The organism is Faecalicoccus sp. LCP19S3_E2, from assembly GCF_052121255.1.
Lineage (GTDB): Bacteria > Bacillota_I > Bacilli_A > Erysipelotrichales > Erysipelotrichaceae > Faecalicoccus.
The window spans coordinates 1-57,671 of sequence record NZ_JBQKEP010000010.1 but is presented as its reverse complement, the minus strand read 5'-3'; the positions used below and the strand labels follow the sequence as shown (position 1 = coordinate 57,671).

The following is a 57,671-nucleotide window of genomic DNA, read 5'->3' as shown; positions in this document are numbered from 1 at the left end:
GCTCCGCTACCGTCAAAGTAATACCATGTATCATCAACCAGCTGCCAACCAGTTACCATATATCCTGCTGCATTAAAGTAATACGTTTGTCCATTGATTACTTCAAAATCATTGGTCGTATAACTGCCGTCTTCATGTCGATACCACCATCCTGTACCGTTTAAAATCCATTGGGGTTTGAATCTGTCGGTATCCCAGACACCGTTTTCATCTACATAGTAATCTCCGATCCATGTGTCTTTTGCCATGGCACCGGATGCATCAAAGTAATAATATTTTCCTTCGATCAATTGCCATCCTGTCAACATATAGCCGGCATTATTAAAGTAATATCGTTGTCCTGCGATATCCTGGAATCCTGTTAACATCTTTCCTTCTGTATCTAAGTAATACCAGATGTTTCCTACATAGATCCAACCGGTCTTCATGGCTCCGCTACCGTCAAAATAATACCATATATCATCAACCAGCTGCCAACCAGTTACCATATATCCTGCTGCATTAAAGTAATACGTTTGTCCATTGATTACTTCAAAATCATTGGTCGTATAACTGCCGTCTTCATGTCGATACCACCATCCTGTACCGTTTAAAATCCATTGGGGTTTGAATCTGTCGGTGTCCCAGATTCCTAGTTCATCTACATAATAGTCACCGATCCATGTGTCTCTTGCCATGGCACCGGATGCATCAAAGTAATAATATTTTCCTTCGATCAATTGCCATCCTGTCAACATATAGCCAGCATTATTAAAGTAATATCGTTGTCCTGCGATATCCTGGAATCCTGTTAACATCTTTCCTTCTGTGTCTAAGTAATACCAGATATTTCCTAAATAAACCCATCCAATCATCTTATTTCCATTTGAATCAAAATAATACCAGTCACTATTTAGTAATACCCATTGATTTCTATAATCTACATTATTAATTAGATTTAGGTCAAAATCCGAAATTTCTTCATAATTCTCTAGCTTTGAATTATTATCCAGACTTTTACACGAATCATCTTCTTGAAATTGACTCCCCGTCAAGATCTCTACTTTATACTGAGCAATTAATAATTCTTCTTCATCAATATAAGCCGAAATCTCGATACATCCTGCATCATGAATCATTAAATTACCATTACTATCTACCTCGGCAATAGAAGAGTCGCTCACCTTCCACATTACTATATCCTTGACTTCAGTATTCTCTTTATAAAGTTTATATTGGACATTATCATTCATTTTCACTACTTTAGGCCCGTCTATAGAATAGTCTTGATAATTTTTTTCTATCGTTACTGAATCTTCTAACGCATAAACTGATACTGTAGGCGAATAACAGAAAAAAACTATTAAAGTTAACAATATCAGCAATGATAATATTCTTTTAATAAACATATCTAACACTTCCTCTCCATTCCTTTTTCTCTTAATCAACCGCCATTCAAAAAAGTAAAAGATTATCTCAATATTATGTTTGAATTCCATTTAACTGATCTTCTATTTACTTAAATTATATCAGAGGGTAAAGGAAAAAGCATGCCAATTTGACATGCCTTTAACTGTATTTAAGTATTAATCCAAATACCATTATGATCTATATAATAACCATCTATCCATTGATTTCTAATCATACTTCCTGAAGAAGTAAAATAGTACCAATTTCCATTAATCAGCTGCCAACCAGTTACCATATATCCAGATGTATTAAAATAATACGTTTGACCATTGATCACTTCAAAGTCATTGGTTGTATAACTACCGTCTTCATGTCGATACCACCATCCTGTACCGTTTAAAATCCATTGGGGTTTGAATCTGTCGGTATCCCAGACACCGTTTTCATCTACATAGTAATCTCCAATCCATGTGTCTTTTGCCATGGCACCGGATGCATCAAAGTAATAATACTTTCCATCAATTAATTGCCATCCTGTCAACATGTAACCAGAACCATTGAAATAATATCTTTGTCCTGCGATATCCTGGAATCCTGTTAACATCTTTCCTTCTGTATCCAAGTAATACCAAATATTACCTGTATACACCCATCCGGTTTTCATGGCTCCGCTACCGTCAAAGTAATACCATGTATCATCAACCAACTGCCAACCAGTTACCATATATCCCGCTGCATTAAAGTAGTATGTTTGTCCATTGATTACTTCAAAATCATTGGTCGTATAGCTGCCATCTTCATGTCGATACCACCATCCTGTACTGTTTAAAATCCATTGGGGTTTGAATCTGTTGGTATCCCAGATACCTAACTCATCTACATAATAGTCCCCGATCCATGTATCTCTTGCCATGACTCCGGATGCATCAAAGTAATAATATTTTCCTTCGATTAATTGCCATCCTGTTTTCATTGCACCAGAAGCATCAAAAAAGTATACATTATTCTGAATAGATCTAAATCCTAAAGCCATTTTCCCATTGGATTCAAGAAAGTACCATAAACTATTCACATATATCCAACCTGTTTTCATAACACCGTTAGAATCAAAATAATACCATTCGTTATCAATCCAATTCCATCCAGTCACCATATTGCCAAGAGCATTCAAATAGTACTTTTGATCAGAAATTGTTAGCCAACCCTTTTTCAAACTATTGTTTTCATAATACTGCCAATTCCCGTTTTCATAATACCAACCATTTCTTAGTAATAAATCAGAAAAATCGATATTAATATCAACATTGCCAGAAATTCCTTCAACTCTACCAGTGCTTGTTGCTTGCCATAGTCGGTAACTCTTCGTATAGTCACATTTATAATTCCATTGAGCAACCCATCTATCATACTTATCGAACACTAAATTTGTTAGATAATTATTAAACCAATCCAAATTCGAATAAACTCCGGCTTCATACCCATTAGATTCAATAATAGAGCAAAATGTATCTGCAACATCTGCAATCTGTTGGCTACTTAAAGAATTTCGAACTCCGTTTTCCTCTAGATCATAGTAAATTGGATATGTTAAATTATGTCCATTTACTAATCGCAGTACATGCTCCGCTTCACTTTTCGCATCTTCTGCATTATAAGCATAAGAATAAAGATAAACGCCATATGGTATTCCCAATCTTTCACATTCGCTAACATTTCTTTCCCAATATGTATCATCATATTTTGTTGTATTACCACCATAGCCACATCGAATAATCACAAAATCTACATCGCTTTGTTTAACTTTTTCCCAGTCTATTTTCCCCTGCCATTGACTAACATCTATACCTTTAGAAATGGCACCTTTTATTGGTTGGTTTAAGCTATTATAAATAACGCCATCAATCTTTTTCCATGCATTATCATTTCCAGATCTAGCACCATACCGGAGAGTATCTCCAAAATAAAATTGTTCACCATCTTTATATCGCCAGCTGTTGGCTGAATCATATTCTCCATCTTGCGCATATATAAAACTTGTATTCATTAGTAAAAAGCAAAATGATAAAAGTGAAAGCAGAATTCTTTTTTTCAACATTTGTAATATTACTTCTCCCTTTCTTTTTTCTTCTCTTCTAAGAATAACTTAGCATCTTTAAAAAAGCTAAAAGAAATTAACACTATTATAGCACCAATCGGAAATGCAGCAATTATGCTAACTGACTGAAGATTATTCATTGAACTTTCCGAAAACACAAGTGCTATAGGCAATGCTATCAACAATAGACACCACATGAGTTCTATAACTCTACTTGGTTTTTGATCAGATTTTAGTTTTCTATAGCTATAACATGAAGCTATCAAAGCTATGGAGTCAAATGATGTGGCATAAAATGCAATCATTGTTAGCAATAATAAAATTAAAACAAATACTGGAATCGGTAACGTGTTAATAATACTTATAATAATTGTGTAAAGGTCTCCTGTTTGTTGATACATAGCCAAGAAATCATTTACATTAGATACTTGAAGTCCTAGTGAATAGTTACCAAGAATAATGAAACTGATAACTGTAGAACCAACTCCAAAGACATATCCACCTAAAATAGTTTGTCTAATTGTTCGCCCTCTTGAAATACTACCAATAAAGAAAGGAGCAGCTACGCACCATACCATCCAATAAGCCCAATAAAAGATCGTCCAATTTTGAGCAAAGGATGTTGTTCTTTGTGGGTCAGTAAAAGTCGCCAATTCAAAAAAGTTTTGAATCATTCTACCAAAAGCTGAAAAACCCGTTTCAATGATATACCTAGTTTCTCCACCAAACAAAAGAACATATCCAAGCAGCAAGAAAAACATATATATACAAGCTTTAGCAAGCAAACTGATTCCTTTAATACCGTGTAATAAAGAATATGTGTAAACCACACAAGTAACAACTAAAATTAAAACAGTTATAATATTTTGATTGATTGAAATATGAAAAACGGTTTCAATAATACTTGCCATCAGAGGAGTTGCCAAACTAAATGTTGTTGCCGTCCCTGCTAATAAAGCAAATACCGCAACTAAATCAATAATTCGACCTAAAAGTCCATCTGTATGCTTTCCTAAAATAGGTCTACATGCCTCCGAAAATCTTTGTCTATCTCTATTTCTGACATGTAACATAAATCCAAACGCAGCAGCTAAAACCAAATAAAATCCCCACGGAATCAAGCTCCAATGAAAGAGCGGAAATACACTTGCCCAGTCTTGCATAGAACCTAGTTCTCCAATATGAGGATCAGAAGCATATAAAATCCATTCTGAAAAAGAATAAAATAATATATCTGCCGCTAATCCTGCTGTGAACATCATAGATCCCCAAGTAAAAAAAGAATACTTTGGTTTCTCATCTTGCTTACCCAAAACAATATTCCCATATTTTGAACAGACAATAAACAAAGATAAAAGAAAAATACCTAATCCGATTATCAGATAATAAATGCCAAAAGAATCACCAAGAACAAAACGAATTTGACTGAGAACTGCATTTGACTGTTGCGGTAAAAAGAAAAATAAAATACTTAGTCCAACTATAAAAAACAGGGGGACTAATGTAATTATCCAGTCTATTTTTGAATTCCTTATTTTTTTGATCATAAAATAGCTCCTATCTATACTCTCGGTACGTTGGATCGATTGTCACCAATTCATTAAAATCATCAATCTCTACCACCGATCCTTTTTCCATGGGACAGATACTTAAAGTATATTCTTCAGGATAACAAAACAGAGGTACATCATCCCAATAGATTTGAATATTTTTCTTTTTCTCAAATTCTATTTCCAAATGTTTTTTTAGCTTCTTCCCATCTTCTCTATTCCAACGTGAAATACTATAAAGTTGCCAACCATATTCATGTCCATCCCTATAACAGTTTCTAACTATTTTTGATTCATTATCTAATTCTAATACCCACTCCTTTGTTGGTTTATCCGTCCATATACAGTTATATCCGGAAAGATTAAAATAGGGGGACAAAATAGAAGAATCATATATTAGTTGATCTCCGTCTAGAATTATAGAATTCTCTAAATAATTTCTAGCACAGTATAATGAAGAAACATTATTACAAGTGTCATAAAATGGATTTTCAATTAAATTTATATTAATATCAGAATATTCTTCAAGAAGTTGATTAAAATACTCTTTTTTATATCCGACCACAATATATATATCTAATATGTCATTCTTTATTAAACCCTCAATAACGGAATCAATCATTCTTATACCATTTACCGAAACCATTGGCTTTGGAATTTTCTTTGTAACAGGCTCCATACGACGACCATAGCCTGCAGCCATTATTATGGCTCTCTTTACTTTATTCATTGCAATTTTCCCCTAACTCCTTCTGCACAATTTTATAATACTCTTTCGCATATCTATACTGCCGTATGGAGTATTCTCCGAACTCTATGCCTAAGTCTCGCTTATATTCACACCAATTGCTCCATAATAATCCACATATGGATATATACGCATATATCTTTATTCTCGTTTCTTTATCACATTCATTCTCAAAATAAATATCTATCAGCTGATCAATTTGAGTCTTATCATATAATGCGTAGATGCAAAACATCGCAATATCTACATGAGGATCCTGCATTCCTGCATATTCCCAGTCAATTAAACGAACTTCATCGTTTCCATATATCAAAAAATTATCTGGAACCGCATCTATATGCGTTAAACACCTTGTTTTTTCACATGTATCTATAAACTGTTTTAAAGAAAATACATTTTGTTTGATCTGTAAATAATCTTTATATATTGAGTTTTTAGATTTCCATAAACTTTGATAAAATTCAATTTTCTCAAATAAATTAAAGTCATGATTTACTTGTATATTCAAAGAATGAAAAGTTCTAAGTTTTCTCATACAAATTTCTAAATCATTTAAATTGTTAGAATCACATGTTCGGGCATTTTCTATAAAACTTGTTATTTTATACCCTGTTTTAGGATCTATGCTAACAATCTCATCGCAAATAGAAAAATGTTTAATCTTTTCATAAACTTCAAATTCCTGAAATCGATTAATTAAATCACTCGTACCTTCTCCAGGAATACGCATAATGTATTTTTTATGATCTACGGTGAAATAAAATGATCGATTCGTCATTCCTTTTTTCAAAACCTCTATATTTTTTATTTCGTTTTTCCCAACATGAAACGAATCTTCAATCATTTGAATTGCGTCATTATCTAAATTATCAGAATTTTGATCAAAATCAATTAATTGTTCATACGTATTGATTTCAATATAATTCTTAGAATCAACAATATTTGCGACTATCATCATCTTTCTTTGTTCAAAAAGAACCTCTTCCCAATAACTATGATAGTATTTGGAATCATTACTTAAAATGTTTAACTTTCTTAGAAATTTGTCTTGAATGTCTGAACAAATATATGCAATACCAATCATTTTATTGCCAACTTCGTTTTCTAGCTTTCGAATTTCAAAATTTCTACTAACATGAACAGCATAATCATCTGTTTCATTATTACCAATCATATACCAAGAATAAAGTTCATGTTTTTTAAAGGGATTTATTTTACAATAAATGTCACAAGGAACAATATATGTATTATTAATTAAATTTGAAACTAACGATAATGATGTTAAATTATTTCTAAACGCGTAATTTTGATTTACAATTAATTGAACATTATACTCATCGATTAAATATTCAAATTGTTCTTTCATATATCCGACAACAATATAAATGTCAGTGATACCAGTCTCATGAAGTTGTCTTATTAATCTCTCTACTAGTACTTCTCCTCGAACTCTAATCAATGCTTTAGGCATATCCTGATTAACAGGAACCATTCGCAATCCTAAACCTGCTGCAAGAATAACTGCACTTTTTGGAGATCGTTGATATATTAATTCACAAGCATTATCTGATAAATTATTATCCTCTTTCAATAAACCTTTAGTTCTAAGTTCTTTTATCGATTTATTCACACTTCCTAAAGAATAGTGTGTTTTTTCAGATATATTTCTTTGATTTATCAAACCATTTTCGAATATATGTAACATCATATCGAAAGTTTTTTTGTTCACATTATGCACATCCATTCTTTTTATGAACAGATTGTATCATTATATTTATTTAAAGTAAATAAAAAGAGAAGTGTTCATTTCACACCTCTCTCCATACTTTGATAAAGCTAAATCCAAACTCCATTCTTATCCACATAGTAATCTCCAATCCATGTGTCTTTTGCCATGGCACCGGATGCATCAAAGTAATAATATTTTCCTTCGATCAATTGCCATCCTGTCAACATATAGCCGGCATTATTAAAGTAATATCGTTGTCCTGCGATATCCTGGAATCCTGTTAACATCTTTCCTTCTGTATCTAGGTAATACCAGATGTTTCCTACATAGATCCAACCGGTCTTCATGGCTCCGCTACCGTCAAAGTAATACCATGTATCATCAACCAGCTGCCAACCAGTTACCATATATCCTGCTGCATTAAAGTAATACGTTTGTCCATTGATTACTTCAAAATCATTGGTCGTATAGCTGCCGTCTTCATGTCGATACCACCATCCTGTACTGTTTAAAATCCATTGGGGTTTGAATCTATCGGTATCCCAGACACCGTTTTCATCCACATAGTAATCTCCAATCCATGTATCTTTTAAAATTTGACCATCATTGTCAAAGAAATAGTATTTCCCATCATTACTTATCCAACCAGTAATCATTTCTCCAGAAGGTTGAAAATAATAGTCTTTCCCATTAATCACCTGATGTCCAACTACCATAATACCAGTATCATTTAAATAATATTTTTTCCCATTTAAAGTAATCCAGCCCGTTTGCTTTGATCCACTATTGCTGAAAAAGTACCAATTACCTTCAATTAATCTCCAGCCAGTTGCCATTACTCCATTATTGTCAAAATAATATTCTATACTATCTATATTTTTCCAGCCTTTTACAAACAAACCATTCTCATCAGCATATAGCCATTGACCATTACAAGAAATCCACCCAGAATTTATCGAATAATCAATCTCTACCCCTTTAACTCTTCCAAAAAAGAAAGGTGCTGCCTGTCCATCCATACGTTTAATATCTTTTATATTGTCGTACCCAATTGGATCACCCGCATTTAGCATGATGTCATTTCCGCAGTATAACCCAACATGAGAAATATAATCTAATGAATTATAAGTTCCTCTAAAAAAGACAAGATCTCCCGGACGAGCATCCACATATGAAACTGGAGTACAATGTTCACTATAAAGTCTAGCAGCATTAGTATAAATCAGGTCAAAATTTGTTCCTGCCATATTGTTATACGTCCACATTACCAAACCTGCACAATCAAAACCACCCTGATAAGGGTAACGACCACCCCATACATATGGTAACCCAACATATTGATTAGCATACAAAAGTAATTGTGAATACGTAACATTCAATGATCTTTTGGATCTACGATTTAGCCCGTTAGCCATGTTAATTTGACTTGGCGTTAAAATATCATTAATGGTAATATCCAAATGAGTATCCTCATTTGTGGGAGAAACTGGAGCATCTGCTCCTGGAATCGGTTTTTGCTCATCAAATGAATCTGATTTGTATTCATTAACATATTCTATCGGGCTTTCTTCCTCTTGTGCATAAATTGTAGTAGGTAAAACCATAGTAGCCAATATAAATATTGCCACCAAGGAAACAAAAATCGCTTTAAAATTCTTCATCATAATATCATTATCCCATATTAAAACGCAAAGAAAGGTCCACCGTTAATGCAATCCTCATAAGCTGTAGATTGTTGACTCCAAATCATTGAAATATGATATTTACCATTTTTGCTCGTGTCATAAGGATCATAAACATTAACATAGCCATTGCCATCAATACCATATAAAAGAATTGCGTGAGTAAATCCAGGAACTGTAAAATGTCCGGGATTTTCGCTAGTTGCCACAATTTTTCCCATTCTAAGACTATTAATTAAATCTTCATAACTTAGATTATTTGTGTAATTTAAGCCATATTGATTTTTAACTATTTCCCAGCAATCTGCAGAAGTTCCATCTAATCCACCAGCATTATAAACCCCATTCTGATAAAATAGTTTCCCCATATCTACCGGGTTTACATTCAGGTTTGTATAATAATTTACAATCGAAGTTGCAACCATAACTGCACATGCTGTATTTTGCATATTACCAGAACCAATGACAGTCCAAGCCCACTGCGGATCTCTTTGATTATAGTAAGGAACTCCATTAACTGTCGTATTTGTTATATATCCCGAACCATCTACAGTATAATTTACTTTGCCGATGGTAAAAGAATACATTCTTAACTTGCCGTCTGCCTCAAAATAAGATACACGACTAATACCACCAGCATCCTTAGCCGAGATCGTTCCAAAGCCATTTTTGACAATTGATCCTCTTTCAGTTGCATAATACCAAGAACCATTATCCAATATCCATCCTGTTTTCATCTTACCATCAGAAGACAAATAATAAGTGCCATCGCTTAAATTCAACCACTGATTTGTTAACATGATACCAGGATGTTCAGTACCATCCGGTGAGAAATAGTACCAATATCCTTGATACAGTCCCCAACCTTTTACAATATCACCATCTTCATTGATCAAGTAAGTGCCTTCATCTTTTGTAACAAATCCTGTAAATATTCGACCGTCAGATAAAAACTTATATGTTTTTCCATCGATCGCTCTTTCTTCATCATGAACCATGATTCCTGGATTTGTTGAATCATTTGGATCTAAATAGTATTTCCCACTACTTAACTTTAACCAACCTGTGTGCATAGCACCAGAAGTTTCTGCATAGTACCAGCCCTCTGATCTATTAACCCATCCAGTTAACATCTGACCAGATTGTCCAAAAAAGTACGTAGTATTATCAATAGATTGTTTTCTATCTGACAACATCAATCCATTATTATTTGGATCTAAATAATACCAAACATTGCTTATATACTGCCAACCTGTAGAAAAAGCACCACTTGAAGAAGCATAATACCAATCATCACCATCTTGGATCCATCCCGTCATCATATAACCGGCATCATTGAAATAATATCTTTGTCCTGCGATATCCTGGAATCCTGTTAACATCTTTCCTTCTGTATTCAAGTAATACCAAATATTACCTGTATACACCCAACCGGTTTTCATGGCTCCGCTACCGTCAAAGTAATACCATGTATCATCAACCAACTGCCAACCAGTTACCATATATCCCGCTGCATTAAAATAATACGTTTGTCCGTTGATTACTTCAAAATCATTAGTTGTGTAGCTGCCATCTTCATGTTGGTACCACCATCCTGTACTGTTTAAAATCCATTGGGGTTTGAATCTGTCGGTATCCCAGACACCGTTTTCATCCACATAGTAATCTCCAATCCATGTGTCTTTTGCCATGGCACCGGATGCATCAAAGTAATAATATTTTCCTTCGATCAATTGCCATCCTGTTACAATATAACCAGATGCATTAAAATAATACGTTTGACCATTGATCACTTCAAAGTCATTGGTTGTATAACTTCCATCTTCGTGTCGATACCACCAACCCGTACTGTCTTGAATCCATTGACTATTATTTTTTTAGTTGAAATTAATGCGCCATCATTTCCTAGATAGCTATCACCAACCCATTGGTTCTTCAACATAATTCCAGAGCTTTCATTGAAATAATACTTCTTATTTCCAATAACTTGCCATCCAGTTTGCATATAACCATTGACATCAAAATAGTAAGTTTGATTTTCAACTACTTCAAAATTATTTTTTTTATAACTACCATCATTGTGAATGTACTTCCATCCTTGTGCATCTTTGCACCATCCTAATCGTGCTATACCGTTATTATCAAGTTCTATACCTTCAATAAAGGTATTCTTTTGCATTACACCATTTATATCAAAATAATATTTTTTTCCATTTAAATCTAACCACCCTATATGAGCGGATCCATCTTCATTAAAGTAATATGTAGAATTCTCGATAGTTTTAAAATTCAATTTTACTAATTGTCCATTTTCATAATAATATTTATAACCATTTAAAAATTCCCATCCATTTTTTATAGTTTCGTTAGCAGCAATATCAGTTGTAGCTGGATTCTCTTCCATTAAGTTTGACTCAGTTTGATCATTATTCTCTTCTACAACTTTTTCTTTAATCTCTGAGGATTCATTTTCTTCAGCAAGTACACTATTAGCACCGACAATAAAAAATGTAGTTCCTAAAGATATAGACCAAAAAATCTTGGATAAATAATTAATCTTCTTCATAATCTTCCTCCCAATACAACATATTACTACTTTTTTGTGTCAAAGAAATGACCTAATCCATACTATCTTCAAATTTAATAACTAAAGGTGCATGATTAATTCGCTTTGATTCTGGTGGAACTTTCATATATTCACCATACACTTTAGTAAGGAATTCATCATTATTTTTTGGAATATACGCTTCAATCGATTCAAAGGGAACTTTTTGTAATGGAAATAATTCCTCTTTCTTAATACTATCCTTTATTGAACCTGTATATTCATAGGACGTAACATATTCACATTGCTTATTATTATATGATGTACAAGCTTTAAGAAATTTCCTATATAACTTATCCGGCGTAAAATGGAAAAGCTTTAAAAACAAATGAATTAAAATACATCCAAAATGTAATATATGATAAACTATTCCTGTATATGGTATATGTGGGTTACCTGTTCCAGACAAAAACAATAGTTTACCATAGAAAGTTGTTTTTCTTAAAATCTTTTTCTGATCCTCATACGTATCAGGAACTGCATCAAAAGGAAATATATCCATAAAAATTCCTAAATGACACTTTAAATCCTTTGAGACTTCCGAAATAAATGTTGTTCCTTTTTTTTGTACATGGCAAACAGTACATGCATAACGATTATCAATTAATGGAGTTAATAATTCGTATTCACTATTTAACTCTCGAGGAAATAATTCACAAAATTTATCAAAATCTTCACGTAACATTCCTACATCAATATCATCATCCCATGGTATAAAGCCACCATGACGTACAGCACCTATTGCAGTACCATATATGAGAAAACATGGAATACTATACTTATCACATACCCCTAATACATCTTTTAGCATTTGTACTTGTACATCATGTAATCGTTGTAATGTTTCTGGATCATAACCCCTGTATAAATTATTTGCCATATTTTCACCTTTGTATGCCTGCTAATAAAATATTATACACTTGACATAAATGTTTTACTTCTTGATTAATATTGAAGTTGGACTGTTGAACAATATCATTCATTTCTAGTCGATTAGTTGTACCAGCTACCTGAATACATAAATTTGCCCATTTTTCTAAAGAATCATTCAATGATAACTCAAATACAGAATCATTAATTTTGACCTCCTCTGGTAAATCTTCGTTTATTATACACGGTAAACCAGAAGCTTGCGCTTCCACTAAGGCAATACCCAACCCTTCATATCTAGAAGGAAATAAAAAAACATCCAACATCTGCATGTAGTCATAGACGTTGTCAACAACTCCCATGAAATGAACATGCCTTTCAATTCCTAAATTTTTGATTTGTTTACGTATATCTTCTTCAAGCTCCCCACGTCCAAATAGAAAGAGTTCTGAATCTGGCTTCTTCTTTAAAACTTCATTGAATACTTTCGATAAAAACTCATGATTTTTCGCAAAAGTCAATCTTCCTACATGTCCTATCACTAAAGAATTTTCTACATTATATTTTTTTCTTAATTGGTTTCTAGTTTCTTCATTATATTTATACAAATCAATGTCAATCCCATTATTTAATACAGAAAAGTTAGTTGAGGAAACAATTTTTTTCCCATATCGATCAGTTCCTGCCCGTAATGAACAACCAAAAAAATAATCTGCGATACGTCGAGTTTTTAAAGATACAACATTGGTAAATAATGTATCTAAACTAAAACCAAAATTGGCCGCATGACTATGAGCAATTGTTTTAATGCCATATCTTTTCGCTTCACTTAAATAGATATTAATAGAAGAACAAATATGCCCATGAACTATCTCATAATCATGGTGTTCTAAGAAAAATTTCTTTATTTCGCTTTTATACGAGAAATAATTGATAATTTTATATCGGCTAACAGAATATATATTTCCACCTAATGCTCTAATTTCATCATCATAATCACATTGTCTTGATTCATGAACCAAAAAATCAAATTGATATTCTTTTAAATCCATTTTCCGATAAAAATTCATAATCATTGTTTCAGCACCGCCACGATCCATAGCACCTATAACATGTAAAATTTTAATCATGATTCATTCCTCCTAAATCATGTGTATCTGCGTTTTTAATATTAATAAATAAAATAATTACTAATAAAATAGATATAATAACAATCCCCAATAAATAATCAAGAGTTGAACCTACAAATCCAAAATTTTTCATTAATGGAGAAATCATTATTTGAGAGCAAATCAAAGAAACGATATAAACGAATAAAATATATCTCTGTTTGCGCAATACAGTGACAATAAACACCAATACCGCATTGAGTCCAGTAAGACATCCCGCTAGCATCAATATCATAAATGCACCCTTATAACCATCTAGTTTAACCCCATATATAAGTTGTAATACTGGAACACCTAGGAAATAAGCTCCAATAATAATCAATAATGAAATTAAAAAAACTAGAGATACTACCTTTAAAATCATCTTCTTAAACTGTTTTATATCTCCATTACTCCAAAATCTTGCGATTTTTGTATATAAAGGAACAAAAATAAACATACAAAATAAATTCACTAAAGATGATGGCATAAATAATATATTATAGATTGCCTGAATATCATCTGTATAATTCATTTGAATGGCATTTTTGGGAATATTAATAATAAATGTTGTGACAAAAGAACTTAAAAATAATGGAAAACAAGCAATGACTAATGAAAACAATTTTTTTATATCTCTTTTAAAATTAATTTGAATCGTTGAAAATAATTTTATATATGGATAATCAAATAATAATAACTCGGTACAAGAATATAAAAGCGCTAAAATTATACTCAATGCAAGATTTTTAAAAAATAAAATAGATATAAAGAATACTATACAATAGCCAACTGTACGTAAAACATAGGAAATTCCTGCAAGATAAAGTCTGTCAATCTGTTGAAATCTTGCAGAAAAGAAATCTGCAAAAATATCCCCAAGGTTAAATACACAACATAATACTGTTATTAGAAATGTATAAGGATCACTTTTTAGAAATATAGAGTAAATAACTCCACCTAATATAGAAATAACAGACAAAATAATTTTTAATAAGAAATAATTAGAAAAGCTATATTCCTCTTTTATATCTGAAACTTGAAACGACCTTGTAGAAAACCACCCAATAGTCAGCATCAATTGAGCAACACTATAAGATATAGAGAATACACCTGCATCAATTATCCCCAATATTCGAGTTACCATCAGCATCAATAAAACACTAGTTGCCGAACTACACAGTGTACCTAATGTATAACAAAGCGAATTAAACTGCATACTTTTTTTTTCTAATAGCTTGTTTCCAAACAGTGTTTTCATTTTACATCCCCAATTCTAAACATTTTATACCTTCAGGTCTTGTGCAATCTTCAATATTTTTTTTGTGCTAATTATCCAAGTAAAATTGTTTTCTAGTCTTTCGTAAACTATATCTGTAGCTTTTTTTTGATGAAAGTTGTGTATAGAGTTGCAAAGACCTTTATAAACTTCATTTTCACTATTTTGCTCAATTACTGTACCATAATCTTCTGTTAATAACAGCTCTTTGGCTCCACCTCTATTAGTTGTAAAAATGTAAACTTTGCAGGTTGCTGCTTCTAGTAACGATGTGGAAAAGCCCTCCGAATCAGAAGGCAAGGCAAAAATATCAGAAGCATTTAGCAATTCAATCACTTGTTCAAATGATAATCTTCCTAAAGAAATGATAAAATTGTCATTTAAATCTTTAATAAACTGTAATAATGGACCATCACCTGCTAAACAAAGATATACTGGATTTTCGGATTCTTCATTCCATCTCTGAATCGACTTTACTAATTGAACAATGCCCTTTTCTTTGACTAACCTTCCAGTATATGCAACAAGTATGGAATCTTCAGGTATCAACAGCTTTGATCTAAACATTTCGTTATCACAGTGTTTTTTTATTTCATTTATTCTATCTAAATCTATTGCATTATAGATTTCACCTTGTGACTTGATTCCAAAATGCTCTAACCACTTTGAACTGGCCTTAGAAACTCCATAGTAGTTCTTACAATATTTTTTAAGTTGCCATGTTAAATAATGTTCAAATTTTTCTCCCATATAATCCAATAGTTTGTTATGGACAGTTAAATGACTCGTACCATGATCAATAACAATTCTTGGAATACTACGTTTATATGTATACTTAGCCCCTAATAAAGAGTGAAAGTAAAATCTAGTGTTAATGATGCAGAAATCATAGTTTTGTTGATCTAATCTCTTAAAAATATCTCTAAATATTTTATTCTTCTTATAAATTGGAAATCTACCCTTCAGTAAATTATAGCAATCTAGGCGAAATACATTAATACCTTCATATATTTCAATACTTGGACTTTTTGTTGTGTTTGATGTCACTACTGTAACTTGATGTCCATATTCAATTAGTTTCTTAGAAATATTATAAGTATAATTCTCTACTCCTCCCATATGCGGAAGAAACTGTGCAGAAAAAAATAAAAAGTTCATAGTTATTCTCACCACGCCATTCTTGATATTTATAATAAAAAAAGAATGTGAATTCTTTTCTCATAAGCCACTTATAAGGATATCACATTCTTAATATTGAATCTATAAATTGTCAATGTTGGGAAGCAACTTGAGCTAAAACTCTATCTCTTTCAAATACCTTGCCAATGCATCTTGCCATGTAGGTAATGGCTTAAAACCATTTTCTAAAAGTTTTGATTTGTCTAATCTTGAATTAAATGGTCTAGCTGCTTTTGATAATCCATATTCTTCTGTTGTTACTGGAACTACTTTTGTTGTGTATCCTGCCTGCTTAAAGATTTCACATGCAAAATCATACCAGCTGATATATCCACCTTCGTTTGTTGCATGGTAATATCCATACTTATCTGTTTCAATCATATCCACTAACAATCTTGCTAGATCATATGTGTATGTTGGAGTTCCTATTTGATCATTTACAACTCTTAAAGTATCGTATTTCTTTCCTATATTTAACATTGTCTTAATGAAGTTATTTCCATTCTTACCAAACACCCAGGCAATACGAACAATAAAATACTTATCTAAAGTATTCGATACAGCTAATTCGCCACCTAATTTAGTTTGTCCATATACATTTAATGGTTTATAGTCTTTGCAATCTGGTTGCCAAGGCTCTGTTCCTTGTCCATCAAATACATAATCAGTCGAAATATATATCATCTTTGCGTCAACTTTTTTACATGCATTCGCAATATTTTGTGTTCCATCCACATTAATAGCTTTTACTTTAGCTTGTTTATCCTCGTCTTCTGCTAAGTCTACAGCAGTCCATGCTGCACAATGTACTACAACATCAGGATTTACGCTCTGAATGGTTTTCATTACATCTTCAGAATTTGTAATATCTAAAGGCACATATTCCGCTTTTGTTACGTAAGTATCGTCTTGGATTCCACTATAAGTTTCAGCTAAATCTGTACCAATGCCTGTATAGCCTCTTGATGCCAATTCATTCATGACATCATGGCCTAATTGTCCAGCCACACCTGTTACAAAAATTTTCATCCTATTGCCTCCCATCTTATGAAGAAAAGCTAAGTTTATTGCTTAGCTCTTCCTTTTTCTACATACATCTTTTCAAAGTAATTCTGATATTCACCGCTAATGATGTTCTCCCACCATTCTTTATTGTCTAGGTACCATTGAATTGTCATAGGAATACCTGTATCAAATGTATATTTAGGTTCCCATCCTAATTCTGTTTCTAACTTGGTTGGATCAATCGCATAACGACGATCGTGACCTTTTCTATCTTCTACAAAAGTAATTAAGCTTTCTGGTTTATTCAAAGCTTTTAATACCGTTTTAACAACTTGAAGGTTTGTTCTTTCATTATGTCCTCCGACATTATATACTTCCCCTTCACGGCCTTTGCGAACAATTAAATCAATAGCTGTACAATGATCATATACATGCAGCCAATCACGAACATTTTCACCTGTTCCATATACCGGAATTGTTTCATCATTTAACGCACGAGAAATAATCAATGGAATTAATTTCTCTGGGAAATGATAAGGCCCATAGTTATTTGAGCAACGAGAAATCGTTACCGGAAGTCCATATGTTCTGTGATATGCAAGTACAAATAAATCTGCACTAGCTTTAGCACTGGAATAAGGACTTGAAGTATGCAATGGTGTTTCTTCTGTAAAGAATAAATCTGGCCTGTCTAAAGGTAAATCTCCATAAACTTCATCAGTTGATACTTGATGATAACGTTTGATTCCATATTTTACACAAGCATCTAATAACGTAGTTGTTCCCATCACATTTGTCTTTACAAAGATTTCAGGATCTTCAATACTTCTATCTACATGACTTTCTGCCGCAAAGTTAACAACTACATCAAACTTTTCTTTTTCAAATAAATCAAAGATAAATTCTCTATCTGCAATATCTCCCTTTACAAACTTATAATTTGGTTTATCTTCAACCGATTTACAAGTTTCCAGGTTCCCCGCATAAGTTAATTTATCTAAGTTAACGATCATATCTTCCGGATATTTATTCACCATATAGTGAACAAGGTTTCCACCAATAAATCCGGCTCCTCCCGTAACTAAAAACTTCATGTTATTTATCCTCCCCATATACAAACTGATTATTCGATTCTTCTAACGTTGGACCTGTTTGATCTTTTTCACTTAATACAGGTTCAATTCCATTTAGCAACTGACCCCAATCTACATTGACTGTTGGATCATCATAACGCATACCACCTTCAGATTCTTTGTTATAGACATTATCAACTTTATAACGGAATTCCACATCCGGTGTTAAAGTTAAAAAGCCATGAGCAAAGCCTTGCGGAATAAAGAACTGACGATGATTTTCTTCACTAAGCTCTACGCTAACCCATTGACCATATGTAGGACTTCCTTTACGAATGTCTACCGCTACATCGATGACTTTTCCCTTTGTACAAGATACCAGCTTTGATTGTGCATATGGTGGATTTTGCCAGTGTAAACCACGAAGCGTTCCTTGTTGTGCACTAAAAGACATATTATCCTGTACAAAGTCTACAGTAACACCTAACTTTTCATATTTTGGTTTTGAATAAGTTTCTGTAAAATACCCTCTATGATCTCCAAAAACATCTGTATCAATGATGAATACTCCAGGAATCTTTGTTTCTGTGACTTTCATCCTACAAACTCCTCCTCACCTTTAATGTATTTACGATCCATGATCTTCTTTAAATAAGCACCATACTGGTTTTTCTTATAAATTTCATACGTTTCTTCTAATTGTTTTAACGTAATCCATCCATTGTCATAAGCAATTTCTTCTAAACAAGCAATCTTTCTATGTTGATGTTCTTCAATTGTCTTTACGAAGTTTGTTGCATCCACCAAGGATTCATGTGTTCCTGTATCTAACCATGTAAATCCATCACCGAGAAGTGTTACATTCAATTCATTGTTATCAAGATAAATACGATTTAAATCCGTAATCTCCAATTCACCACGAGCACTTGGCTTTAGATTCTTGGCATAGTCTACCACTTTATTATCATAGAAATACAAACCGGTTACCGCATAGTTTGATTTTGGATGCGCCGGTTTTTCTTCTAAAGATACCGCCTTTCCATTTTCATCAAATTCAACGACACCAAAACGTTCTGGATCTTCAACATAATAGCCAAATACAGTCGCGCCACTTTCTTTTCTAGCAGCTGCACGCAATCTTTTTGTCAAACCATGACCATGGAAAATATTGTCCCCTAAAATCATGGCACACGAATTATTCCCAATAAACTCTTCTCCCAAAATAAAAGCTTGTGCCAATCCATCAGGACTAGGTTGTACTTTATAAGAAAGCTCAATACCAAATTGATGACCATCTCCTAATAATTCTTGGAATCTTGGTGTATCATCAGGTGTCGAAATAATTAAAATTTCCCGAATGCCAGCCTGCATTAAAATAGACATTGGGTAATAAATCATCGGTTTGTCATAAATGGGTAATAACTGTTTACTGGTTACTTTTGTCAATGGATACAAACGTGTACCACTACCACCAGCCAAAATAATGCCTTTCATAAGAAGTCCTCCTACAATATTGTACCATAATAATAAACCCTTACGTAACGTAAGGGTCAAGTTTTATTTTGTACAAATAAATAATCCAGCTTGTTTAGTAATAGTAATATTACCATTTTTTGAAATTATTGATTCCACATACTCTTTAAATTTAGATATTTTTGGACCTAATATTTCATTCTGATTTCCATGACAGCTCATAATATAATCCACTAGTGGTTGTGCTTGATTCACTATTAAGGAATCGTTATATGGACTAAACTGAACAGATTTAAATATTTTTTTTAAAATCATTTCACCATTCTCTATTCCAAAAATATCAAATAAACTATTTTGTGAGAGCTCAACTCTAGAATCAAAAGACTGAACAAGCTCTGTAATTTCTTTCATATGTTCTTTTCCATAAGTACTACAATAAAAAATACCATTATTCTTTAAAACTCTATATATCTCAGACAATCCTTTATCTAAATTTTGAATATAAAATAATACATGATTTGCGATGACTGCGTCAAAATACCCATCTTTAAAAGGAATAGCTTGACAGTCTGCTACAATACAGTTGTAATCTTTACCTAATTTTTTTCTAACTTCATGTACCATACCTTCAGAAATATCGGATAAAAAGATTTCTCTATTCCTTAAATCAATATCTCTATTTTCCCAAAGTTTACCATTACCACAACCTAATTCTAAAAGGCGGTTCACTTTTGAAAAATTTATCTGATAAAATAACCAATTAAACCATCCTGTTTTATTAGTTGAAAATTGATCATGTAAAGATATTCTAACATTCAAGTTATTAGAATTTTTATACTGTTCTACAATATTAGACTCAATATTAGACATCTGTAATAAGGATATAATCTGATTCCAATCTATATTTCTTTCATCGACATTTTGTACAAGAGCTTCCATAGAATCCCGAATCACTTGTAAATGTTTGATTTGACTATCCAATAAGTCAATCTGCATAGAAAAAGATTCTTTAATGTTTTGTTCCTTAGAAACCATAGGATAGATTTCTTCTAATGAAAATCCCATATGTTTTAGAGATAGTATCTTTTGAAGCTTTAATAAATCAGACTGTGTGTATTTTCTATATCCATTTTCCATAACAAAAGAGGGTTTTAACAACCCTATTTTGTCATAATATCGAATAGTACGTTCTGTCACATTTGCCAACTTTGCAAATTGTCCTGTTGAATAGTTAGTCATTTTAATTTAATTTCAATAATACATATCTACCAGATATATTATTGATGGATAGAACTTCTTCAGCATGATCATCTAACAATTCTTTATTAACTCCATCCATCATCAATACATACTGCGCGTCATATTTCATTAAAAGATTATATGCTTGATTAAAATCTATATTTTGATCATCTAAAGCAAACGCAGTTAATAGTTTGGATTCAACATCTGTCATTCCTTCAAACCCACCTCTTTCGTGAATTTGAATACGATTTGAGCTCATCATAAATCCTAACTCATAAGTCGTAATATCATCATATACAAAAGCTGAAGGTGCAAAAAATCTATAATTTCCATAAGGTAGTGTATTAAAATAATCTCCGACTTTTGAAAATATTGTTGCCGTCATTCTATTATTTGGATCAAAAACTCTGGAAAAATTCCAACCATCTGTGGAAATTCCTGAACCATTATACGCATAGAAGACAAACACTTGCATATGTGTTAGAAAATAAATCACAACACTAAATACACAAACTAAATTTATAAGAGACATTACTAAATAGCTTCTTACCCATTTTATACTAAGTTGGATAAGCGACAAGCCAACTAAGAATAGTACTAAATATTGGCAAGCAGCTAAAGTACGATATATTACAAAATATTGATTTATCGATGTTAAAGATAATAACTCATAAAATTGTGAAGATCTAAATAGTAGGAAAAAGAAAAGTCCTAAAAAATAAATACTCCTATGTATCGGCTCTTTTGAAGCATACATTCCAATAACAAATACAATTGGAAATACCATGAATAGCAAGTCATTTCTAATCCAATTCTTATCAAAATCAGCAAAATAGTATACCGAATCCTGAAAAGCCTTTGTATTTATAAAAGAAAAGTGATCCAAATATTTAGTAAATAGCATAAAAACTATAAATGCACAAATAAATCCTAAATAAATCTCTACCTGTACTTTATTTTTAGATTTAATTGAGAAATACAATTGATAGCAGAAAAACAACAGAAAGATGGCTAAAGCAAACAATAAAAATACCTGTAAAAAAATTGTAGAAAACGATAAGAATGCAAAAGATATTACTGCAATCCATACAATCTTTCCCAATTCTATCTTTTTTAACATTGGATAGGAAAATATAAATAGCGTCGGTATTGATAACATACGTACTACAGAACCACCATAGAATGCTGCAGTTTGAAATTGCCATAAATCATATGAACGAATTGTATGTATATAATCTGATAAAAAATTAGATTGCAAAAAGCCATGAGGTATCAAAAATATAAAAAACGGCAGTAAAACAAATTGTGAATACTTTCTATCTACTACTATACTTGCTAATTCTTTGTATACAACTGCAAAAAAGAAATAATTATGAAGGACCATAGTAGCTCTGCAAAAGAAAGTGACATCTATATGAAAAATTGTAGAGTAAAAGCCGTAATATAATTCATAAGTATTAACAAGCCTAAACAAACTAACTTCATTTAATGGCAAAAGACTTCCTGAAAAATAATCTTCATTTAATAATTGTGGAGCATCTATTAAATTTACTATTTTTCCAATATAATAAAAGTCATCATAATTCATTTGATATATTGGTAATTGATTAGCCATAGAAAAAATAGTAAACAAACCAATAAAAAGCATGCATACCCAATTTTGCTTTAACAGTTTTAAGCTTCTTTTTAAAAATCCACTAAGTACAAATTGATCTACAAAGTTTTTTATTGCTTGCCGGTTAATTAAAATAAACAATATATCCACAACAACCAAAAGAAATAACTGTACCCAGAAAAAAAATCTCCAACTTGTATGAAAAAGTTGGCATGGTACACCAATTACAAAAAAGATAAAAGCATTAAATATATACCCAGCAATTAATGATTTAGACAAGTTAGTCTTATATTTGAAAAAATTTAGAATCGTATCCCCCAATAAATAATAGTGAGGAAATATTACAATGAAGAATAATATTGTTAGGATCCAATTCATAACTACTTCTTATCCTCCCTGTTTTGACTCTCACGAATACTTAATTTTTGTATTAATTCTTTTTGTTTTTCTTTTAACTTCGAAATTTGTATGGCCTGAATAAAAATTAATATATAAACGAAAAAAATAAAGACTGTAAAAATAAAGTTACTAGTTGCCATAAATCCTAATTTTTCTGAGAAAAAGTAAGCAATTCCAGGGAAAAAGCTTAAAACTAGTAACAAAATAGACCATATAATCCAAATGATAGAATCATCTATATTTAGTCCATTCTTACGTACTTTTAAAATCACAAAAATAAAAGTCAGTACACTAGCTATAATAAATACAATTGAAAGTTTCATAAATTCATCTCTTTCTAAATGGCTGAATCAAAAATATCGATATTACCATTCTACTCATATACTTTATACTATTTGTAAAATTTAGATATGATTCACCAAATTCCCTTTCCTTCATTTCAACTTGTACTTCTTTAATTCTTCGTCCTTTTTTTAACATATAAACTAAAGTATCAGGTTCGGGAGGATTATTCATATCAAAAGCATAATCTTTAATACATTCTTTATTATACGCCCTAAAACCACTAGTTGGATCATTTATCTTCTTTCCTGTAACGATTTTAATGGCTAAAGATATTAAACGGCTACCTAGCATCCTTGCTGTAAAAGGCTTTTTATTATTTACAAATCTAGATCCTATAACAATATCATTACCTTCTTTTATTCCCTGAACAATAGAATTAATATATACTGCAGAATGTTGACCATCTCCATCAAATTGTATAGCCACATCGTAATCATTCATAACTGCATATTTAAAACCTGTCTGAACTGCACCAAATAAACCAAGATTACAAAAACCGTCAATATATCTCATTTTATGTTGCTTTAGTATATCCAACGTATGATCTTTTGAACCATCGTTAACAACTATATAATCAACACTAGGAGAATTCCTTTCTAAATCATGAACTGTATTAACTATATTACCTTCTTCATTATAGGCTGGGATAACAACAAGTACCTTCATTTTATTCCCCTCTCTCACTTTTACTAACTATAAAATTCTAAAATTTCTTTTTGTAAAGAATTCCAGTTTCTTTGATTAGCCGTTTTAATTCCATTTTTATATAATTTTTCTCTTAATTCTTTCTGGTTACTAATTCTCAAAATAGAATTCACTCCATCCTGTATATTACCCTGTTCATAGAACAAACAGTTTTCTTCATGTTTCAAATATTCTACATTTCCTCCATTTGGAACCGCAACTACATATCCACCACTAGCCATCATTTCTAACGGTGGATAAGAAAAGCTCTCCAATATACTGGTTTTTAATAATATATCGCAAGCTTTATAGACTTTTGATACCTCTTCAAAAGGAACTTTATTAAAAAATTTATCTACTTTATACCAATCTTTAGGTTTTGCATTGTATGATAAATACCACACTTCAAATTTATCTCTATCAAGTTGATTAGTGATTTTGAAACTCTCATCTACATTTTTGTAATATACTCCACAATCCCCCTCAATCAATATTTTAATTTTTCCTTCAAAACTGCGTTTTGTTCCTTCATAGTTTTCTACATGGATTCCATTTGGCAAATACTTTGCATTTTGTTCATATTTTTCTTTTAACCACTTTTGACACCATTTGGAGATCGTTAAAAATTGAACAGGAACATTCGGAGAATATTTTGAATTCGCCTCTAATCTTAGAGTATCTCCTGATTGATAAAAATTTGTTTCAAAATTTTGTACTAAATAATAACGTTCTTTTATATTCGTATATTTTTCTAAAAATTTAACAGTTGACCACATAGTAGCCACGACTTTATCAAAAGAGCCTTTAAAATAAGAGTAACGGCTAGGCATCACCGGGAATTCTATACTAGAAAAAGTAACCCACCTGGATTCATCGAAATCATCATTAATAATTACTACATCATATCCATTCTCGCGTAATACTTTGCAATGCTCAAAAGCAACCATAATACCGCCACTAATATTTAAAGCAGGTAATACAAAAGCAATATTTGGCCTCATCATGCTCTTTAAAAATTTTGCCAACGGATATCCTGTTAACACGGTTGTACAATTCTCTATACAGTAATGATAGGCATTTTCAGCAATTGTACTTCTCTTACTTTTATCCAAAATAAGTGATTCTAAAGCATTATACCAATCATCAGTAGTATTACATAGTACTCCTGTTTTTCCATCCTGTATCATTCTTTTGAAAGCTCCTAAATTGCTTGCAACAGTCGGAACACGTACTAAAGCAGCTTCTACCCATTTGTTTTCTGATTTGGCTTCATTGAATATACTTTCTTCTAATGGAGCAAGATTAATATCTATTGATGCAATTAATTCAGGTAGTTCTTTCCAATTAACAAATGGATGTGCTATAACACGATCTTTAAAACTTTCAAATTCTTTAGGAATATCCAATAATCCTACAATATGTAATTCAACATTTTGATATTTTTTCATTAATTTTTCGATAGCTGGCTGAATCAATATAAAATCATCATTATGTGTGATACTCCCGCTAAAATAGCCTAACTTAACATTTTCTGATTCATCCTTTTGGCACTTTATTTTTGCATAAGCTTCTTCTGATAATGAAACCATCTCTTCTGATGCCGTATTTCGATTAATAAAAACTTTAGGGCAATAATTCTTTAGTTCATTTGCCATGCCTTCAGTAGTTGTAATTACAGCATCGCACATGCTTAGAGTCTTTTGCATATCGCGTACGCCTTGATCATATCCAGCTTTTTCTTCAGGCGACATTGTTTTTAAATACTTAATAGTATCAGTATATTTTGTATCAATTACCAAATCATCAATATCGTAAATAACTGTTTTATTGAGTTCTTTAGCTTTTCGAATAAATTTTCCTAATTCTTCATTATATGGGGCTCTGTAAATAATAAATACACGATAATTCCTTACTTGATCAAAATTAAGATGCAGATAAAAATTCTGATCACAATCGACATTATTTGCTTTCAATTGCTCTATTTGATGAAGTACTCTATATCTAGGAGGATGCGGTAAAGCTTCAAAATCTACACCGTTTATGAATAAAACATCTTTAAATACTTTACCAGTGTATTTTCTATCTCTCATTCTTGCTCCTGTAAGTTTTACATAGGTATAACTTTTTTTTACAACAGATCCTACACCTTCATTTTTTAAGACAAATTCGACCTTTTTGCCTAATTCTCCAATCTTACTCATATAACCTCCTAAACAAGTTTTAACTTGTTCCATAAGCTATTGCTATGCTTATCATTTGAAATTTCACTATTCCACTTAGATTCAAATTCTTTTGATTGCTGTTTAGATATTTGCTCCGTAGATAAAGAAGATAAGAAAACTTCTGAATATGGAACCCATATATTTCTGAATCCGTTTTGACTTGCTTTTAAACAGAAATCTACATCAAAATATTGATATAGCTCTTTAGAAAAACTTCCAACTGTATTCCAGGTTTTCTTTTTAAACATTAAGCAATCTTTACTGTTGGCAGTCACATTTCGCACATGGCACAAGATTGCTTCGTATCCTATTTCACCTTGATAATTATTTTTGCCTAGGTGATACAAATCATCCCCATATTCGTTACTGAGGGATATACCAGCACAACGGATGGAACCATCTTTATTATAAACTTTTGCACCTACTGTTCCTACTTGATTTCTTTGCGCATGCATTATGAGTTCATCTATCCAATTTTGAGTCATAAAGCGCAATTCACCATTTAATAACAAAATGTATTCGCCTTGGGCAACTCGTACTGCTTCATTTATTTGTTCTGCCAGATTTCCTTCATAATTAATCGCTCTTAAAGTTTTATCAAGAATGCATCCCGATGATTCTGATAAATAAATATATTCGAGATTTGCATACTTTGTGTATTGTTTAATTATATCAATTACCGTTTTAGCCTGGTTCTCCGTGTTAATATTCCAAAGTATTATAGACACAAGAGGATTTCCTTCAATTGGATACTCAACACGGTATATTGTTCGAAAAGGGGCGCTACTCATAACGATTCCTTTTTCATCATTTCTAAATAGTTGATCCTTCACTGCACTTATAGCGGCATCGACCGCATAGCTTTTTACATCTAAATTCATTGAAACAGAATTAGCATGTACTCTCCAATAGTATAAAACTTTATTAATATGAAAAATCTTTCTAGCTTTTTCTGTTAAACGAAGAACCATATCATGATCTTGACTTCCATCAAACTCTGAACGATAGAATTTTTCTTCGTTCTTCAATAGATTTTTATCAAATACAGTAAAATGACAGATAAAATTGTGAGACCTTAAATCGTCCATACCAAATCCCGGTTTCAAATTAAATGCTCTTAAATCCTTTATATCATAAATAGAATTTGAAAATTTTACTTCATCTGTATATATAAAATCCGCATTTTCTTCATTGATAGCTTTGCAGGCTTCATAAAGTGCAGAAGGATGTAAAATATCATCATGATCCAAAAGACCATAATAATCACCTGTTGCTAATTGTATGCATTCATTGGTATTTTCTGAAATTCCTTTGTTTTCTGCTAAATGGTGATAGATAATCCTTGAATCTGTCTTTGCATACTCATTACATATATTCTCAACATATTGATGTTGATCATCACTACCATCAGCCAAACACAATTCCCAATTAGAATATGTTTGCGCTTGCAGGGATTCAATTAATTCCAAAAGAAATTTTTCAGGAGTGTTATATAGAGGGGTAATAATGCTAAATTTAATTGGTTTAGAAAATTTTACTTGTCTTTGTTTCTTCAATTCTTCTTCCGATGCAATATGAATAGATCGTATATCTTCTAATGAATATGTATCGCAATTCTTAAAATGACTTAGCCTCTTTTTAAATGCAGTAAAACCATATTTAAACAGGGTCTTCAATAAAATCAATATCTTCTTAATCCAACTTTTCATAATGCTTCTCCCATCCGTATAACTTTACAATTTTTCTGCAAAACCTTTTTCTAATTTCTTAAATATACAATAACCAACAATTGTAACCACTATTCCTAATACTAACACTAAGAATAGTGCTGTAAAATCTGGCCATTGATGGTATAAAAAAGCATCTCGATATGCATCCATAATGGATGTCATTGGGTTTAATTGAATTAATTTTAATAAAATTCCCGCATTCGAAAACTGATTAAGTGAGTACAAAATAGGAGTGCCATAAAATAACATATTAATAATAAATGTCACAATGTACTCTAAATCCTGTACATAAACATTAACTGATGATAAAATAAAGAGTATCCCCAAAGTTAGAACTGCTTGTACTAAAACAATAAAAGGTATTGCTAAAATATGAATAGAAATTCCAACCCCGAAAGCTAAGCAAAAAACAACGACAATGATACAAGAAATAAAAAAGTTGATTACTCCACTCAAAACTTGAGAAATAACTAAGATTTCCCTGGGAAAATAGACCTTTTTGATAATTCCCTCATTCATTTTCACAGAAACGGTTCCAACACTGATTGCCGATGAAAAGAAAGTCCAAGGTACAATACCAGTAACCAAATAAACAATGTAATTGTCCATACCTGCTCCACGCATTAAGTAAGGGAAAACAATGTAGTAAACTAAAACTTGCAATAAAGGATTGAGAAACGACCAAAGTATTCCTAAAAATGAGCCTTTATACTTTCCTCGTATATCCTTTTTGATATTCGTTTTAAGTAGTTCTCTATATTGATAAAGATTTTTAAAAACTTCCATATATTTTTATCCTTCCTACTCAATATATATTTCACAAATTGTGTTAGCTAGTTCTTGATTATCATGATTCTTACAAACAACTTTCATCAAATGTTTCCCTTTGGATGCATTTTCAATAGGTAGATCTAATCTCCATCCTAAAGTATCTACATCCACTAATCCAGAAAAATCTTCCTTAAATGCTTTATATACATCTAATCTTTTATATCTTTCAATTAATTTTGAATCTATTTTGTTATCGTCTAAATAAATTTCAAAAATAGCTTTTGGATCATCAGCAATAACCCATCCATGGCTTTCTATACTTTTCAAATTACTAGAAAAGTATTGATAATTCTTGGGTTCATCAATGTAAGTCATTCCTTTATGAATACCTTGCTGAATTGCTTTTTTTCGTTCCGCCATATGGTCCAAAGCCACTTGGTCTAGATATTGCTCTATAACTTCTGAAGCTTTTCCATCTGCTTTAACTTCTCCCTCGTACAACCAAATTGCTCGATTGCACAATTTTTTTACAACATCTAAACTATGTGAAACTATGACTATTGTTTTGTCACTATGTTTTAATTCTTCTAACTTATCAAAACATTTTTCCTGAAAATGTTGATCTCCAACCGCCAAAATCTCATCAATCAACAATATATCGGCATCCACATTAATCGCAACAGAAAACGCAAGTCTCATATACATTCCGGATGAATAAGTCCTAACTGGATTATCAATGGCTGAACCCAATTCTGAAAATTCTATAATATCATCTATACGCTTATCTATTTCATTTCTAGTTAAGCCAAAGATTGATGCATTAAAATAAATATTTTCACGCCCTGTAAAATCAATATGGAACCCGGCCCCTAATTCAAGTAAAGAAGTTAATTTGCCATGTGTAGTTATACTCCCTTTTGTTGGATAAATAATCTTTGTCATCATTTTTAAAAGAGTAGATTTTCCCGACCCGTTTACACCTATTAAAGCAACAGTTTCTCCCTTTTTTATATTTAAATTTATATTTTTTAAAACTTCATGATATTCTGTTTTTCCTCGATTCCAAAATAGTAACTTATCCTTTAGTGTTTTTGCCCGGTCATATTCTATTTTGAATTGTTTGTATACATTTTTTACTTCTATTGCGTTTTGAGTTTCCATGCAATCACCTCATCAGTCAAACATTCTTATTTTATCATAATTTATGTTTTAAATAAATTCGACATTATATCAATAATTGAGTAGTATCATAAAATCTTTTCTTTCCACAACATACGGGATTAAGTTTTTTCATCATTTTTCATAGTTTTTCGATTCTTATTCATATATGTATAGTGGAGGTTATCATTTCATGTCAAATTTAAAGGAATTTCAAACCGTTATTCAATCAAAAAAAAACGTTTCATTGATGCGTATTCAAAAATTATTCTTTCGTTCAAACCCATCCGGGCATATCTGCTTCAACAATGTCTAGGAATTTAAAGATCTCTCTTTAGAAGAGATTTCTGCACTCATTCAACCAAGTTCTTCCAATTCCAAAATTATTATACTGGATTCCGAAGATATTCGTATTCCTGGAGCTAAAATTGTCTATAATTCAATCTATATGGTTCAACACTCTTTGTATCTATCAAAATTTATGTTGATTCCTATTGAAGCACAAGGTGAAGAATCCTATAAATACACTCTTCCTTGTCGAAGTCTATATTATGCATATAGATTGATTGCCGATCAAAAAATCGTTCTCTCGGCTTTCAAAAATCCTTTTACAGTGATATTTTAGATGTACGCTCTTTTTGGATATGCTTACATCACACAAAGATAAAAAATAATTGTCTATTAGAGTATGTAACACTAGAAATCAAAAGATGGGTAACCTACGTTTGATCCTGAATCTTGTGGAATCTCTATGACTCATCTTTTATATTCTTCCCTTCAATCAAAAGAAGACAAGGTCGCATCTAAGGCCTCAAATCCGGTGAATTGGATCCCCTTGTTCAAAACATTTCTCTTTTACCGGAAAGTGGCACCATTTCCGATATTCAACAGGCCTTTTCTATCTTACGTGTTCAAAAGGAAATGCAATCTAAAGTTTTAAAACGCTTAAATCTTCATTAATACAAATCCCCATAGAAACACTCATCTTCCATGGGGATTTTACTCGTTTAATCTAGAATATACTCTTTTAATATCATTAATATATCCTTGAACGATATTCTTTTAATAATTCTGTTTCAAGAATCTACTCATTAATTTCTTTTAGTTTTAGCTCTTCTAGATTCTCTAATATTTTCAAATGCCTTTTTACTGTATTTATTTTCTGATTTACTTTTCAAATAATCACCTGAAGAGTAATGCCATAGATAAAATGCAAGATATCTATCCTTGAATCACTGGACAATCATTTATTTCTTTTAATCCTGCTTTTGGCATGCTAAATCGCATAATTTAACGAATTGATAAAAACCATAAGACATCGTATTACAGTTTTTTCCATTCCATATTCAAAATAATATCCTAATTAAAAAACATTCGTTTCTCTTCTCGACAACAAACCTTTAGCATAATCTATCTATACAAGTATTAAAACGAACGATATTTCATCAGTTTCTTTTTGATCTGATTTGCCTGCTTTCTATACTTCTTAAAAGAATCCGAATTTTGAACCTTTGCATCATTCGAAACATATACATATAGTTTTCTATGATCTTTCATTTCAATTTCTAAACCAATATATACTTTTCGATTAAACCACCAGAAATTATAATTTGTGACCAAAACCCTGCGATCCACAGGAAACGGATGTTCTTCATCATGATACTTGGCATCTTCAAATACGATCTGACACTTACAAATATCCTTTATCGCATAGATTCCTTTCGTTCCTGATAAGATTTGAAAGGTTTTCCGATGTGTATCAAGCAGTACATTTCCCAAATCTATGAAACCTTTCTGTTTTTTGGAAAGATCAACATCGATCAAATCTGATAATGGAATCTGATAAAAATCCGCATACTTTTGCATACCATCTAAATCCGGTTCGGATTTTCCCAGTTCGTGATTGGATATCGTCTGATGGGCCATATACAATTTTGAGGCCAGTTCTTTTTGTGATAAACCATTCTTTAAACGTAAATAATGTAAATTTGATTTGAGGTATGTCATGATTCATGCCCCCTTTCAACATTATAATAAAATATGAAAAAATAACTGTCATGCAAAGAAAATGGGAATCCTTGTTTTCCTACAATTCTTTTAAAAAAATGGAGAAATTCACTCTCGAATCTCTCCATTTTATCAATTTATTTTTTCAAGACGTTCATCAATTATGAATATCCAGTTCTTTCTTCCTGCTTACTTAACAGGACATTCTACAACGATAGAAGATGTATCAACTTCGATTGCTGTCGATATCCATGGAAGCTGAGTCTGATCTACATCCATACCATACAAGATCAAAGCCAGCGTATGTCCTGGTGCAATTGTATAATCATTGGATACAAACTCAAAGGAATAGGTGTACCAGTTTTGAGGATTGATTTCTTCTTTTGAATAATTGTTGTTTCGATTTTGTGCATTCATCCATCCTCGCGTAATCACAGAATAAGCGGATGGTTCCTGTTCCATCTTAAATCGAAAAGAACGATTCTCATCGCCATCTAGCTGACACGTTAATCGTTTTTGTTCTCCCTTTTCAACCAGCATAGCACTTAATATGGCGGTTGGCTGATTGATACGGGCACGAAACTGTACTTTTGCCCGACCCGCAAAACGAACTGACCTTTTAAACGTTTCCAGATCAAACGAGAGCGAATGAGCATTTTGTGTTAATACCAGTTCATCCAGCCATTCTTTGGTATTTTTCTTTTTTCGATCATACACTGTTTTGGATAGATCATCTATGATCGTTTGAACTCCTGAATCCTTGATTTGATACACTTCCATTTGCCTAGGCGGCCAATGCTCTTCCTTCATCCAAACCGTCTGATCTACATTGCTCTCAACAAAGATCTTTGCCTCATCTTGTATGCCGGTATCCATACCTTTTAAATAATAATCCAGCCATCGATCAATCAAAGACAAAGTCGGACTGCCTTCTAAGTGATATGTGTATATATGTTGTCCCTGATGCAACAACATCATTCGATCTTTTCCGAATTCCTGCAGCTTTTCAAACAACAAGATGCCTTGATCCGGTTTTACGTTCCAATCATTAAGTCCTTGTATCACAAAAACAGAAGCCTTGATTTGATCGACATGTTTGAGATAGTTTCTTTCATCCCAGAAGCGATTATAGTTTCCGGATTCCCGGTCTTCTCCTTCTTGAAGCTCCTTTTGCGATTTTTCAAATAAAGGACGTATCGTTTCAAAATCTTTAGAATCCAGAACTCTTGAAAAACAATATTTTGACAAAATATCTAAGTCATCTCCCTGCCAGTCCATGGCCGGTAATGTTAAACCATTATGTCGATAGTATTCATACCAATTAGAGATACCTGCTTCCGGAATGATCGTTTTCAACCCTTCAACACCGGTCGTCGCAACACCGATACACATCGTTCCTAAATAAGAACGAGCCGACATGGCAACAGAACCGGTACACCAATGCGCTTTGATCTCCATTTGTCTTGTACGATCGACAAAAGCACGAGCTCTTCCATTCAACCAATCGATAACCGATTTAAACGCAAGAATTTCTTCCTGCGAACCGGTACGCGTCAAACCATCCGATCCTCTTGTTCCCAATCCGGCACTAAAAACACCGGCATATCCTCTTTCAATCAAATGATCATACAAATCCGAAATACATTCGTATTCACTTGGATCCGGTTCCGGAATCGGATTGGTTTTTACTTCCCCCTGTGACTTCGTTTTAGGATACATTGGTTGTTTTCTGGGAACAAACAAAATATCACTTTCCGTAATATTTTGCGTCGAATACGCCTTGATATTTTTATTGACATCGTAAAGTTCATACCAATCTTCATTACAATGTAACATATAAGGATTCGCCACAAATACGGCCGGCACTTTTTCATCTATAAGCGGACGTTTGATATACACCGCAATAAGATCGTATTTTCCATCCTCATCCGTATCCACCGGTGTTTCCACATATACTTTTTCAAAAATTGTTTTCATAAAACTCCTATTTGTTTGTTTCTTTTGGATGTTTCTTTAAATATGCTTTCCATATCAATACAAAGATGGCACCAAGGGCCAACATCGCAACCAAAAATCCGAAAAAATGTCGATATCCATCTACGCCAGGATTTTGATCGATCATAATCCCGGCTAATACAGAAACAAAGATTTCCGGTAAATAGCCGACTGTGGAAATAATGCCCGCAGCCGTTCCGGAGAATTTTTCAGGGATACCACCTTCATCCATCATAGCCCATGTCTGCGCATAATTGACATTGTAGAAAATATAAATCAGAACAAATAAAATCGTAAACATCAAAATTGAATCCGATTGTATCGGCAAGATCAAAATGCCTAATGTTCCCAAAATCATGATCACAAATGAAATCAAAAGCGCATTTCCTGTTCCAAATTTATCGGAGAAAAATCCACCACCTACATTTCCAAATAAAGAAAACCAACGCTTTAAAGCAGCTAAAGTCGCTCCAAAAGTAACCGTTGCCCCTAAGATCGATGTCGCATAAGGTGTAAAGTAGTACAAAGATAAAGTAAATACATAATTACAAAATGTCACAAATCCAATGATCCAAACCGCAGGCATCTTTAAGACTTGACCTATTCCCTTAAACGAAATACGATCGCTCTTTTCCATTTTTCCATCCTTTACCGTAAAGAAACAAAAAATACCCATCGCAATCGTAATAATGGAATAATATACAATGACGGTTTTCATGCCCAGTACTTCATCGTTGATCTGTCCAATTCCAATACGGAACGCAACCACAGCTCCCATAGCCATCAAAGCCGCGCCGATGCCTCGTCCGCCTTCAAAGAAACCATAAGCTTTTCCCTGATCATCTGAACCGGACAAAATACGCACCGCTTTTACACAGGCCGGCCAAAAGGCAAATAAACTTGAAATTCCCCAGAAAGCATACAGCGCTACCAATCCATAATAGTTAAGTGGCAACAAATGAACAAAACCACCAAGACCGGTTCCAATCAAAGAAACAGTCAAAATAATTCGTGTTGAGAAGCGGTCGGCCACAACCCCTCCAAACAGATAAGAAATCATCCCAAATATACCTAAGATGCTGCCAAAAACGCCTATCTGTGTATTAGTTAAATGATACGTTGCCAAGTAGGCATCATAATAATCAAAACGGAAATATGGCAATCCGTATATGATGGCTCCACTAAAGGCAACAATAAGAATCGCCCAAATATTTTTGGATAATTTCTCTCCAAAACCGAGCTTTGCTAATAAGTTTTTCATAAACTCTCCTCCTGTTTAACAATTTGATCTTCTTTATGATTAAAGGAATGTAATCCCTTATAAAGAACTATGCCTGCAACCGCATAAAGTCCGGCGGCAATAAAATAAGCTTTCTGATAGCCAGATTGTTCTAAAAATAAATAACCACCCGTAAAGTAACCACTTAAAATACTAACGATTCCCGCCATGAAATTCACCAGCGAAGTATAAATAGGACGAATCGATTTAGGAATGACATCCATAGACAAGGAACTATCGACCGGACTGGATAAGTTGGCAAGACCGGCTCGAATAAATAAAGCACCACCTACAACAGGGACTACAAAATCCCCCAGATAATTTCCACATCCGATCAAGATCATAAACGGTATAGAAGCCATCACTGTAAAAAAGATCGTACCTACTTTACCAAATCTCTTCACACACTTAGGTGTAAAAAACATAAACAACACAATGGCAATATACGAAATCGAAACAATTAAAGAAGATGTAGCTTTATCAATATGCAGGTTTCGATTCAAATACACGGTATAATACGATGTAAACAATCCCATCGCAAAAGAAATCAAAGCCCAATATAATAAATAAGCTCTGGAATAACGATTTAATAAAACCTCTGAAATCCCTCTTATTTTTTGCTTCCATGAAATCTTCTCTTGGAATTCATGTGTCATAAAGTCTTCTTTCTTTTCTTTGATGAACAATACAGGAATTAATGAAATCAAAGAAATGCAGCCAAATAGAAATAATACGATTTCATTCCCCATCATATAATTCGCATACATGGCATTGGATAACTGCGTAATATATCGCGTTGCTTCCTGCGCTGCAGAATATGTAATGCCAGAAACCATCGAAAAAGCTTTGACCACAAAAGCTCCCCCTAAATAAGTGGCAATAAAATAACCAATGTATCCCATATAGTACGTTCTTGTGTACCAATTTATTTTTTTTAGGCCCAGATGTTCAGTATAACAGGCAATAAAAGGACTTAGCATAATAAAATGAAGTTGTACACCTGTTAAAGCCAGTAATGTCGCAGCGTAGAGCACCCAGTCATATTGTAGAAAGATAGCCCCAAAAAACGCAAACGATGTTCCTAGCGAACAAAACAGCAGCAGTTTTTTATAGCCTATTTTAGGTACAGCCAATAACAACAAGGCACTGATAAATGTCGCATATCCGTAAAAAGCCCAAAAAGATGTCGCAATTGAGACTTGTACTTCCTGTAAATAATTCACATAAGTATCATATAAAACACCACTTGCCAGATTATTGATGACATAACTTATAATGAAGCAAAGAATATTTCTCTTTTCCCTTATTGTCTCCATTACACCCTCCTAAAAACAGCTTTCATTATACGTTTATACCAGTAATATATCAAATATTTTTTTCATTTTTGTTTCATGAATTTTCATAATGATTTTTCATCGAAAAAATCCTAATTAAGAAGTAATAAGTTGGGCAAATCTATTTTCAATAATAAGGAAAAATCCATCTTAATTTGAATCTAGAAATCATACTTTTCACACAGATTCCCGATTGAACACTCAGAAAACAAAAAAAGCCTTTATCGAATGTGATAAAGACTCATTTTCATAAGTGGTGGTCTCAGTCGGAATCGAACCAACGACACAAGGATTTTCAGTCCTTTGCTCTACCAACTGAGCTATGAGACCATTTGGTTGCGGGGGAAGGATTTGAACCAACGACCTCCGGGTTATGAGCCCGACGAGCTACCAGACTGCTCTACCCCGCGATGTGAAATATTAACTTGAATGGCGGAGAAGCTGGGATTCGAACCCAGGCGCCGCGCTAACGACCTACCGGTTTTCAAGACCGGACCCTTCAGCCACTTGGGTACTTCTCCAATCGTATTAAAATTGGTGGACCCTGTAGGACTCGAACCTACGACCCGCCGGTTATGAGCCGGATGCTCTGACCAACTGAGCTAAGGGTCCATTAAACTCGTTGGTGGCTGGAGTGAGACTCGAACTCACGACCTTCCGGGTATGAACCGGATGCTCTAGCCAACTAAGCTACCCAGCCAAAAATTTAGAAAGTGGTCGGGACGACAGGATTTGAACCTGCGACCCCTTGATCCCAAATCAAGTGCACTACCAAGCTGTGCTACGTCCCGAAAACAAAATAAATGGCGCGCCCAGCAGGAGTCGAACCCACAACCTTTTGATCCGTAGTCAAACGCTCTATCCAATTGAGCTATGGGCGCACATACACAATCAGTGCTCAATTAATATAGCACAGCCTTTCCCCTTTTGCAATGCCTTTTTTTAAATTTTACACGGATTGTCGTATCTATCTGTCAAAAAAAGATGCCTTCGATGATTTCACAGAACCATTTTCATAACCCATTATTCCTCCTCTATCACTTTTATATTTTCAAAGATAGGATCTTTTATATTTTGTATAGTCGCCTGTTGCCCATCTATACAAAAAGTATAAGTTCCATCTTGATGATGAATCAAATATCCCTGCTCCTGCATTTCTTGCTCGCTCCATGTTCCTTCGGTTCCAGGAGCATTTTCATGATAAGGCTCAAAAATGACAAGATTTGTGAAAACAGGAAGCATAAACACAAACAGTAAAATACCTTTATTTGTCTTTTTCTTCTGTTTGGATTCTAAAAGATATTGAACACGATACGATAAAACATTTCTATTTTCCGCTAAGAAAAAGCTCGATGAAAATCGCAATCTCTTCTGTAACACATTTTTAGTTATCTTCTCGTTCATTTCCACTAAAGTGGAAACATAGTCCAACATTTTCTCCTGTGTCATAGAACGTGTTACTTTTTCATCTACACGCATCTCCAATACGATCTGAACTTGATTTTTCAGCCAGTACACCGGTAAAAACCACCAATATACGATCGTTAAAAGATTCATCAGCTGTTTGATCCATATATCATGATTTAGAATGTGCTGCTGCTCATGCGATAAAATGTGTTCTATTTCCTTTTGTGAATAAGAAACATTTGGTAACAGGATCACTTTTTGCCATCCTAAAACCATAGGAACTTCGATTAAATCCGTCTTCCAAACCGGATAATCGTTTTTTGGATTCACCTTCATGAAATCAGAAATATGAAACACTTCACTTTTCTTTTGAATGATCTTTTGTAGATCAAACATCCTTTTTAACATATATAAAGAATGAAGAGCGGTAGCTATCATCCCCACAAACCAGAGAATCATGATCACTTCGCCAAACCGATGGCCGAATACCACAGTGTTTAAAAGAGCCTGTAAAGGATTCATCAAAGCACTAAACGCAATCGTTATAGTAAAAGGAAATTCCACCGGTAAAAAAAGACGGCCCCATATGATCATCGCCAACAATATCAAAAGATCCGTCCGAAATAGAAGATGTGTCTTCTTTTTCTGTATCAAAACATAAAAAAGCAGAATCATCCCCAATGCCATTAATAAAGTAATAAAAATCGAAGAAGCAGATATATGCATAAAATTATAACCCCCCCCCCGTTATAAATTTATTATATCCTAATTCTTTCAAAAAGAACATTAAGATTTCATGAGGACATAAAACAGGCTTTCTATTGATTCTTAAATCGAACAAAAAAATTAAGAAAATTTTATAAAATTCAGCGATTGTATTGTGCTATAATACAGCTACGAAAGGGGATTTATCATTAAGGGGTTTTACATTCATGAAGGGGAAACAAATCATAGTCCGGGGTTCTATCCTCCTGTCATTGGCGGCTGTTATTTTTGGCTTGTTTATCAGTGCATGTTCCCATGCGGATATCTTGCCGGTTCGTTCGAACATTGTTTATCAAAAAGGGGAAATTGTAAATCTGAAAGTAGAGAATTTTTTAGACTCCAGCGTATCTTCCGAAGTCTTAAAAAAGGCGATTTTATACTCACCTTTATTAGATCGTGAAAAATATACATTGGATGAAAACTGTAACGTTGTTTCTAAAGGAAAAGACTATTTAGAATGTGGTACGTATCAAGTTTCCATTGCGTATAAAGATGAAATCAAAACTCTGCAGTTTAAGGTCGTAAAAGCATAAAACGACAAGACGTCAAGTCCTGTCGTTTTTTTATCGTCGTAAGCGAAATGTTTTCGGAGCTTTCGCATAAACCAGTTTATACGCAATTAAAATATAGAGTATGCAGAAAAGTGACATGATTGTTCCAAAGACATAGGTGCTCATATGGATATAGATAAACGCAAAGCACACAATGTAGGTCAATGACATGACGATACCATAGGTTGCGCTCTTGGTTTCGGTAAATTCATTATATGGCTGCAAAAGATAATAACTTGTCAAATAATGAATGGAAAAGAAAATGCTCGTTGATACAATACAAATAAATACGATGGGATAAACCCAAATACTTTCATCGGCCTGACTGATTGCCAAAAGGATCGGCAGGCCAATGGCTAATACCAAGGCCGGCATTAAATTGATCACAATCAAAGAGCGTAATCGCAAGCGAAACAAAGATAAGATCACATCCGACCTGCGATAAAAGGAATATGTCAACATACTGTGATCACAATTGCGAAACATCGCCTGCACGACAGATTTAGAGGAGTTAAACGAATACAGGATGAACACAAAATAGGGAAGATAGTTCAACACAAAGCCTTGTACCACTTCTCTTGCCTCTGCCAAGAAAACTTCCAATATCCCGGTGAATACTACAATACCCACACAAATTAACGTCATGCGCTTGCTGGAACGCCATAAAATCCTTTTATGCCGCTTGATGAATAAATCATTAAAATACGCATAACCCGTTTTCTGACTGGTGATCTTTTGATCCTGGCTGATCATATCCCAGGAGTTTTTGTTCTGCACTTCCTTCATGCTGGCCTTGATCTGAACCGGCCCTTTTTGTAGTAAAAGGCGATACATTTCTTTATATCTTTGAAATTTCAAAACATAAGGACAGACACCAATACCGACAACGATCACCATGGTCATCAAAACAAGATATGCGATCTCCGGCAAAAAGAAACCGGCAAAGAGTGCACCATAAGCTAAAACCCAACAAGTCAGAATCAAAGTCCAAATCAGTTTAACCGGACTATTCTCATTGCGAAGGATCTTTTTAGTTTCAAAGCGATATAAAGACCAGGCGGCGCTGATTGTTTTAGCCGCGATGATGTAAAAAGGAACAATCAGACAATAGTACCATGGAATCGGATACCACAGGCAGACAACCAACAAAGAAGCACCCATGCCCATCAGAATCTTGATCATCGAATACGTGTAATCGGTCAAAGTATAGGCTTTGGCATCCATCCGTAAGGAAATCATCGCATAGTATTTATCCTTTGTCGGATCAAACATCGTATTGTTTGAAATGGCTCCGGCAATGCTTAAAAAGAACAAAATATGGATGATCGCTAAACTCGGCTGTTTTGATGCCATCAAGACAACCGGGCAATAGATACAGATGGCAACATACAATCCTTTGTTGATAAAGATCGATACGATTTCCCACAATAATGCCAATACTGTGAAGACCATCTTTAAGCCGGTCTTTCCATAAAGACTGACCGATAATATGCGTTTTAATCCCGGAACCTGACGAATCGCATATAAGATAGAGTTGATTCGATACGTCATTCGCAGACGAAAAGAGATCCAAAATACCTTACGCATGATCTTCCTCTTGCAGGATACGCAAAATATCCGCTTTCAATTCAGCTTCGCTTTCTTTTTCCGGCATTTCTTCCAACTTTCCATGACTCAACAAAACGATCTCATCGCACAGATCAAAGGCCAGTTCCATAATATGTGTCGATAAAATTAAGATTCGATCCTTTTTCAAATCACGAAGGATGTTTTTCATCTCTTCCGCCACAACGACATCTAAAGAGGTCAAAGGCTCATCCAACAATAAAACCTTGGGAGAAGCAATGATATTGATCAACATCTGCATCTTATTTTTCATACCGTGTGAAAAATCCTTCAACAGACGATCTCGATCTTCTTTATCCAAATTCACAAGATCAAAATACGCATCCAGATCCATTTTATTGGGAATAGATGCCGCATTGATCTCCACAAAAAATTTTAAGAATTCCCGGGCGGTCAAAAATTCCGGCACCTGTGGTGTCGATAAGACATAGCCGATATCTTCCATTCCCAAAGGCTGTTCTGCATCTGTATCCCGCAGGAAAAATCTTCCCGCATCCACAGAAATATCCTGATTTAAGCAGTTAAACAGCGTCGTCTTTCCGGCCCCGTTTCTTCCTAATAAGCCATAAATCTTACCGGGTTGGAAAGTAAACGTGATGTCTTTAAGAACTTCTTTTTCTTCAAAGCTCTTTTTTAAATGTTCAATTCGTAATTCCATAGTTTTCCTCACTTATGCAAATATATTAACATAGCGAAACTATCTTTAACATGCCCCCATTTCAAAAAAATAACTAGCTTTCGCTAGTCATTCAAACGTAATAAGTTATGTTCTTCGATACCGACATGAACCGTAGCTCCCGGTTCAAACAGGGCAAAACTTCTAAAAAGAACTTCTGATGTAAACACTACATCCTTACACTGTAAGGTATAGCGTAGAACATTTCCTCGTGAAATGAAGTCTACGACCTTGGCATCAAATGTCAAATAAGCCGGATCTTCGATTGGCTCTTTTGACAACATAAATGTTTCCGGTCGAATCGCATAGTAGTTGCCCGGATAGCGCTTTTCCGGAAAGAAAGCCGTCAGTTCCACCGGTGTCAAAATATTATAATGTCCGATGAATTCAGCCGCAAACTTCGATACCGGATGTGTATAAAGCTGTACCGGTTTGCCACTTTGTTCGATGATTCCCTGATTCATCAAATGAATCTTATCCGACATGATCATAGCCTCATCCTGGTCGTGTGTGACAAAGATCGTTGTGATTTTTAACTCCTTTTGTACACGTTTGATCTTTTCCTGCAGTTCACGTCTTAGCTTGGCATCAATAGCACTCAACGGTTCATCCAACAATAAAACCTTCGGTTCCATGACAATAGCACGGGCAATGGCCACACGCTGCTGCTGACCACCGGATAATTGGCTGGGATAACTTTTTTCCTTACCTGTTAAATCCACCATCTCAATGGCTGCTTTGACTTTTTTGTCGATCTCATTTTTATCCATCTTGGCAATTTTTAGACCAAAGGCAATATTGTCCTCTACATTCATATTCTGAAATAATGAATACTGTTGAAAGACCATACCGATCCCACGCTTTTGTACCGGTGTATTCGTGATATCTTCACCATCCAGAATAATCTGACCGGAGCTGATATCTTCTAAACCTGCCAAAGAACGAAGCAGGGTGGATTTACCACAACCACTTGGTCCTAGTAGAGTGACAAGCTCTCCCTTTTCGACATCCAGATTGATATTTTTTAACACCTGATTCACGCCATCATAGCTTTTACAGATGCCTCGAAACTCAATATAAGCCATTATGCTTTCCTCCCTTTCGTTGATTTGATTGCTTTATTTTGAATCATCAATGTGAGTGTAGAAATCAACAACGTTGTGATAAATAAGATCACAATGATCGCACTCGATGTCTGACCTGATTTGGACATCGTCTGATACAGATAGATACCTGCGGTTCTAAAGGCACTGCCGGCAATCATGTTGACAACAACGAAATCCGCAAAGATCATCGTAAATGCCAACATCATTGTGGAAATAATGCCTCGCTTCATCTGTGGGATCACGATCGTAAAAAAGGCATGCAGTTTGGAGCAGCCCAAAACCTGTGCCGCTTCGATCACACAACGTACATTCAAAGCACCGATCATATTTTTCAAGCCACGGAATACATATGGCAAAATAATGATACAGTAAGCACCCACCAATAAGAAAATACGGTTCGAAAGAAAGCCCGGTTTACCCGAATACAATGAAATGATACCGGCCGCTAAGATGACCCCCTGAATCGCATACGGGATATTACAAAGGATTTCAATATATTTTTCCAGCTTTGGTACATACAAAGTGATCACATACAAAACCAATAAGATCGCAATCGTACAGATCACAACCGGCACGATAGAAATCACAATGGATCTAAGCAGGGAATTGATAAAGGCGCCATCGGAAAAAATGCCTGCATAAAAGCTCAGGGTAAATCCGGTCGGCAATATATCCATCCATTCAGTAAAGACCGAATAGAAAAACGTCAAAGCCAATGGCAAAATCAAAAAAGCTGCAACCAGAAACAAGATCAAGCCATCCCACAAATGTGTTTTTATCTTCATGCGTTTGCACCTCGTTTCTGAAATTTATTGGTGATCAAAATAGAAATGACCATCAAGATCATCATGACAAGGGCCAGAGCACAACCAAACTCTTGATTTTGTACGACTTCACCTACATATTGTTGCGAAATACGAATCGGTAAAAGCGCAATGTTGTTGCTTAAAAGAGCATAGGCCGTACCATAGGCAGCCAATGAATTGGCAAATAACACCGAGAAGGTTCCTAAAATACTTGGCAGTAAAGAAGGAATGGCCACCTTGAACCAATAGTGAAAACCGTTTCCTCCAAGAAGTCCAACCGCCTCTCTCCATTCTTTTTTCAAACCACCAAAAATCGGAAGCATCAATAAAGTAGCCATTGGAATCTGGAAGTAAATATAGGTCAAAAGCAAACCATTGATCGTATATAGATCAAAATCAGCCAGAAAACTGATGCCATAGTTTTTCCCAATCAGCGTTAAGATTCCCACATTTCCTAAAAGAATCATAAAAGCGAAAGCCAAAGGTACACCGGCAAAGTTACTGGTGATGTTTAACACACTGGTAAAGATATTACGAATCTTGGGACTGGCCGCATTGGCCGCTTTGGCCGCCAAAAACGCAATCACGATACCGGCCAGAGCCGATACCACGGAAATCCAGATACTGTTCCAGATGGACTGCTGGTAAAGTCTTGTGGAAAAGATCTTCACAAAATGTTCGACCGTAAAGCCTCCGCCTCCGGTTGGCGTAAAGCTTTTGATGACGATATTGATCAAAGGAAGGATCTCAAACAAAAATGTGATCACAAAAAACGGAACCAAAGCCAACAAATAGACTTTACTGTTCTTCTTTGTTTTTGTCATGTAAACCCACCTCCAAATCTTTCATCTTTTCGGATGTTTCTATTCCCGATACATAACATAATAAAGGAGTTATATCTAACGTAGTCAGCTGCTTCTTTGAAAAGCCTTGCCGCATACGAGAGTCTATGATATATAACGCTGTATTTCTTTGACTGTCACTGTTTCCACCATGATAGCCCTGCTCACTCATGCCATGATCGGCTGCTACGACAACGCTATATCCCTGATCTAACCACATCGGAATGTATATGGATAACAGCTTATCATTTTGAATCACAGCCTGACTGTATTCTTTCGAACCGGCACCAAACTTATGACCGGCATCATCGATACCCATCGGATGGATCAATACAAAGTCATAGGTATCCTGCTTCATAAACTGCGCAGCCATCGAATATAAGTGAGAATCCGGAAATGTATCTTCGTAGTAAAAAAAGCCTCTATCGATACAAGAGTTTGAATCTTCATGAAGCATATCTGTGTCCTTATCAAACGGCGCTGAAAGATACAATTCACTGATCCAGTAATATGCTAACACAAGGCTTTTTTTATGCGCATTTTTCAACATTTGAAACAAATGCTTTTGATTCGATAAACGAATGATCCCATTATTGGTAATACCATGCTCTAAAGCACTGACACCGGTAAAGATCATTTCATACATCGGACGAGAAGCGCTGGGAAGCTCTCCCAGCACTTCATATTTCGCCGCTTTCTGTTTTTCAACACAATGTTCCAGATACCCTAAATGTTCTCTGGCATATTGACTTTGTAATCCATCCAATAAAACAAAGACTGTTTTATTGGGCATAAGCTACTACTTCTTCCTGCCAGGAGCTGGATAGATCGGCAACAGCTTTGTCCCAAGCTTCCTGATCTTCAATAAAGCGAGCATTGGTGTATTGATCATCCGGCAACAAACTGGCCTTTACATCTTCTGGAAGCTCAACATCATCACGAATCGGACGGGCATATCCTTTAGCAAGATTGATCTGTCCTTCGTCGGACAAGATAAATTCACGCGCTACCGCAGCAGCATACGGACGCTTTGTATATTTGTTGATGATTGTACAATATCCACTCTGAATGGCTCCGTCGCTTGGAACAGATACTTCAAAGTTGGCATCCGGGTTATTTTCCATGATCTGGGAACGATATCCTAAAGAGTTGTAATCCCATAATACGGCAACTTCAATTTCTCCTTTTTCAAGGCGTGCCACACTGGTATCTCCCATGTCCAAACGTCCTTCTTCGGCCAATGTCTTAAAGAAATCGAGACCTGGTTGAATGTTGCTTTCATCACCGCCAAACGCAATGGCTGCACTTAACAGACCACTCTGTGCCTGTGTCGCAACGGAAACGTCACCAATTGTTAATGTATAATCGCCTTCCAAAACATCCTGCCAGCTCATTGGAGCTTCTTCTACAAGATTTTTATTGGTGATAAAGGTAATGGTTCCATAATAACCGATGATCCAGTCACCATCATCGTCTTTAGCCCAATCCGGAACAGAATCCCAATAGGATGTTTTATAAGGTAAAGTAACACCCTGTTCTTCGGCTACCGGACCAAAAGACTGTCCCACATCACCGATTTCTTTGGTCGCATCGTTTGCTTCATTGGCAAACAAGGCAATTTCTTCCGCACTGGACATATCTGTATCGGTATGTTTGATACCATATTTTTCTTCAATTTCTGTCCATGTTTCTCCCCAGTTTGCCCATGTATCCGGCATACCTACAGAGTTTACTTCTCCATCTTCTTTTGCCTTTTCGGCAATTTCATCAAAGCTCATCGCATTTAAATCTACTGTTTCTGTCTGCCCTTCTTCCGCACACCCAGCTAATAAAGAACAAGCTAAAGCGGCACACAAAGAGCCTCTTAAAATCTTCGAGTTCATTGTTCTCCTCCTTATTCCGACAGTATTTAGAATAAACGATAAGCATTAAATACGAATCATGACAACGTTAAAACTATGCAATATATTATTAACAATTTGTAAAATGAAAAGCTTTTGCCTACAATACAATTATGTGGAAACAAAAGCTTCGAATTTATAAAATTGAAAGAAAAGAAAGACGTTATCTTCAAAAGTATGCCAAGAAAAAGAGCCTTGGATCGAACAGAAATTCGCTCAAAAAGTTCCAAAAAAGCTACAATCGACTTTGGCATCCGCTTTTATCAAAGCCTTTGATCTGATCTTTTCCAAAGGCGTGTCCTGGATTGAAAAGACATACGATAAAGATACGTTTCAACAAACAACATGGAAACGTAATCATAAAGACACAAAAAGAATTGCCAAGCACCATGTTCTGGGCGCCGGAATCAGTGGTGTAGGTCTTGGACTTTTAGGTATAGGTTTACCGGATATCTTTTTATATACAGCACTGTTATTTCGCAATCTGTATCAGATTGCCCTGCAAAATGGCTTTTCTTATGAAACCTCTCAAGAAAAGATCTTTATTCTTCTTCTATTGCAGGGAACCTTCTGTTCCGGCGATGAGCTATTCAACGTTTATCATAAACTCAACCATCGACAGCACCTCAAGTTAGAAGAGGAAATAAAGTGTACTGCTTCCATGATGTCACATACACTTTTGGCCTTAAAGTTTGTACAGGGAATCCCTTTAGTTGGTTCTGCAACCGGTGTCTATGATGCCTTATACATGCATCGATTAAGTGAATATGCACAAATTCAATACGAAAAGCGAAGATTTTAGCATAATGTTGAACAAAAACAACATTAAAAACAAAAAAAATAAAATTTTTAGCACTTTACTATTTACAGTGCTAAAAACTTGACTATAATAATAAGTGTAATCAGGGTAAGGAACCTGATGAGGAAGAAATTTCATGAACAACGGCTGCGTAAACAACCGCCTAGGAAAAAATGGAGGCGATGTATATGAAATTCTATCCAGGTTTTAGATCATTTGATTTGTTTGATGATTTCTTTGATGATGATTTTGGTTTAACGACTTCGTCTCAATTGATGAAGACAGACATTTGCGAAAAGAACGGCAATTACGAATTAAGCATGGAAGTTCCGGGTATTAAAAAAGAAGATATTCAGTTGGAGTTAAAAGATGGTTATTTGAAGATTACCGCCAATCGTAACACCAACAATGAAGAAAAAGACAAAGATGGAAAGATCATTCGTCAGGAACGTTTTACCGGTTCTTGTTCGCGTAGTTTCTATGTTGGTGAAAACATTAAGGAAGAAGACATCAAGGCTAACTTTGACAATGGTGAATTAAAGATCACTTTCCCAAGTAATACGCCAAAACAAGTCGAGGAAAAGAAATATATTCCAATCGAATAGAAGTTTCCAGGTGCATAAGCACCTCTTTTTTTTGTTCATAAAAAATCTATAAAAATGTGATTGTAATCACATAAATATATATAATTACGTGATTGAATATTATTTATCTTTAAAATATAATAAAAGTGTGATTGTAATCACAAAATTATTAATAAAAATGTGAGGATGATAGTTATGGAACGTTTTCTCTTAAAAAAACTATTGGCTTGGAAAACATCACCCTATCGAAAGCCACTGATCGTAAAAGGGGTTCGTCAAGTTGGTAAAACATGGATCTTAAAAGAATTTGGTCGCCTTTATTATGATAATGTTGCTTATTTTAACTTTGATGAGAATGAAGAATATAAACAATTCTTTGATACTACAAAAAATGTAAACCGCATCTTACAGAATTTATCCATGGCCAGCTCTCAGACAATATCATCAGAAAAAACATTGATTATTTTTGATGAAGTCCAAGATTGTCCCAATGTGATTAACTCCATGAAATATTTTTGCGAAAATGCACCGGAGTATCACATTGCCTGTGCCGGTTCCTTATTAGGAATCGCATTAGCCAAACCCTCTTCTTTTCCTGTAGGCAAGGTCAATTTCATGCAGGTTGATCCTATGACTTTCGAAGAGTTTTTAATTGCGAATGGTGACTCCAATTTATCTGAATACATACAAACGATCGATACGATTGAACCCATACCAGATGCCTTTTTTAACCCTCTTTATGAAAAGTTAAAAATGTACTATGTCACAGGTGGAATGCCTGAACCAGTACGGATATGGACGGAAGCACGGGATGTGAATGTGATGCAGGAAACTTTATCCAATATTATCGAGGCCTATGAGCGTGATTTTGCCAAGCATCCCAACGTTAATGAATTTCCAAAAATTTCTATGATTTGGAATTCTATTCCTTCTCAATTGGCAAAGGAAAATAAGAAATTTCTTTATAAAGTTGTGAAAACCGGAGCCAGGGCACGTGAGTACGAAGATGCACTGCAGTGGCTCATTGATGCAAGATTAGTACATAAAATCTATCGTAGTACATCACCCGGTCTTCCGATAAGCGCCTATGATGACGTATCCGCATTCAAGATTTATCTGGTTGATGTGGGACTCCTTCGTCGATTAGCCAAGCTTGCCCCCACAGCCTTTGGCGAAGGAAATCGCTTGTTTACTGAATTTAAAGGTGCTTTAACGGAAAACTTTGTTCTGCAAACTCTAATGACGCAATTTGAAGTAACACCTCGATATTGGTCACAAGCAAATCCTCCTTATGAAGTTGATTTTTTGATTCAACGAGATAACGATATCTTTCCGATTGAAGTGAAATCAGAATCCAATACCACCAGTAAAAGCCTAAAGAAATTCAAAGAGCTTTTTCCGGATAAAGTTAAACTTCGTATTCGATATTCATTAGACAATCTTAAATTAGATGACGATGTTTTAAACATTCCACTTTTTATGGCTGGTCAAACAGATCATCTCATTGAATTAGCTTTAAAAGAAAAAAGCGTTTAAGCAAAAACTTTATATCTTTTATCAAAAGGGGCTTATTTAATATCATAGCCCCTTTTTCCTATACAAAAAAAGATGCCCGCAACAGACATCTTTAAACATGAACAAATTGATTTTTTAGTCTTCTGATTCCAATATACCGGATTTTTGATACAACACCCAGCGTGCAATATTTCCGGCATGGTCGCAAATACGCTCTAAGTATTTCCCAACCAACAACAAATTGACAAGATTTCCCGGATCATCCACCTTGGCAGCCAGTTTATCTGTATAAAAATTCTTGGTTGCCAGATAAGCGGCATCGGCTTTATCATCCATTTTGATCACATCCTGCGCAACTTGTTCATCTCGGCTCATATAGGCATTTAACGCATTGGAAATCATGCCCTTGGCCACCATGAACAATTCGGCGATAGAATCATGAATCTCACTGTTGGCACTGTGATCCATTTCCCGAATTAAAGAAGCCACTTCCTTTTCCTGATCCATGATACGTGTTAAGTCACGTACGGTGTTGGTTGCGACCGTAATACGACGTAAGTCTTTGGCAACCGGCGCCTGCAACAACAAGATGCGCATACAATTTTGATCGCAATCACGACTTAATGTCGATACTTCTTCATGCAGTTCATCAACTTCCTGAGTCAAAACCTTATCACCGTCATACAAGGAATGCTTGCACAAAGACAATCCCTTCAAACAACTTTGTCCCATTTCGGTCATCTTCAACTCTAACTGCTGCAACTGCTTTAAAAATTTTGTCTGAATAACCATTATCCAAACCTCCCTGTAATATAATCTTCCGTCTTCTTTTCCTTTGGTGTAGAGAACATCATTTCTGTACTTCCATACTCGATCAAATCTCCTAATAGGAAGAAGGCGGTTTTATCACTGATACGCATTGCCTGCTGCATATTATGCGTAACGATGACGATCGTATAATCTTTCTTTAATTTTAACGTCAGCTCTTCAATTTTTCCAGTCGAGATCGGATCTAAGGCACTGGTCGGCTCATCCATCAAAAGCACTTCCGGTTTAACTGCCAGCGCACGGGCAATGCACAAACGCTGCTGCTGTCCTCCGGATAAACCCAGCGCACTTTTTCCCAGACGATCCTTCAATTCATCCCAAATGGCCGCATCCCGCAAAGCTTCTTCTACGATTCGATCCAGATCGGCTTTACGCTTTACACCATGTGTTCTTGGTCCATAGGCAATATTGTCATATACGCTCATAGGAAATGGATTCGGTTTCTGGAAAACCATACCGACTCTTTTTCGCAGTGTATTCACTTCAATATCTTTATAGACATCCTGACCATCCAATAAAAACTTACCGGTAATCTTACAACCTTCCACCAGATCGTTCATACGATTGATTGATTTTAAAAGCGTACTTTTTCCACAACCACTCGGTCCGATAAAACTGGTGATCTCATTGGCTTTGATATCCATAGAGATTCCGTGCAGCGCATGAAAATCTCCATAGTACAAGTTTACATCCTGTATTGACAGTTTGACTTCATTCATACTTTTATCCTTTCGCAAGCTTTCTTCCCAGATACGAAGACAAGCTGTTCATAATAATCACAAATACTAATAAGACAACGGCAACCGCACAAGCCTGCTCCGTGTACAAACCTTCACTCATCAAACGATACATGTGTACAGCTAACGTACTTCCCGGCGCAAAGATATTCGTACAAACCTGCGCTACCGTTCCGGAAGTATAGATCAGGGCTGCTGTTTCTCCGACGATTCGTCCCATACTCAAGACAATACCGGACATGATTCCCGGTACGGCACTCGGTAAGATGATGCGGAAAATCGTACGAAGTTTTCCAGCACCTAAACCAAAGCTTCCCTCACGATAAGAATCCGGTACTGCAACCAGCGCCTCCTGCGTTGTTCGCATAATTGTAGGAAGCACCATGATCGCCAAAGTTAAAGAACCGGCAAATACACTTAGACCCATACCCATGGAAATCACAAACATCAATGATCCAAACAGACCATAGACGATGCTGGGAATACCGGATAAGGTTTCTGTCGTCAACAAGATTACCTTCACCAGTTTGGAACCACGTTTGGCATATTCCACCAGATAGATGGCTGAAAAGATCCCAATTGGCCCGGCAATCAACAATGTTAAAATCACAACAATAATCGTGTTGATGATTGAAGGCATCATACTGACATTATCTGTCGTATATTCCCATTCAAACAAAGACGGTGTCAAATTTGGAATACCGCGAATCAAAATATACGCGATAATAAACAACAAACATAAAATCGTAATGATGGCAGCGGCATGCGTTACGATTGACAAAAATAACGAAACGCCATCTTTTTTTGCTTTCATTATGATTTAGCCTCCTTTCTCTTTAAGGCAGAGAAACTCAGGTTAATGATCATAATAAAGACAAACAACACAACAGCCGTCGCAATTAAAGCTTCCCTGTGAAGACCGGTCGCATATGACATCTCCAACACGATATTGGCGGTCATGGTTCGCACACCGGAAAGTAAGCTGCCCGGCATAACAGCCTGGTTTCCGGCAACCATGATAACGGCCATGGTCTCACCAATTGCACGACCAACACCTAAGATCACACCGGCTAACACACCGGATTTAGCTGCTTTTAAACAAACAAAAAAGACACTTCTTTCATGGGTGGCTCCCAGGGCAAGACTTCCTTCATAATAAGAATCCGGCACCGCCTGCAAACTTGCCTCGGATACAGAAACGATCGTAGGTAAGATCATGATCCCTAACAGGATCGAAGCGGCTAAAACGGTATTTCCACTGGTATGAAACGCATCCTGAATCAATGGTACAATTACGACCAGGCCGAAAAAACCATACACGATACTTGGAATACCGGCTAAAAGCTCAACTGCCGGTTTAATGATCTGATATAGCTTTTTCGGACAGAAATAAGCCATATAAATAGCGGTTAAGATACCAATCGGTACTCCCACTACAATTGCTCCTGCTGTTACGTAAATACTTCCGATGATCATCGGGAAGATACCGTAAATATCATTGTTTGGACGCCATTCCATTCCTCCTAAAAAATTCAAAGGACCGATTTCCGCAATTGCAGGAAGCCCGTTGATAAACAGGTAGAAACAGATGAAAAAGACCGCAACGATACTAAAGCAGGCAGCTAACATAAATACGATACGCATTGCATTTTCTCTTAACTGCATGTCACAATTCCTTTCTACTTATAATCGCTCAAAAAGGGGTTCTGGCCCCTTTTTAAAACGATTCACTTTTGATTCGACTATTCAGAGATATCTGCCCAGTCTGTAATTTCGCCTGTATAAATTTGTTTAATCTGATCTGTTGTCAGATTATTTACGGCATTTTCTTTATTCACGATAACAGCGATTCCATCTAACGCAATCGTTGTTGGTGTAAGTCCTTTAGACTGTTCTTCTTCTGTTAAATCACGAGAGCACATACCGATTTCATATACACCGGAAATTGTGTTTTCAGCACCGGAAGTTGAATCACTCTGCTGTACAGATACATTAGCATCTGTGTTGATCTTTTCGTAAGCTTCTGCCAGTTTTTCCATAACCGGTGTTACAGAGCTGGAACCACCTACGGTCAAATCACCGCTGGCACCATTGGAAGTAAAAGCACCTGTTGTTTCTCTTGGGATATATCCTTCTTCTTCAACGATGGCCTGTCCTTCATCCGACATGATAAAGTTCATGAAATCCTGACCTAATTCACTGATATCTTCCGTTGTACATACTAAGAACGGACGACTTACGGTATATTCTCCGCTTTCTACATTTTCTACAGTAGCTTCTACACCATCTACGGTTACCGCTTTTACTGTATCATTTAAAGACCCTAATGAAATATAACCGATCGCATAAGGGTTTCCTTCAACTGTGGTCATCATAACTGAAGTTGAGTTTGTGATCTGAGCAGAGCTGGTTGTGTTATCTGTTCCATCCTCTTCAATACCCATTAATTCAGTAAAGGCACCACGTGTACCAGAACCATCTTCACGGCTTACAACAGTAATTGCTCCTGATGCAGATCCTTCATCGCTCTGTGCATCATCGCCTCCACTGGAGCATCCGACCAAAGCGGTAGCGCTTAATCCTAAAGCTAACATTCCCTTTAAAAATTTGTTCATGTTTTATCCTCTTTTCTTTTGTTTACACTGATACTATACAAAAGGTTTGTTAAGGCTAAAGTATAGAAATGTTAAATCCATGTAAAATACAGTTAAGCATCTAAAACATTTGAACTTTCATAAAAAAAGACATTTCCGTTTTTACAGAAATGTCTGATTTATCTATTGTTTACGTACTGTCATGATCATATTTTCCGCCCATGTCGTATAAAACGGCTGCAGAAAGTGAACTCCATCGGCCTGATAGATATCCGCGTTTCCATTCTGGCAGATTTCACTGTTATCGACATAGATCCAGTCATTCTTTTCACACATGGCTTTGATCTTTTTATTATATTCATCCACCTTATCCCAGCGTGGTGATTTTTCAATGGCGGCCGGTGTAGCTGAGATGATGGAGTTGACCACGATGGTCGCATCCGGACAAACCTTTACGACTTGTTCGATCTGCGATTGATAAAGGGCATCATAGCCACCCTCGCTATCCAAACCTAAGCCCATATCATTCACACCATAAGAAAAGAAAATCAGCGAAGGATTCATGGACTGCGCCTGATTTACCCAGTTTGAAATATCCTTGATAGTTGCCCCGGATGAGGCCAATACATGACTTTCCGGAAAGAAATGATACACGCTAAAGCCCATAACACGCGAATCTCCAAAGATCACCGCATCATCAAACAAGGCAAAGACATCTACCTGTCCAGATTCAATGGCACTTTCCATTTCCGCATTCTTCTTATCCTTTAAAGAAGAAGACAATTCCTTTACTTTTTTATTCTCCTGCTCCTGTATATAATCTAAGCCCTGCGCTAATGTCGCATTATGACTCCATACTCGATAGATCAAAAAGCCGGATAAAACTACGATTACTGCTAAAAAAATGATACCGGCCCGCTTTACTTTTGGTTTTAACTTTACTTTTCGTTTCATACGTTCTCCTTGGCTCTTATTCTATCACATTTCACACATTGTGGCGGGATAGATTTCCACTTTTTTTATAGATGTGTTTTCAAAGTTTATGTACTCATATTATAAACATATGTTTGTATTTTCTGAACATTTTTCTTGATTTTCTTTTTTATACTCGTATAATAATGGATATTACAGAAAGGAAATGGTGGATGACACCAGGGTGAAGAAAATGACAAGAGTGTATAACTTTAGTGCAGGACCCGCCTGTTTACCGGAATGGGTACTCAAAAAAGCACAGGAAGAAATGCTGGATGCTCATGGAAGTGGAATGAGCGTTATGGAGATGTCCCACCGTTCCAGTGAGTTTCAGGAAATTTTAGATACATGTAAAGCTCGTTTAAGACGCTTGATGAACATACCGGATGATTATGAAATTCTGTTCTGTCAGGGTGGAGGAACCATGCAGTTTTCTATGGTTCCCCTTAACTTATTAAAACACAGTGCCGATATCATCAATACCGGGCAATGGACAAAGAAAGCAATTATGGAACATCAAAAGCTGGGTAAGACACAGGTAATTGCTTCCAGCGCCGAAGACAATTTTACTTATATTCCTAAAATTAAACAGGAAGATTTAACACCGGATAGTGATTATGTCTATATCTGCGAAAACAATACGATTTATGGTACCAAATATAAAGAATTGCCTCCTCATGAAGGAAAACTTTTAGTTGCCGATCTAAGCAGTTGTATCTTAAGTGAGAGAACCGATGTTTCTAAATATGACTTAATTTTTGCCGGTGCCCAAAAGAATATGGGACCAGCCGGTGTTACCGTTGTGATCATCAAAAAAGATTTGATCGGACACGCCAAAGAAAACATTCCCAGCTTATTGGATTATAAAACATATGCCGATAACGATTCGATGTACAATACGCCACCATGTTATGCGATCTATATGGTAGGCCTTGTGCTACAGTGGCTGGAAGAAGAAATCGGCGGTTTGGAAGAAATGGAAAAACTAACACGCAAACGTGCTTCCTTATTATATGACTATATCGATGAGTCAAAACTGTATTCCAATCCGGTAGCCAAAGAAGATCGTTCTTATACGAACATTCCTTTTGTAACCGGCGATGCCGAATTAGATAAAAAGTTTGTCAAAGAAGCCAAAGAAGCCGGACTGGTAAACTTAAAGGGACATCGTACCGTAGGCGGTATGCGTGCCAGCCTTTACAACGCGATGCCAATGGAAGGGGTTTATGCCCTGATCAATTTTATGAAGAAGTTTGAAAAGGAGAATCTTGCCTAATGTATAAAGTAAAGCTCTACAACAATATTGCCCAGGTTGGGTTAGATACATTCAATGAAAATTATGAAGTCAAAGAAGATTTGGAAAATGAAGATGCGATTCTGGTACGAAGTGCCAATCTACACGATTTGGACTATAATCCGAATTTGAAGTGTATCGCCCGAGCCGGCGCCGGCACCAACAATATTGATATTAAAACCTGTACGGAAAAAGGTATCGTCGTCTTTAATACACCGGGTGCCAATTCCAATGCCGTCAAGGAAATCGTCTTTGCCGGTATGTTGTTGGCATCTCGTGATATCTATGGTGGAATTACCTGGGCCAAAACACAGGAAAACAACGAAAATTTAGCCAAGGATATGGAAAAACAAAAGAAAAAATATGCCGGTACCGAATTAAACGGTAAAACCCTGGGCGTCATCGGATGTGGTGCTATCGGTGTTCAGGTGGCAAACTTAGCCTTACGTTTTGGTATGAAGGTTCGTGGCTATGATCCTTACATGTCCATTGAAGCCGCCTGGAATTTATCTCGCTATGTCAAACACGACAGCGATGTCAAAGACTTGTATAAAAACAGTGACTTTATCACGATCCATATTCCGCTCAACGACAAAACCAGAGATACCATCAATAAAGAAACCATTGCGTTGATGAAAGATGGGGTTAAAATCTTGAATTTTGCCCGCGGTGGTCTAGTCAACGAAGATGACATCCTGGAAGCCTTGGATTCCGGTAAAGTAGGCGCCTATGTTACCGACTTCCCATCACCGAAGCTGGTCAATCATCCAGGCGTCATTGCGATCCCGCATTTAGGTGCATCTACCGCAGAAAGTGAAGAAAACTGTGCCATAAAGGCAGCGCAGGAAACTATGCATTATCTACAATATGGAAACATCAAGAATTCGGTCAATATGCCGGAATGTCATATGGATTTTAATACACCGTTCCGTATTTGTGTAATCCATCATAACGTGCCTAAAATGATCTCTCAGATTACAAACGTTTTAAGTGATGATAATGCCAATATTGAAAATTTGATGAATAAATCGAAAAATGATATTGCTTATACGATTCTGGATCTGGACAAAAAAGCAAGCACACAGACAATCGAAAAGATTCAATCGATTCAAGGTGTCATTCGTGTAACGACATACCAGGGGGAAACGCTATGATCGATGCTCATGTACATTTGGAAAATGGACCTCTGAGCAAAGATTATGTATTTGAATTCATAAAAAGTGCCCAAGAGAAAGGAATAGACCATCTGCAGATTCTGGATCATACCCATCGTTTCTTTGAATTTAAAGAAATGTATGAAGACATTTGCCAGATTCCTGCACAGAAAGAATGGTTTTTAAAGAAACAAAAAAATTCGATCCAGGAATATATTGACCTCATTGAAGACGTAAAAAAAGAGCCGTTACCGATTCAAGTGACATGGGGCCTGGAAGTCTGTTATAAAAAAGAAAGAGAAGATTTTTTAAAGAAAGCACTGCAAGTCTATCCTTTTGATTTTATGGTCGGCAGTGTACACGATGTCTTTGATCGGCTGTACGATATCAGTGCTTTTAGTAAGGAACTTCTATGGAACCAATACGAAAGCAAAGATATCTATGCAGCATATTATCAACAGCTTAAAAGCTGCATCGAATCGGATTTGTTTACCCAGATCGGGCATCCGGATGTGATCAAGCTTTATCAGATCGATCCCGGATACGATTTAACACCAACCTATTATGAATTGGCAGACCTTGCCAAAGCTCATGGTGTTGCCTTGGAAGATAACACCGGTGCTTATTATCGATATCGCCACCCGCAGATCGGTCTTCATCCTACCTTACGAAAGATCCTCCTTACAAAAGAAGTACCGATCCTATGGGCCAGCGATGCTCATGTTCCACAGAATGTGGGTCGTTGTTATGAGATATTAAAGGAAGCGTATTAATGATATAATCCCACTAAAGTAGACACACGAAATAATTAAAATTATCCCATCGATGTGAAACTACAAAGGTGGGATTTTTTATATGGGAAGAAAAGCTAAATACACGAAGCAACAAAAGGTACAGGCATGTGAAGA

General features: G+C 35.1%; 48 protein-coding genes, 7 tRNA genes and 1 pseudogene (1 of these 56 running past the window's edge). 7 read left to right on the top strand and 49 right to left on the bottom strand.

The window, feature by feature from the left end; translation table 11 throughout:
• The 36 genes from ACTQX6_RS09470 to ACTQX6_RS09295 form a co-directional block, all read right to left on the bottom strand.
• Window positions 1-1,232, bottom strand: partial view of a serine hydrolase gene (locus ACTQX6_RS09470; RefSeq protein WP_441657717.1) — the beginning only. 1,372 nt of this gene lie to the left of the window's left edge; 1,232 of the gene's 2,604 nt are visible here — the first part of the coding sequence; its start codon is at window positions 1,230-1,232; the stop codon falls past the left edge of the window.
• A 326-nt stretch (window positions 1,233-1,558) separates the two neighbouring features.
• Window positions 1,559-3,484, bottom strand: coding sequence for a GH25 family lysozyme (locus ACTQX6_RS09465; RefSeq protein WP_441657444.1), 1,926 nt, complete (start codon window positions 3,482-3,484; stop codon window positions 1,559-1,561).
• An 8-nt stretch (window positions 3,485-3,492) separates the two neighbouring features.
• Window positions 3,493-5,031 carry a BCCT family transporter gene (locus ACTQX6_RS09460; RefSeq protein ID WP_441657443.1) on the bottom strand — a complete coding sequence of 513 codons (1,539 nt, stop codon included), beginning with the start codon at window positions 5,029-5,031 and terminating at the stop codon, window positions 3,493-3,495.
• Window positions 5,032-5,041: 10 nt separating this feature from the next.
• Window positions 5,042-5,764, bottom strand: coding sequence for a sugar phosphate nucleotidyltransferase (locus tag ACTQX6_RS09455; protein ID WP_441657442.1), 723 nt, complete (start codon window positions 5,762-5,764; stop codon window positions 5,042-5,044).
• Complete coding sequence (locus ACTQX6_RS09450; protein WP_434319711.1) at window positions 5,757-7,511, bottom strand: phosphotransferase; 1,755 nt, start codon at window positions 7,509-7,511, stop codon at window positions 5,757-5,759. The genes ACTQX6_RS09455 and ACTQX6_RS09450 overlap by 8 nt, the downstream gene beginning before the upstream one ends.
• A gap of 107 nt (window positions 7,512-7,618) precedes the next feature.
• Window positions 7,619-9,175: an NlpC/P60 family protein gene (locus ACTQX6_RS09445; RefSeq protein ID WP_441657441.1), complete on the bottom strand. Its 1,557-nt coding sequence runs from the start codon at window positions 9,173-9,175 to the stop codon at window positions 7,619-7,621.
• A gap of 17 nt (window positions 9,176-9,192) precedes the next feature.
• Window positions 9,193-10,986 carry a hypothetical protein gene (locus ACTQX6_RS09440; RefSeq protein WP_441657440.1) on the bottom strand — a complete coding sequence of 598 codons (1,794 nt, stop codon included), beginning with the start codon at window positions 10,984-10,986 and terminating at the stop codon, window positions 9,193-9,195.
• Window positions 10,983-11,759 carry an N-acetylmuramoyl-L-alanine amidase family protein gene (locus ACTQX6_RS09435; RefSeq protein ID WP_441657439.1) on the bottom strand — a complete coding sequence of 259 codons (777 nt, stop codon included), beginning with the start codon at window positions 11,757-11,759 and terminating at the stop codon, window positions 10,983-10,985. Before ACTQX6_RS09435 ends, ACTQX6_RS09440 begins: the two co-directional genes overlap by 4 nt.
• A 52-nt stretch (window positions 11,760-11,811) precedes the next feature.
• The gene (locus ACTQX6_RS09430; RefSeq protein WP_441657438.1) at window positions 11,812-12,678 is read right to left on the bottom strand and encodes a LicD family protein; all 867 of its coding nucleotides are present in this window, start codon (window positions 12,676-12,678) and stop codon (window positions 11,812-11,814) included.
• Window positions 12,679-12,682: 4 nt separating this feature from the next.
• Window positions 12,683-13,798, bottom strand: coding sequence for a glycosyltransferase family 1 protein (locus ACTQX6_RS09425; protein WP_320870064.1), 1,116 nt, complete (start codon window positions 13,796-13,798; stop codon window positions 12,683-12,685).
• On the bottom strand, window positions 13,791-15,077 hold the full coding sequence (locus ACTQX6_RS09420; RefSeq protein ID WP_441657437.1) for a lipopolysaccharide biosynthesis protein: 1,287 nt from the start codon (window positions 15,075-15,077) through the stop codon (window positions 13,791-13,793). Before ACTQX6_RS09420 ends, ACTQX6_RS09425 begins: the two co-directional genes overlap by 8 nt.
• Window positions 15,078-15,101: 24 nt before the next feature.
• Complete coding sequence (locus ACTQX6_RS09415; protein WP_320870066.1) at window positions 15,102-16,253, bottom strand: glycosyltransferase family 4 protein; 1,152 nt, start codon at window positions 16,251-16,253, stop codon at window positions 15,102-15,104.
• A gap of 135 nt (window positions 16,254-16,388) precedes the next feature.
• Window positions 16,389-17,303 carry a dTDP-4-dehydrorhamnose reductase gene (rfbD, locus tag ACTQX6_RS09410; protein ID WP_441657436.1) on the bottom strand — a complete coding sequence of 305 codons (915 nt, stop codon included), beginning with the start codon at window positions 17,301-17,303 and terminating at the stop codon, window positions 16,389-16,391.
• Between the two features lie 35 nt (window positions 17,304-17,338).
• Entirely contained in the window at window positions 17,339-18,373 is a 1,035-nt protein-coding gene (gene rfbB, locus ACTQX6_RS09405) for a dTDP-glucose 4,6-dehydratase (protein WP_434319488.1), read from the bottom strand.
• A gap of 1 nt (window position 18,374) precedes the next feature.
• The gene (gene rfbC, locus ACTQX6_RS09400) at window positions 18,375-18,950 is read right to left on the bottom strand and encodes a dTDP-4-dehydrorhamnose 3,5-epimerase (protein ID WP_320870069.1); all 576 of its coding nucleotides are present in this window, start codon (window positions 18,948-18,950) and stop codon (window positions 18,375-18,377) included.
• Window positions 18,947-19,846: a glucose-1-phosphate thymidylyltransferase RfbA gene (gene rfbA / locus ACTQX6_RS09395; protein ID WP_320870070.1), complete on the bottom strand. Its 900-nt coding sequence runs from the start codon at window positions 19,844-19,846 to the stop codon at window positions 18,947-18,949. The genes rfbC and rfbA overlap by 4 nt, the downstream gene beginning before the upstream one ends.
• Before the next feature lie 63 nt (window positions 19,847-19,909).
• A complete protein-coding gene (locus ACTQX6_RS09390; protein ID WP_320870071.1) occupies window positions 19,910-21,064 on the bottom strand; it encodes a MerR family transcriptional regulator in 1,155 nt (384 codons plus the stop codon).
• A gap of 1 nt (window position 21,065) precedes the next feature.
• Window positions 21,066-23,060: a DUF6077 domain-containing protein gene (locus tag ACTQX6_RS09385; RefSeq protein ID WP_320870072.1), complete on the bottom strand. Its 1,995-nt coding sequence runs from the start codon at window positions 23,058-23,060 to the stop codon at window positions 21,066-21,068.
• 2 nt (window positions 23,061-23,062) lie between these two features.
• The gene (locus tag ACTQX6_RS09380; protein ID WP_288229974.1) at window positions 23,063-23,404 is read right to left on the bottom strand and encodes a DUF2304 domain-containing protein; all 342 of its coding nucleotides are present in this window, start codon (window positions 23,402-23,404) and stop codon (window positions 23,063-23,065) included.
• A gap of 4 nt (window positions 23,405-23,408) precedes the next feature.
• Window positions 23,409-24,092, bottom strand: a complete 684-nt coding sequence (locus ACTQX6_RS09375) for a glycosyltransferase family 2 protein (RefSeq protein WP_441657435.1) — start codon at window positions 24,090-24,092, stop codon at window positions 23,409-23,411.
• 23 nt (window positions 24,093-24,115) lie between these two features.
• A complete protein-coding gene (locus ACTQX6_RS09370) occupies window positions 24,116-26,311 on the bottom strand; it encodes a glycosyltransferase (RefSeq protein WP_320870073.1) in 2,196 nt (731 codons plus the stop codon).
• A gap of 8 nt (window positions 26,312-26,319) precedes the next feature.
• Entirely contained in the window at window positions 26,320-28,041 is a 1,722-nt protein-coding gene (locus tag ACTQX6_RS09365) for a glycosyltransferase family 2 protein (protein WP_294687676.1), read from the bottom strand.
• 24 nt (window positions 28,042-28,065) lie between these two features.
• Window positions 28,066-28,848 (bottom strand): ABC transporter permease, encoded by a 783-nt coding sequence (locus ACTQX6_RS09360; RefSeq protein WP_270600615.1) that lies wholly within the window; start codon window positions 28,846-28,848, stop codon window positions 28,066-28,068.
• A gap of 15 nt (window positions 28,849-28,863) precedes the next feature.
• Entirely contained in the window at window positions 28,864-29,994 is a 1,131-nt protein-coding gene (locus tag ACTQX6_RS09355) for an ABC transporter ATP-binding protein (RefSeq protein WP_294687684.1), read from the bottom strand.
• A 1,422-nt stretch (window positions 29,995-31,416) separates the two neighbouring features.
• Entirely contained in the window at window positions 31,417-31,998 is a 582-nt protein-coding gene (locus ACTQX6_RS09350) for a helix-turn-helix transcriptional regulator (RefSeq protein ID WP_294687687.1), read from the bottom strand.
• 189 nt (window positions 31,999-32,187) lie between these two features.
• On the bottom strand, window positions 32,188-33,975 hold the full coding sequence (locus ACTQX6_RS09345) for a CocE/NonD family hydrolase (protein ID WP_441657434.1): 1,788 nt from the start codon (window positions 33,973-33,975) through the stop codon (window positions 32,188-32,190).
• 7 nt (window positions 33,976-33,982) lie between these two features.
• On the bottom strand, window positions 33,983-35,254 hold the full coding sequence (locus ACTQX6_RS09340; protein ID WP_294687693.1) for an MFS transporter: 1,272 nt from the start codon (window positions 35,252-35,254) through the stop codon (window positions 33,983-33,985).
• Window positions 35,251-36,588 carry an MFS transporter gene (locus ACTQX6_RS09335; protein ID WP_117446183.1) on the bottom strand — a complete coding sequence of 446 codons (1,338 nt, stop codon included), beginning with the start codon at window positions 36,586-36,588 and terminating at the stop codon, window positions 35,251-35,253. The genes ACTQX6_RS09340 and ACTQX6_RS09335 overlap by 4 nt, the downstream gene beginning before the upstream one ends.
• A gap of 272 nt (window positions 36,589-36,860) precedes the next feature.
• A tRNA-Phe gene (locus ACTQX6_RS09330) sits at window positions 36,861-36,936 on the bottom strand.
• Window positions 36,937-36,939: 3 nt separating this feature from the next.
• Window positions 36,940-37,016 (bottom strand) — tRNA-Met (locus ACTQX6_RS09325).
• 20 nt (window positions 37,017-37,036) lie between these two features.
• Window positions 37,037-37,127, bottom strand: a tRNA-Ser gene (locus ACTQX6_RS09320).
• A gap of 14 nt (window positions 37,128-37,141) precedes the next feature.
• Window positions 37,142-37,218, bottom strand: a tRNA-Ile gene (locus ACTQX6_RS09315).
• Window positions 37,219-37,229: 11 nt separating this feature from the next.
• Window positions 37,230-37,306 (bottom strand) — tRNA-Met (locus ACTQX6_RS09310).
• Window positions 37,307-37,320: 14 nt separating this feature from the next.
• Window positions 37,321-37,397: transfer RNA gene (locus ACTQX6_RS09305), tRNA-Pro, on the bottom strand.
• Between the two features lie 13 nt (window positions 37,398-37,410).
• Window positions 37,411-37,487: transfer RNA gene (locus ACTQX6_RS09300), tRNA-Arg, on the bottom strand.
• A gap of 142 nt (window positions 37,488-37,629) precedes the next feature.
• Complete coding sequence (locus ACTQX6_RS09295) at window positions 37,630-38,739, bottom strand: M56 family metallopeptidase (RefSeq protein WP_294687696.1); 1,110 nt, start codon at window positions 38,737-38,739, stop codon at window positions 37,630-37,632.
• A 206-nt stretch (window positions 38,740-38,945) separates the two neighbouring features.
• Between ACTQX6_RS09295 and ACTQX6_RS09290 the strand changes: the two genes are divergently transcribed.
• A complete protein-coding gene (locus ACTQX6_RS09290; RefSeq protein ID WP_294687703.1) occupies window positions 38,946-39,311 on the top strand; it encodes a hypothetical protein in 366 nt (121 codons plus the stop codon).
• Between the two features lie 30 nt (window positions 39,312-39,341).
• Here the strand turns inward: ACTQX6_RS09290 and ACTQX6_RS09285 are convergent, their stop codons facing one another.
• From ACTQX6_RS09285 to ACTQX6_RS09255, 7 genes are all read right to left on the bottom strand, one after another.
• Window positions 39,342-40,916: a hypothetical protein gene (locus ACTQX6_RS09285; protein ID WP_294687706.1), complete on the bottom strand. Its 1,575-nt coding sequence runs from the start codon at window positions 40,914-40,916 to the stop codon at window positions 39,342-39,344.
• Window positions 40,909-41,613, bottom strand: a complete 705-nt coding sequence (locus ACTQX6_RS09280; RefSeq protein WP_294687707.1) for an ABC transporter ATP-binding protein — start codon at window positions 41,611-41,613, stop codon at window positions 40,909-40,911. The genes ACTQX6_RS09285 and ACTQX6_RS09280 overlap by 8 nt, the downstream gene beginning before the upstream one ends.
• A gap of 83 nt (window positions 41,614-41,696) precedes the next feature.
• Window positions 41,697-42,716, bottom strand: coding sequence for an ABC transporter ATP-binding protein (locus tag ACTQX6_RS09275; protein ID WP_294687711.1), 1,020 nt, complete (start codon window positions 42,714-42,716; stop codon window positions 41,697-41,699).
• Window positions 42,716-43,522, bottom strand: a complete 807-nt coding sequence (locus ACTQX6_RS09270; protein ID WP_022790565.1) for an ABC transporter permease — start codon at window positions 43,520-43,522, stop codon at window positions 42,716-42,718. The genes ACTQX6_RS09275 and ACTQX6_RS09270 overlap by 1 nt, the downstream gene beginning before the upstream one ends.
• Window positions 43,519-44,367, bottom strand: a complete 849-nt coding sequence (locus tag ACTQX6_RS09265; RefSeq protein ID WP_294687713.1) for an ABC transporter permease — start codon at window positions 44,365-44,367, stop codon at window positions 43,519-43,521. The genes ACTQX6_RS09270 and ACTQX6_RS09265 overlap by 4 nt, the downstream gene beginning before the upstream one ends.
• On the bottom strand, window positions 44,342-45,178 hold the full coding sequence (locus ACTQX6_RS09260; RefSeq protein WP_441657433.1) for an alkaline phosphatase family protein: 837 nt from the start codon (window positions 45,176-45,178) through the stop codon (window positions 44,342-44,344). Before ACTQX6_RS09260 ends, ACTQX6_RS09265 begins: the two co-directional genes overlap by 26 nt.
• Complete coding sequence (locus ACTQX6_RS09255) at window positions 45,168-46,268, bottom strand: ABC transporter substrate-binding protein (RefSeq protein WP_294687718.1); 1,101 nt, start codon at window positions 46,266-46,268, stop codon at window positions 45,168-45,170. Before ACTQX6_RS09255 ends, ACTQX6_RS09260 begins: the two co-directional genes overlap by 11 nt.
• A 187-nt stretch (window positions 46,269-46,455) precedes the next feature.
• Here ACTQX6_RS09255 and ACTQX6_RS09250 point away from each other — a divergent pair.
• The 3 genes and pseudogenes from ACTQX6_RS09250 to ACTQX6_RS09240 all read left to right on the top strand — a co-directional run.
• A pseudogene (locus tag ACTQX6_RS09250) lies at window positions 46,456-47,088 on the top strand (EcsC family protein); the annotation flags it as partial.
• Window positions 47,089-47,273: 185 nt separating this feature from the next.
• Complete coding sequence (locus ACTQX6_RS09245) at window positions 47,274-47,690, top strand: Hsp20/alpha crystallin family protein (protein WP_022790570.1); 417 nt, start codon at window positions 47,274-47,276, stop codon at window positions 47,688-47,690.
• A 174-nt stretch (window positions 47,691-47,864) separates the two neighbouring features.
• A complete protein-coding gene (locus ACTQX6_RS09240; RefSeq protein WP_117446195.1) occupies window positions 47,865-49,205 on the top strand; it encodes an ATP-binding protein in 1,341 nt (446 codons plus the stop codon).
• A gap of 114 nt (window positions 49,206-49,319) precedes the next feature.
• On the opposite strand, the gene phoU is transcribed toward ACTQX6_RS09240, so the two are convergent.
• From phoU to ACTQX6_RS09210, 6 genes are all read right to left on the bottom strand, one after another.
• A complete protein-coding gene (phoU, locus tag ACTQX6_RS09235) occupies window positions 49,320-49,976 on the bottom strand; it encodes a phosphate signaling complex protein PhoU (protein ID WP_022790573.1) in 657 nt (218 codons plus the stop codon).
• On the bottom strand, window positions 49,976-50,731 hold the full coding sequence (pstB, locus tag ACTQX6_RS09230; RefSeq protein WP_027969148.1) for a phosphate ABC transporter ATP-binding protein PstB: 756 nt from the start codon (window positions 50,729-50,731) through the stop codon (window positions 49,976-49,978). The genes phoU and pstB overlap by 1 nt, the downstream gene beginning before the upstream one ends.
• A gap of 4 nt (window positions 50,732-50,735) precedes the next feature.
• A complete protein-coding gene (pstA, locus tag ACTQX6_RS09225) occupies window positions 50,736-51,563 on the bottom strand; it encodes a phosphate ABC transporter permease PstA (RefSeq protein ID WP_022790575.1) in 828 nt (275 codons plus the stop codon).
• A complete protein-coding gene (gene pstC / locus ACTQX6_RS09220) occupies window positions 51,563-52,414 on the bottom strand; it encodes a phosphate ABC transporter permease subunit PstC (protein WP_117446198.1) in 852 nt (283 codons plus the stop codon). Before pstC ends, pstA begins: the two co-directional genes overlap by 1 nt.
• Window positions 52,415-52,491: 77 nt before the next feature.
• A complete protein-coding gene (locus ACTQX6_RS09215) occupies window positions 52,492-53,364 on the bottom strand; it encodes a substrate-binding domain-containing protein (protein ID WP_294687726.1) in 873 nt (290 codons plus the stop codon).
• A 162-nt stretch (window positions 53,365-53,526) separates the two neighbouring features.
• A complete protein-coding gene (locus ACTQX6_RS09210) occupies window positions 53,527-54,297 on the bottom strand; it encodes an SGNH/GDSL hydrolase family protein (RefSeq protein ID WP_294687728.1) in 771 nt (256 codons plus the stop codon).
• 211 nt (window positions 54,298-54,508) lie between these two features.
• Between ACTQX6_RS09210 and serC the strand changes: the two genes are divergently transcribed.
• Genes serC through ACTQX6_RS09195 form a run of 3 tightly spaced genes read left to right on the top strand, consistent with a single transcriptional unit; the run spans window position 54,509 to window position 57,536 of the window.
• On the top strand, window positions 54,509-55,591 hold the full coding sequence (serC, locus tag ACTQX6_RS09205; RefSeq protein ID WP_117446201.1) for a 3-phosphoserine/phosphohydroxythreonine transaminase: 1,083 nt from the start codon (window positions 54,509-54,511) through the stop codon (window positions 55,589-55,591).
• Window positions 55,591-56,763 carry a phosphoglycerate dehydrogenase gene (locus tag ACTQX6_RS09200; RefSeq protein WP_117446202.1) on the top strand — a complete coding sequence of 391 codons (1,173 nt, stop codon included), beginning with the start codon at window positions 55,591-55,593 and terminating at the stop codon, window positions 56,761-56,763. Before serC ends, ACTQX6_RS09200 begins: the two co-directional genes overlap by 1 nt.
• The gene (locus ACTQX6_RS09195; RefSeq protein WP_117446203.1) at window positions 56,760-57,536 is read left to right on the top strand and encodes a histidinol-phosphatase HisJ family protein; all 777 of its coding nucleotides are present in this window, start codon (window positions 56,760-56,762) and stop codon (window positions 57,534-57,536) included. Before ACTQX6_RS09200 ends, ACTQX6_RS09195 begins: the two co-directional genes overlap by 4 nt.
• Window positions 57,537-57,671: the final 135 nt, after the last annotated feature.

Excerpts from the sequence above, each read along its gene's own strand:
- ACTQX6_RS09245 (WP_022790570.1), top strand. The coding sequence starts at position 47,274 with ATGAAATTCTATCCAGGTTTTAGATCATTTGATTTGTTTGATGATTTC.
- ACTQX6_RS09465 (WP_441657444.1), bottom strand. The coding sequence starts at position 3,484 with ATGTTGAAAAAAAGAATTCTGCTTTCACTTTTATCATTTTGCTTTTTA.
- ACTQX6_RS09360 (WP_270600615.1), bottom strand. The coding sequence starts at position 28,848 with ATGGAAGTTTTTAAAAATCTTTATCAATATAGAGAACTACTTAAAACG.
- pstB (WP_027969148.1), bottom strand. The coding sequence starts at position 50,731 with ATGAATGAAGTCAAACTGTCAATACAGGATGTAAACTTGTACTATGGA.
- rfbB (WP_434319488.1), bottom strand. The coding sequence starts at position 18,373 with ATGAAGTTTTTAGTTACGGGAGGAGCCGGATTTATTGGTGGAAACCTT.
- ACTQX6_RS09340 (WP_294687693.1), bottom strand. The coding sequence starts at position 35,254 with ATGAAAAACTTATTAGCAAAGCTCGGTTTTGGAGAGAAATTATCCAAA.
- ACTQX6_RS09435 (WP_441657439.1), bottom strand. The coding sequence starts at position 11,759 with ATGAAGAAGATTAATTATTTATCCAAGATTTTTTGGTCTATATCTTTA.
- ACTQX6_RS09260 (WP_441657433.1), bottom strand. The coding sequence starts at position 45,178 with ATGCCCAATAAAACAGTCTTTGTTTTATTGGATGGATTACAAAGTCAA.
- ACTQX6_RS09195 (WP_117446203.1), top strand. The coding sequence starts at position 56,760 with ATGATCGATGCTCATGTACATTTGGAAAATGGACCTCTGAGCAAAGAT.
- ACTQX6_RS09345 (WP_441657434.1), bottom strand. The coding sequence starts at position 33,975 with ATGAAAACAATTTTTGAAAAAGTATATGTGGAAACACCGGTGGATACG.
- ACTQX6_RS09365 (WP_294687676.1), bottom strand. The coding sequence starts at position 28,041 with ATGAAAAGTTGGATTAAGAAGATATTGATTTTATTGAAGACCCTGTTT.
- ACTQX6_RS09390 (WP_320870071.1), bottom strand. The coding sequence starts at position 21,064 with ATGACTAACTATTCAACAGGACAATTTGCAAAGTTGGCAAATGTGACA.
- ACTQX6_RS09455 (WP_441657442.1), bottom strand. The coding sequence starts at position 5,764 with ATGAATAAAGTAAAGAGAGCCATAATAATGGCTGCAGGCTATGGTCGT.
- phoU (WP_022790573.1), bottom strand. The coding sequence starts at position 49,976 with ATGGTTATTCAGACAAAATTTTTAAAGCAGTTGCAGCAGTTAGAGTTG.
- ACTQX6_RS09420 (WP_441657437.1), bottom strand. The coding sequence starts at position 15,077 with ATGAAAACACTGTTTGGAAACAAGCTATTAGAAAAAAAAAGTATGCAG.
- ACTQX6_RS09430 (WP_441657438.1), bottom strand. The coding sequence starts at position 12,678 with ATGGCAAATAATTTATACAGGGGTTATGATCCAGAAACATTACAACGA.
- rfbA (WP_320870070.1), bottom strand. The coding sequence starts at position 19,846 with ATGAAAGGCATTATTTTGGCTGGTGGTAGTGGTACACGTTTGTATCCA.
- pstC (WP_117446198.1), bottom strand. The coding sequence starts at position 52,414 with ATGCAGTTAAGAGAAAATGCAATGCGTATCGTATTTATGTTAGCTGCC.
- ACTQX6_RS09255 (WP_294687718.1), bottom strand. The coding sequence starts at position 46,268 with ATGAACTCGAAGATTTTAAGAGGCTCTTTGTGTGCCGCTTTAGCTTGT.
- ACTQX6_RS09240 (WP_117446195.1), top strand. The coding sequence starts at position 47,865 with ATGGAACGTTTTCTCTTAAAAAAACTATTGGCTTGGAAAACATCACCC.
- ACTQX6_RS09425 (WP_320870064.1), bottom strand. The coding sequence starts at position 13,798 with ATGATTAAAATTTTACATGTTATAGGTGCTATGGATCGTGGCGGTGCT.
- ACTQX6_RS09370 (WP_320870073.1), bottom strand. The coding sequence starts at position 26,311 with ATGAGTAAGATTGGAGAATTAGGCAAAAAGGTCGAATTTGTCTTAAAA.
- ACTQX6_RS09460 (WP_441657443.1), bottom strand. The coding sequence starts at position 5,031 with ATGATCAAAAAAATAAGGAATTCAAAAATAGACTGGATAATTACATTA.
- ACTQX6_RS09335 (WP_117446183.1), bottom strand. The coding sequence starts at position 36,588 with ATGGAGACAATAAGGGAAAAGAGAAATATTCTTTGCTTCATTATAAGT.
- ACTQX6_RS09280 (WP_294687707.1), bottom strand. The coding sequence starts at position 41,613 with ATGGAATTACGAATTGAACATTTAAAAAAGAGCTTTGAAGAAAAAGAA.
- rfbD (WP_441657436.1), bottom strand. The coding sequence starts at position 17,303 with ATGAAAATTTTTGTAACAGGTGTGGCTGGACAATTAGGCCATGATGTC.
- ACTQX6_RS09265 (WP_294687713.1), bottom strand. The coding sequence starts at position 44,367 with ATGACAAAAACAAAGAAGAACAGTAAAGTCTATTTGTTGGCTTTGGTT.
- rfbC (WP_320870069.1), bottom strand. The coding sequence starts at position 18,950 with ATGAAAGTCACAGAAACAAAGATTCCTGGAGTATTCATCATTGATACA.
- ACTQX6_RS09270 (WP_022790565.1), bottom strand. The coding sequence starts at position 43,522 with ATGAAGATAAAAACACATTTGTGGGATGGCTTGATCTTGTTTCTGGTT.
- ACTQX6_RS09215 (WP_294687726.1), bottom strand. The coding sequence starts at position 53,364 with ATGAACAAATTTTTAAAGGGAATGTTAGCTTTAGGATTAAGCGCTACC.
- pstA (WP_022790575.1), bottom strand. The coding sequence starts at position 51,563 with ATGAAAGCAAAAAAAGATGGCGTTTCGTTATTTTTGTCAATCGTAACG.
- ACTQX6_RS09375 (WP_441657435.1), bottom strand. The coding sequence starts at position 24,092 with ATGAAGGTACTTGTTGTTATCCCAGCCTATAATGAAGAAGGTAATATA.
- ACTQX6_RS09200 (WP_117446202.1), top strand. The coding sequence starts at position 55,591 with ATGTATAAAGTAAAGCTCTACAACAATATTGCCCAGGTTGGGTTAGAT.
- ACTQX6_RS09380 (WP_288229974.1), bottom strand. The coding sequence starts at position 23,404 with ATGAAACTTTCAATTGTATTTATTATAGCTAGTGTACTGACTTTTATT.
- ACTQX6_RS09415 (WP_320870066.1), bottom strand. The coding sequence starts at position 16,253 with ATGAACTTTTTATTTTTTTCTGCACAGTTTCTTCCGCATATGGGAGGA.
- ACTQX6_RS09445 (WP_441657441.1), bottom strand. The coding sequence starts at position 9,175 with ATGATGAAGAATTTTAAAGCGATTTTTGTTTCCTTGGTGGCAATATTT.
- ACTQX6_RS09290 (WP_294687703.1), top strand. The coding sequence starts at position 38,946 with ATGAAGGGGAAACAAATCATAGTCCGGGGTTCTATCCTCCTGTCATTG.
- ACTQX6_RS09210 (WP_294687728.1), bottom strand. The coding sequence starts at position 54,297 with ATGAAACGAAAAGTAAAGTTAAAACCAAAAGTAAAGCGGGCCGGTATC.
- ACTQX6_RS09285 (WP_294687706.1), bottom strand. The coding sequence starts at position 40,916 with ATGCGTAAGGTATTTTGGATCTCTTTTCGTCTGCGAATGACGTATCGA.
- ACTQX6_RS09350 (WP_294687687.1), bottom strand. The coding sequence starts at position 31,998 with ATGACATACCTCAAATCAAATTTACATTATTTACGTTTAAAGAATGGT.
- ACTQX6_RS09385 (WP_320870072.1), bottom strand. The coding sequence starts at position 23,060 with ATGAATTGGATCCTAACAATATTATTCTTCATTGTAATATTTCCTCAC.
- ACTQX6_RS09275 (WP_294687711.1), bottom strand. The coding sequence starts at position 42,716 with ATGGCTTATATTGAGTTTCGAGGCATCTGTAAAAGCTATGATGGCGTG.
- ACTQX6_RS09295 (WP_294687696.1), bottom strand. The coding sequence starts at position 38,739 with ATGCATATATCTGCTTCTTCGATTTTTATTACTTTATTAATGGCATTG.
- serC (WP_117446201.1), top strand. The coding sequence starts at position 54,509 with ATGACAAGAGTGTATAACTTTAGTGCAGGACCCGCCTGTTTACCGGAA.
- ACTQX6_RS09355 (WP_294687684.1), bottom strand. The coding sequence starts at position 29,994 with ATGGAAACTCAAAACGCAATAGAAGTAAAAAATGTATACAAACAATTC.